The 56,734-nt window shown below is 68.7% G+C and carries 49 protein-coding genes and 1 pseudogene (2 of these 50 only partly in view); 32 read left to right on the top strand and 18 right to left on the bottom strand.

Features of this window, described 5'->3' with window-relative positions; translation table 11 throughout:
• Window positions 1-386, top strand: partial view of an SDR family NAD(P)-dependent oxidoreductase gene (locus tag AVR91_RS06005; RefSeq protein ID WP_063274791.1) — the 3' portion only. 373 nt of this gene lie to the left of the window's left edge; 386 of the gene's 759 nt are visible here — the last part of the coding sequence; its start codon lies off the left edge, out of view; it ends in the stop codon at window positions 384-386.
• A 52-nt stretch (window positions 387-438) separates the two neighbouring features.
• On the opposite strand, the gene AVR91_RS06000 is transcribed toward AVR91_RS06005, so the two are convergent.
• Both AVR91_RS06000 and AVR91_RS05995 read right to left on the bottom strand, forming a co-directional pair.
• The gene (locus AVR91_RS06000; protein WP_063274790.1) at window positions 439-1,947 is read right to left on the bottom strand and encodes a helix-turn-helix domain-containing protein; all 1,509 of its coding nucleotides are present in this window, start codon (window positions 1,945-1,947) and stop codon (window positions 439-441) included.
• 321 nt (window positions 1,948-2,268) lie between these two features.
• On the bottom strand, window positions 2,269-3,699 hold the full coding sequence (locus tag AVR91_RS05995) for a beta-propeller fold lactonase family protein (protein WP_076857264.1): 1,431 nt from the start codon (window positions 3,697-3,699) through the stop codon (window positions 2,269-2,271).
• Window positions 3,700-3,941: 242 nt separating this feature from the next.
• Between AVR91_RS05995 and AVR91_RS05990 the strand changes: the two genes are divergently transcribed.
• The 11 genes from AVR91_RS05990 (at window position 3,942) to AVR91_RS05940 (ending at window position 22,565) form a co-directional block, all read left to right on the top strand.
• Entirely contained in the window at window positions 3,942-5,114 is a 1,173-nt protein-coding gene (locus AVR91_RS05990; RefSeq protein WP_063274788.1) for an MFS transporter, read from the top strand.
• Entirely contained in the window at window positions 5,111-6,829 is a 1,719-nt protein-coding gene (locus tag AVR91_RS05985) for a fatty acyl-AMP ligase (protein ID WP_143253893.1), read from the top strand. Before AVR91_RS05990 ends, AVR91_RS05985 begins: the two co-directional genes overlap by 4 nt.
• On the top strand, window positions 6,826-12,972 hold the full coding sequence (locus AVR91_RS05980) for a type I polyketide synthase (protein WP_063274787.1): 6,147 nt from the start codon (window positions 6,826-6,828) through the stop codon (window positions 12,970-12,972). Before AVR91_RS05985 ends, AVR91_RS05980 begins: the two co-directional genes overlap by 4 nt.
• Entirely contained in the window at window positions 12,969-13,928 is a 960-nt protein-coding gene (locus tag AVR91_RS05975) for an alpha/beta hydrolase (RefSeq protein WP_063274786.1), read from the top strand. The genes AVR91_RS05980 and AVR91_RS05975 overlap by 4 nt, the downstream gene beginning before the upstream one ends.
• Before the next feature lie 43 nt (window positions 13,929-13,971).
• Window positions 13,972-15,069, top strand: coding sequence for a LuxR C-terminal-related transcriptional regulator (locus tag AVR91_RS05970; RefSeq protein WP_063274785.1), 1,098 nt, complete (start codon window positions 13,972-13,974; stop codon window positions 15,067-15,069).
• Between the two features lie 95 nt (window positions 15,070-15,164).
• Window positions 15,165-17,231: a hydantoinase/oxoprolinase family protein gene (locus tag AVR91_RS05965; protein WP_063274784.1), complete on the top strand. Its 2,067-nt coding sequence runs from the start codon at window positions 15,165-15,167 to the stop codon at window positions 17,229-17,231.
• Between the two features lie 12 nt (window positions 17,232-17,243).
• Window positions 17,244-19,160, top strand: coding sequence for a hydantoinase B/oxoprolinase family protein (locus AVR91_RS05960; RefSeq protein WP_063274783.1), 1,917 nt, complete (start codon window positions 17,244-17,246; stop codon window positions 19,158-19,160).
• A gap of 12 nt (window positions 19,161-19,172) precedes the next feature.
• Window positions 19,173-19,433, top strand: coding sequence for a hypothetical protein (locus AVR91_RS05955; RefSeq protein ID WP_063274782.1), 261 nt, complete (start codon window positions 19,173-19,175; stop codon window positions 19,431-19,433).
• A gap of 5 nt (window positions 19,434-19,438) precedes the next feature.
• Window positions 19,439-21,007: a class I adenylate-forming enzyme family protein gene (locus AVR91_RS05950; RefSeq protein ID WP_143253892.1), complete on the top strand. Its 1,569-nt coding sequence runs from the start codon at window positions 19,439-19,441 to the stop codon at window positions 21,005-21,007.
• Window positions 21,008-21,045: 38 nt separating this feature from the next.
• A complete protein-coding gene (locus AVR91_RS05945; RefSeq protein ID WP_063274780.1) occupies window positions 21,046-21,768 on the top strand; it encodes a hypothetical protein in 723 nt (240 codons plus the stop codon).
• A complete protein-coding gene (locus AVR91_RS05940; RefSeq protein ID WP_063274779.1) occupies window positions 21,768-22,565 on the top strand; it encodes an SDR family NAD(P)-dependent oxidoreductase in 798 nt (265 codons plus the stop codon). Before AVR91_RS05945 ends, AVR91_RS05940 begins: the two co-directional genes overlap by 1 nt.
• A 42-nt stretch (window positions 22,566-22,607) precedes the next feature.
• On the opposite strand, the gene AVR91_RS05935 is transcribed toward AVR91_RS05940, so the two are convergent.
• The gene (locus AVR91_RS05935) at window positions 22,608-23,921 is read right to left on the bottom strand and encodes an MFS transporter (protein ID WP_063274778.1); all 1,314 of its coding nucleotides are present in this window, start codon (window positions 23,919-23,921) and stop codon (window positions 22,608-22,610) included.
• Between the two features lie 159 nt (window positions 23,922-24,080).
• Between AVR91_RS05935 and AVR91_RS43665 the strand changes: the two genes are divergently transcribed.
• Entirely contained in the window at window positions 24,081-25,148 is a 1,068-nt protein-coding gene (locus AVR91_RS43665; protein WP_063274777.1) for an integrase core domain-containing protein, read from the top strand.
• A 125-nt stretch (window positions 25,149-25,273) separates the two neighbouring features.
• Here the strand turns inward: AVR91_RS43665 and AVR91_RS05925 are convergent, their stop codons facing one another.
• The 3 genes from AVR91_RS05925 to AVR91_RS05915 all read right to left on the bottom strand — a co-directional run bounded on the left by AVR91_RS05925 (window position 25,274) and on the right by AVR91_RS05915 (window position 26,917).
• Window positions 25,274-25,507 (bottom strand): PLDc N-terminal domain-containing protein, encoded by a 234-nt coding sequence (locus AVR91_RS05925; RefSeq protein WP_063274776.1) that lies wholly within the window; start codon window positions 25,505-25,507, stop codon window positions 25,274-25,276.
• A 143-nt stretch (window positions 25,508-25,650) separates the two neighbouring features.
• Window positions 25,651-25,881 carry an SHOCT domain-containing protein gene (locus tag AVR91_RS05920; protein ID WP_063274775.1) on the bottom strand — a complete coding sequence of 77 codons (231 nt, stop codon included), beginning with the start codon at window positions 25,879-25,881 and terminating at the stop codon, window positions 25,651-25,653.
• A gap of 16 nt (window positions 25,882-25,897) precedes the next feature.
• On the bottom strand, window positions 25,898-26,917 hold the full coding sequence (locus AVR91_RS05915; RefSeq protein WP_063274774.1) for an Acg family FMN-binding oxidoreductase: 1,020 nt from the start codon (window positions 26,915-26,917) through the stop codon (window positions 25,898-25,900).
• A 528-nt stretch (window positions 26,918-27,445) separates the two neighbouring features.
• Here AVR91_RS05915 and AVR91_RS05910 point away from each other — a divergent pair.
• The 7 genes from AVR91_RS05910 to AVR91_RS05880 all read left to right on the top strand — a co-directional run bounded on the left by AVR91_RS05910 (window position 27,446) and on the right by AVR91_RS05880 (window position 34,176).
• Entirely contained in the window at window positions 27,446-27,712 is a 267-nt protein-coding gene (locus tag AVR91_RS05910; RefSeq protein WP_063274773.1) for a DUF1918 domain-containing protein, read from the top strand.
• 65 nt (window positions 27,713-27,777) lie between these two features.
• Window positions 27,778-27,963, top strand: a complete 186-nt coding sequence (locus tag AVR91_RS05905; protein ID WP_063274772.1) for a hypothetical protein — start codon at window positions 27,778-27,780, stop codon at window positions 27,961-27,963.
• Window positions 27,960-28,616, top strand: a complete 657-nt coding sequence (locus tag AVR91_RS05900; RefSeq protein ID WP_063274771.1) for a CBS domain-containing protein — start codon at window positions 27,960-27,962, stop codon at window positions 28,614-28,616. The genes AVR91_RS05905 and AVR91_RS05900 overlap by 4 nt, the downstream gene beginning before the upstream one ends.
• Before the next feature lie 134 nt (window positions 28,617-28,750).
• Window positions 28,751-30,991 (top strand): phosphoenolpyruvate synthase, encoded by a 2,241-nt coding sequence (gene ppsA / locus AVR91_RS05895; protein ID WP_063274770.1) that lies wholly within the window; start codon window positions 28,751-28,753, stop codon window positions 30,989-30,991.
• Complete coding sequence (locus tag AVR91_RS05890) at window positions 30,988-31,884, top strand: ABC transporter ATP-binding protein (protein ID WP_063274769.1); 897 nt, start codon at window positions 30,988-30,990, stop codon at window positions 31,882-31,884. The genes ppsA and AVR91_RS05890 overlap by 4 nt, the downstream gene beginning before the upstream one ends.
• Window positions 31,881-33,461: an ABC transporter permease gene (locus AVR91_RS05885; RefSeq protein WP_063274768.1), complete on the top strand. Its 1,581-nt coding sequence runs from the start codon at window positions 31,881-31,883 to the stop codon at window positions 33,459-33,461. The genes AVR91_RS05890 and AVR91_RS05885 overlap by 4 nt, the downstream gene beginning before the upstream one ends.
• 22 nt (window positions 33,462-33,483) lie before the next feature.
• Window positions 33,484-34,176 carry a CBS domain-containing protein gene (locus AVR91_RS05880; protein ID WP_063274767.1) on the top strand — a complete coding sequence of 231 codons (693 nt, stop codon included), beginning with the start codon at window positions 33,484-33,486 and terminating at the stop codon, window positions 34,174-34,176.
• A 203-nt stretch (window positions 34,177-34,379) separates the two neighbouring features.
• Here the strand turns inward: AVR91_RS05880 and AVR91_RS05875 are convergent, their stop codons facing one another.
• Window positions 34,380-35,420, bottom strand: a complete 1,041-nt coding sequence (locus AVR91_RS05875; RefSeq protein WP_063274766.1) for a zinc-dependent alcohol dehydrogenase family protein — start codon at window positions 35,418-35,420, stop codon at window positions 34,380-34,382.
• A gap of 234 nt (window positions 35,421-35,654) precedes the next feature.
• On the opposite strand from AVR91_RS05875, the pseudogene AVR91_RS05870 reads away from it, so the two are divergent.
• Window positions 35,655-36,044 (top strand): annotated as a pseudogene (locus AVR91_RS05870) (universal stress protein); the annotation flags it as partial.
• Window positions 36,045-36,111: 67 nt separating this feature from the next.
• Window positions 36,112-36,309: a universal stress protein gene (locus AVR91_RS43660; RefSeq protein ID WP_323807885.1), complete on the top strand. Its 198-nt coding sequence runs from the start codon at window positions 36,112-36,114 to the stop codon at window positions 36,307-36,309.
• Here the strand turns inward: AVR91_RS43660 and AVR91_RS05865 are convergent.
• Entirely contained in the window at window positions 36,295-36,756 is a 462-nt protein-coding gene (locus AVR91_RS05865; protein ID WP_063274764.1) for a GyrI-like domain-containing protein, read from the bottom strand. The two genes, AVR91_RS43660 and AVR91_RS05865, sit on opposite strands and share 15 nt — an antisense overlap.
• A gap of 143 nt (window positions 36,757-36,899) precedes the next feature.
• Here AVR91_RS05865 and AVR91_RS05860 point away from each other — a divergent pair, with 143 nt between their 5' ends.
• The 4 genes from AVR91_RS05860 to AVR91_RS05845 are packed head-to-tail and all read left to right on the top strand — an operon-like array spanning window position 36,900 to window position 40,991.
• On the top strand, window positions 36,900-37,703 hold the full coding sequence (locus tag AVR91_RS05860; RefSeq protein ID WP_063274763.1) for an HPF/RaiA family ribosome-associated protein: 804 nt from the start codon (window positions 36,900-36,902) through the stop codon (window positions 37,701-37,703).
• A 12-nt stretch (window positions 37,704-37,715) separates the two neighbouring features.
• Window positions 37,716-38,675, top strand: coding sequence for an ABC transporter ATP-binding protein (locus AVR91_RS05855; protein ID WP_063274762.1), 960 nt, complete (start codon window positions 37,716-37,718; stop codon window positions 38,673-38,675).
• Window positions 38,676-38,685: 10 nt separating this feature from the next.
• Window positions 38,686-39,837: an ABC transporter permease gene (locus tag AVR91_RS05850; protein WP_063274761.1), complete on the top strand. Its 1,152-nt coding sequence runs from the start codon at window positions 38,686-38,688 to the stop codon at window positions 39,835-39,837.
• A complete protein-coding gene (locus AVR91_RS05845) occupies window positions 39,834-40,991 on the top strand; it encodes an ABC transporter permease (RefSeq protein WP_063274760.1) in 1,158 nt (385 codons plus the stop codon). The genes AVR91_RS05850 and AVR91_RS05845 overlap by 4 nt, the downstream gene beginning before the upstream one ends.
• A 46-nt stretch (window positions 40,992-41,037) precedes the next feature.
• Here AVR91_RS05845 and AVR91_RS05840 read toward each other — a convergent pair whose 3' ends face one another.
• A complete protein-coding gene (locus AVR91_RS05840; RefSeq protein WP_063274759.1) occupies window positions 41,038-41,700 on the bottom strand; it encodes a response regulator transcription factor in 663 nt (220 codons plus the stop codon).
• Between the two features lie 183 nt (window positions 41,701-41,883).
• Between AVR91_RS05840 and AVR91_RS05835 the strand changes: the two genes are divergently transcribed.
• The gene (locus AVR91_RS05835) at window positions 41,884-42,903 is read left to right on the top strand and encodes an Acg family FMN-binding oxidoreductase (RefSeq protein WP_063274758.1); all 1,020 of its coding nucleotides are present in this window, start codon (window positions 41,884-41,886) and stop codon (window positions 42,901-42,903) included.
• A 34-nt stretch (window positions 42,904-42,937) separates the two neighbouring features.
• Here AVR91_RS05835 and AVR91_RS05830 read toward each other — a convergent pair whose 3' ends face one another.
• Window positions 42,938-44,728, bottom strand: coding sequence for a sensor histidine kinase (locus AVR91_RS05830; protein ID WP_158077387.1), 1,791 nt, complete (start codon window positions 44,726-44,728; stop codon window positions 42,938-42,940).
• Window positions 44,729-44,912: 184 nt separating this feature from the next.
• Here AVR91_RS05830 and AVR91_RS05825 point away from each other — a divergent pair, with 184 nt between their 5' ends.
• The gene (locus tag AVR91_RS05825) at window positions 44,913-45,335 is read left to right on the top strand and encodes a pyridoxamine 5'-phosphate oxidase family protein (RefSeq protein ID WP_063274756.1); all 423 of its coding nucleotides are present in this window, start codon (window positions 44,913-44,915) and stop codon (window positions 45,333-45,335) included.
• 8 nt (window positions 45,336-45,343) lie between these two features.
• Here AVR91_RS05825 and AVR91_RS05820 read toward each other — a convergent pair whose 3' ends face one another.
• From AVR91_RS05820 to AVR91_RS05790, 7 genes are all read right to left on the bottom strand, one after another.
• Window positions 45,344-45,697 (bottom strand): cupin domain-containing protein, encoded by a 354-nt coding sequence (locus tag AVR91_RS05820; protein WP_394329945.1) that lies wholly within the window; start codon window positions 45,695-45,697, stop codon window positions 45,344-45,346.
• Between the two features lie 51 nt (window positions 45,698-45,748).
• On the bottom strand, window positions 45,749-46,228 hold the full coding sequence (locus tag AVR91_RS05815) for a DUF6069 family protein (RefSeq protein ID WP_063274754.1): 480 nt from the start codon (window positions 46,226-46,228) through the stop codon (window positions 45,749-45,751).
• A 179-nt stretch (window positions 46,229-46,407) separates the two neighbouring features.
• Entirely contained in the window at window positions 46,408-47,328 is a 921-nt protein-coding gene (locus AVR91_RS05810) for a carbamate kinase (protein ID WP_063274753.1), read from the bottom strand.
• Between the two features lie 2 nt (window positions 47,329-47,330).
• Window positions 47,331-48,332: an ornithine carbamoyltransferase gene (gene argF, locus AVR91_RS05805; protein WP_063274752.1), complete on the bottom strand. Its 1,002-nt coding sequence runs from the start codon at window positions 48,330-48,332 to the stop codon at window positions 47,331-47,333.
• A gap of 11 nt (window positions 48,333-48,343) precedes the next feature.
• Window positions 48,344-49,564, bottom strand: coding sequence for an arginine deiminase (locus AVR91_RS05800; RefSeq protein ID WP_063274751.1), 1,221 nt, complete (start codon window positions 49,562-49,564; stop codon window positions 48,344-48,346).
• Complete coding sequence (locus tag AVR91_RS05795; RefSeq protein ID WP_228709131.1) at window positions 49,561-51,048, bottom strand: APC family permease; 1,488 nt, start codon at window positions 51,046-51,048, stop codon at window positions 49,561-49,563. Before AVR91_RS05795 ends, AVR91_RS05800 begins: the two co-directional genes overlap by 4 nt.
• A 190-nt stretch (window positions 51,049-51,238) precedes the next feature.
• Window positions 51,239-51,817 (bottom strand): DoxX family membrane protein, encoded by a 579-nt coding sequence (locus AVR91_RS05790; protein WP_063274750.1) that lies wholly within the window; start codon window positions 51,815-51,817, stop codon window positions 51,239-51,241.
• Window positions 51,818-52,055: 238 nt separating this feature from the next.
• On the opposite strand from AVR91_RS05790, the gene AVR91_RS05785 reads away from it, so the two are divergent.
• Window positions 52,056-53,048 (top strand): Acg family FMN-binding oxidoreductase, encoded by a 993-nt coding sequence (locus AVR91_RS05785; RefSeq protein ID WP_063274749.1) that lies wholly within the window; start codon window positions 52,056-52,058, stop codon window positions 53,046-53,048.
• Between the two features lie 51 nt (window positions 53,049-53,099).
• Window positions 53,100-54,053, top strand: coding sequence for a universal stress protein (locus AVR91_RS05780; protein ID WP_063274748.1), 954 nt, complete (start codon window positions 53,100-53,102; stop codon window positions 54,051-54,053).
• A 14-nt stretch (window positions 54,054-54,067) separates the two neighbouring features.
• On the opposite strand, the gene AVR91_RS05775 is transcribed toward AVR91_RS05780, so the two are convergent.
• Window positions 54,068-55,465 carry a WS/DGAT/MGAT family O-acyltransferase gene (locus AVR91_RS05775; RefSeq protein WP_063274747.1) on the bottom strand — a complete coding sequence of 466 codons (1,398 nt, stop codon included), beginning with the start codon at window positions 55,463-55,465 and terminating at the stop codon, window positions 54,068-54,070.
• A gap of 191 nt (window positions 55,466-55,656) precedes the next feature.
• Here AVR91_RS05775 and AVR91_RS05770 point away from each other — a divergent pair, with 191 nt between their 5' ends.
• Together AVR91_RS05770 and AVR91_RS05765 are read left to right on the top strand one after the other, a co-directional pair.
• Window positions 55,657-56,175, top strand: a complete 519-nt coding sequence (locus tag AVR91_RS05770) for a flavodoxin family protein (RefSeq protein WP_063274746.1) — start codon at window positions 55,657-55,659, stop codon at window positions 56,173-56,175.
• A 179-nt stretch (window positions 56,176-56,354) separates the two neighbouring features.
• Window positions 56,355-56,734, top strand: the 5' end (the start) of a protein-coding gene (locus AVR91_RS05765; RefSeq protein WP_143253891.1) for a universal stress protein. The gene runs 526 nt beyond the window's last position; the window shows 380 of its 906 coding nt (coding positions 1-380); it begins with the start codon at window positions 56,355-56,357; the stop codon falls past the right edge of the window.

Here is a 56,734-nt window from a genome sequence, read left to right as displayed (position 1 = left end):
ACGAGATCCCGGCGATGCTCGAAACCGGCGGGGGTTCGATCGTCAACACCGCGTCCGTCGGGGCGTTCATCTACATCCCGAAGGCCGCGGAGTACACCGCGTCGAAGCACGCGCTGATGGGGCTCACCAAGGCGGCCGCGGCCGAATACGGTGAGAAGGGCATCCGCGTCAACGCGATCGGTCCTTCGACGTCCATGACACCGATGTACCTGGAGTACATCAAGCTCAACCCGGACTACGTGAAGACGGTCGAGGCGACGCACGCGCTGCGCCGAGGCAGTGAGCCGGTCGAGCAGGCGCAGGCCGCGATGTGGTTGCTCTCCGACGCGGCGTCCTACGTCACCGGGGTCACGCTCGCGGTGGACGGCGGCTACACGCTGTACTGAGTGAAGTGGCTCGTGCCGGAGCGCGCTCCTCTGGCACGAGCCACTGGTGAAGTCAGTCGATGCGCAGCGCGCGTATCCGGTTGTAGAGCGTCGAGCGGCTGACACCCAGCGCAGTCGCCGCTTTCTGCTTGTTCCCACCTGCCGCTTCGATGGCGGCCACGATGACCTCGCGTTCGGCTTGGCGCAGCGGGGAACCAGGTGACGGTCTCCCGCGATGCGACTCGGGGAGATCCGCCGGGACGATGTCTCCCGCGGAACGCGCGTCGGCGATCGCGAGCATGACCCGCCGCAGTTCGGAGAAGTTGCCGGGCCAAGGCTGTGCGGTCAACACGCTCAAGGCATCGGCGGTGAGACGGGTGCGCCCCGCTCCCGTGACCTCGTCCAGCACACGTTGCGCGAGCTGCGGGATCTCGTGCCGTCGCCGGCGCAGGGGAAGCAGGTTCCGTCTTGCGGTGCACATCGCGGCCAATGGCGCGTGCACACCGTCCAGATGCTCGCCTGGCGTTGAAACCACCACGACCTCACGCCGGGTCGCGCGCAGGCGCTGGACCAGGATCGCGGTCATCCGCTCGGAGAGAAGCTGGGCGTTGTCCACGATCACGGCCGGGCCCTGGCTCCCGAGTATCTCGTCCATGGTGACGGCCCACGACTGCTCGCCTTGCCGCACGATCTCGGCGGCGTCGAGCGTGACCGGATCACCTCCGGCGGCCTCCTGCGCCGCGGTGGTGCGTCCGGTGCCCGGCTCGCCGACGACGAGGAGTGGCCAACCCGGTTCGCTGTCGAACCGGTCGTGCCGGTGTGCCGGCGCATCCGCGAGGATGTCCACCAGTACACCCTGCACTCCGTCGATCGGGGCACAGTGCACCGCGATGGTACGGCCGGAAGCCAGGTCCAGACGCTGTGTCTCGCCAAGACGAGAGGGAATCTGTTCGGCACAGGCCCGGACGGCGGCGTGGTCGGCGGGCTGGAGCAGGTCCAGCGCCGCGGGTGTGGCCAGCACGAGCCCTTCGCCGAGCACGATCACCGGACGGTCGCGGCGCCGCGCGGCTTGCTGGAACGCGGTCAGCAGCCGGTGCTGGGCGTTGGGGGACGCCAGTTGCAGGCGGTCTTCGATGTCACGGACCATCCGCTGGACGAGCGGCGGGAACAGCCGGTCGTCCTCACCGGAGGGCCTCCCGATACCGAGCACCCCTTCGAGCCTGCGGGTGACCGGATTGACGATCGGGTGCCCGTAACAGGTGAACGCGTGAAAGGACGCCAGCGAGTGTTCGGGGCCGCGGACGAGCAGTCCTTGCCTCGTTTCCGCCGGTGTTCCCACGGCGTTGACCCCGATTTCGTCCTCACCGAACGAGACGCCCGGAGCGATACCGAGCCTCTCGATGGTCCGATGGAACGATCTGTTCGCGGAGCGCACGCCGACGACCTTCGCCGTCTGATCGGCGAGGACCAGCGCGACGGGGGATCCGGCGAGTTCGGCGGCGAAGCGTTCGAGCACCGGATTCGCCGCCCGGCTCAGCGGAGTGGTGTCGTCACGCGGCTCCGGTGCGATCCGGTCTGCCATCGCGACTCCTTCGGCACGGTAGACAGGCATTAAATATAATGTCTCTAAGTTACGGGAGTGGCCACGATCGAGGGAGGGACAACTCCGTCCCTCCCCGGTGCGGTCGCACCTTGTCACACTAGGTCGATGGCGGGAAGGTGCACCCGAACGAACGCGGTGAGTTCGTGAGCGCCCGCTGGACGGACTTGCGGCCGTCGCGTCCTCTCAAGCGCTCGCGTCTGCTGCTGGTCTGCTTCGCGATCTTCGCCACCTGGTCTCCCGCGAAGAAAAACGGCCCACCGTCCGATATGGACGGTGGGCCGCTATGTTCCCCCGGACGCGTTACGGAGCGGTGACGGTCGCGGTCGCCCGCGGTCCGCCGTTGCAGCTGACGGTCTGCCCGATGAAGACCGCCTTCGTCGAGCAGCCTTCGTCGTCGGTCACGGTGACCTTCACGGTCCGCGGGCCGGCGCCGGTGAACGTGTGCGCGACTTCGGGCTCCGTCGTGGTCAAGGTCTGCCCGTCACCGAAGTCCCAGTCGTACCGCACGATCCTTCCGTCCGGGTCGGACGACGCCGCCGCGGAAAAGAAGCCGGTGCCGCCCTGTGCGGACACCACGCGCACGGACGCGGTCGGTCCCTGGTCCGGGGTGAGCACGGCGGACGGGCCGTCGTTCATCAGCACGCCTGTGTTCGTGGCGGGCAGCCCGGTCGGTGCCAGGCCGCCGTTTTCGCCGACGTTGTAGCTGTGCACCCGTGAGGTCACCCCAGGGGAGAAGACGTCGGCGAGGAACAGCACCTTCCCGTCCGGGCTCAGGATCGTGCGGCCCGGCATGCCGTCCGGTGCGTCGTAGGGAGAACCCGGCAGCGAGGCGAGCGCGCCGTCCGCGCCGATCCGGAATCCTTCGACCGCGCCACTGCCGGCGGTGGGCACGTACAGACGGCCGCTGTCGGCGGTGATCGCCGCACCGTGCGGGAGATCCCCGGTCGGGTACGGGCCCCCCGGGGTCGGGGTGAGCGTGCCATCCGCGCCGATCGCGAATCCGATCAGGCTGGCGCCCTGTTCATTGCTGATGTACAGGAACTTGCCGTCGGGAGTCACCGCGGGCAGCGCTGGGACGTTACCCGTGGGGTACTGGCCGATCAGGGTGAGGCGGCCGTCCGGCGCGACCGCGAAACTGGTCACCTTGGACAGCAGGGTGCTGGTGACGAACAGGAACCTGCCGTCCGGGCTGAGGGCGGGCAGGCTGAGCGCGCTGTCGCCGGGAACCGCCGCCGGAGGTGCGGTGGTCTTCGTAATGGCGCCGGATGCGGCGACGTCGTAGGAGCGGACCTCGTTCTCACCGCCGCCCATGGTCGCGAACAGCCGCGAGCCGTCTGGGGTGAGCGCCAGACCGACGACCGCGGCGCCGGTGCCGACCTTGCCGCCGGGAATCGCGGTGAGCTTGCCGTCGGCGCCGATCCGGTACCCGGTGATCGACGAGCCGGTCAGGGTGGCGACGTAGGCATTCTTGCCGTCGGGGGTGACGACGATCGAAAAGCCGGCGGAGGCGGCGAACGGCGATCCGGCGACTTTCGAAAGCGTGCCGTCCTTGGCGACTCCGTGTACCGCGACGTTTTGGGATAGCAGACCACCCACGAGCAGGAACCTGCCCGGGGTGGCGGTGGCGGCGTACGCCGGTGACGACGCCAGGAGACCGCCGGCGAGGAGCGACAGGACGGCCGTGAGACCGGCCGCCGCGCGACGGGGGCGGAGAAGAGGGTTTCTGGACATGAGCGCGTGAAACCTCCGTGTTGTGAACTTCTCGACGTTGAGCCAGATCAGCGGAGCGGGGCTCGCATCGAAGTTAAGGAGCTTTGACCGCTGGTGACTGTCCAAGAAGTTGGACAGCCGGTAACGGGTCCGCTCCTTACCGTCGTAGCGGGAAAGCACCGCCCGACTCGATGGAGAGTGGAGTGGAAATGGGAATCTGCCGCCCGGATGACCGAACACTCCACTGTGGACGGACAACGTCCGTGCTCGCGCTGATCGTCACGGTCGGCTTCCTGGTCGCGGTGGACAACACGATCGTCGCGGCGGCCGCCGGTTCCATCGTCGCGGATCTCGGCGCCGGGATCGGGCTGGTGCCGTGGCTGGGACTGGGCTACACGCTGCCCTTTGCCGCACTGCTGGTGTTCACCGGACCGGTGATCGATCGGTTCGGCGCGCGGGCGGTACTGCGATGGGGCGGCGCCGGGTTCACGCTCGGGGCTCTTCTCGCCGCGACCGCTTGGGGGACTGCCCCGCTGATGGCGGGCCGGGTGGCGCAAGGTGTGGCGGCCGCGGCGATCGTGCCCGCCACGTTGACCCTGCTCCGGTCGGCCCTTCCGCCTGCTCACCGGAGCATCGGTGCGGCCGGATGGTTGGCAGCGCTGGCCTGCGGCCTGGCCGGTGGGCCGGTCCTCGGCGGGGCACTGAGCCAGTACCTGCACTGGCGGTGGGTGTTCTGGGCGGTGCTGGCCTGCGCTGTGGTCGTGCTGCTGCTCGCCGGAGCGGCGCCCGCCGGACAGGGGGAGAGGACTCCACGGCTCCGCCGGGCGCTGCCGGAGCTGATGCGACACCAGACTTTGACGGGATCCCTGTTGCTGCAAGCACTTTGGGGAATCGGCGTCACCGGCGTCGCGTTCTTCACGCCGCTGGCGTACGGGGAGTTGTTCAGCGTCGGGCCCGGGACCGCCGCCCTGCCGCTGGTGATCGTGGCGCTGGCGGTGATCGCGGCGACGCCCCTCGTCGGACGAGCGGTGCGCAGGCTGGGCGCCGGTGCGGCGGTCGCCGGTGGACTCGCCACGGTGGCCGCCGGCCTGGGAACACTCGCGGTCCTGGGGAACGAGCCCGCGATCGTTCCGAGACTCGCCGCGCTCGCGCTGGTCGGGTTCGGTTCCGCTTTCACCGCTCCGCTGACCACACAGGTACTGGAAGTCGTCCCGTCCCGGCTGGCGGGCACCGCCGCGGGGCTGCTGTCCGCGTCACGTGAACTGTCGGGCGCCGTCGGTGTCGGCCTGGCCGGAGCGTTGGTCGCGCTCGGCCCGCTCGTCGACGGCTACACCCGCGCGCTCGCCCTTTCCGCCGTTCTGACCGCCGTGGCCGCGTCGCTGGCCACGCGCCTGCTCCTTCCCCGGCACATCGACGAAGTGAGGAAGATTCGATGATCTCGGTCGCATCTGTTTCGACGGCCATCGCCCCGTTGCCGGGGCAGCTCGCGGCGTGGGCCGCCTTGGACGGCGATTCCGTCGCCCTCACCTTCCTGGACCATCGCCGGCATCCCGCCGGTCGCGCGATTTCGCTGACCTGGCGGCAGCTCGACGACCGGGCCACCGACATCGCGGTCTGGCTGCGTTCGAGGGTGGACCCCGGGGACCCGGTGGCGATCATGGCCGACCAGAGTCCCCAGTACGTCACGGCCTTCCTGGGAATCCTGCGCGCGGGCGCGGTGGCGGTCCCGCTTTTCGGCCCGGATCTGCCGGGCCACGGCGACCGGCTGGCCGCCGTGCTCGCCGATTGCTCACCGCGGCTGGTCCTGACCGGCGCGGACGATTTCGGGCAGGTCCGCGCCTTTCTCGACGACCGAGGGATGAACGACGTCCCCGTGTGCGCCGTCGAGGAGGTTCCTCAGGCGGGCGAAGAGATCGCGACGGTCACCCTGGCGCCCGACGATGTCGCCTACCTGCAATACACCTCCGGCTCCACCGGCACACCGCGCGGCGTGGTCATCACCCACGGGAACGTCGTCGCCAACGCGAGGCAGGCTTGCGCCGCCTACGGGGTCAGCAGCGGGCAAGGCGTCACGGTGAGCTGGCTGCCGCTTTTCCACGACATGGGCCTGATGCTCTCGGTCGCCGGGCCGCTGGTGAGCGGAGCACGCACAGTCCTGATGCGACCACTGGCGTTCCTGGAACAGCCGCTGCGATGGCTGCAGGCGTTGTCCGACAACCCTGGCGCGGTGACCGCGGCACCGGGCTTCGCTTATGCCTACGCCGCCGCGCGGGTACGTGGACCGGAGAAGGCGCTTCTGCGGTTGGACACCGTTCTCGCCCTCGTCGACGGCAGCGAACCCGTCCGGCCGGCCGCGATCGAGCGCTTCCGGGAGGCGTTCACGGAGTGCGGGCTCAGACCCGAGGCGCACCGCCCGTCCTATGGCCTGGCCGAGGCCACGGTCTACGTCTCGGCGAGCACGGCGGGTTCGGTGGCGCGAGGACGGCGGTTCGACCGAGCGGCGCTGGCGGACGGATGGCTCACCGAAGCACCGGAAGGCGGTATCGAATTCGTCTCCTGTGGACGGTCGATCGACCAGCGGGTGCTGGTGGTCGATCCGGGCACCGAGCGGGAGGTGCCCGATGGAACGGTGGGCGAGATCTGGGTGAACGGGCCCAACGTCGGCCGCGGCTACTGGAACCGGCCGGTGGTGTCCGCCGCCGTGTTCGGCGCGCGGCTGGCCGACCGGCCCGGCCTCGGCCGCTGGCTGCGCACCGGCGACCTGGGAGCACGACATGAGGGGGAGTTGTACGTGACCGGGCGGATCAAGGACCTGATCATCGTCGACGGACGCAACCATTACCCGCAGGACGTCGAAGACACCGTCGAGAGCGCTCACGACGCCGTCCGGCCGCGCAACAGCGTCGCGTTCGCCGTGAGCACCCCGGGTGGTGAACGCGCGGTCGTGCTCGCCGAGCGCAACCGCCGGATCGAGCCGGGTGACGTGGACACGCTGCGATTCGCCGCGACCGTACGTGCCGCGGTCGCCCGGCGGCACGGGCTGGCCCTGCAGGACGTCCGGCTCGTCGAGCCAGACACGCTGCCCCGCACCTCCAGTGGGAAGATCGCCCGGTCGGCCTGCCGTGACCGTTACCTGGCGGAGTTCGCGTGACCCCCGCCGAGCTCACCGCGTGGCTGGTCACCCGGCTGTCGGAACTGACGTCGCTGCCGCCCGGCCTGATCGAAGTGGACCGGCCGCTGCGCGACCTGGGTGTCTCTTCGCGTGACGCCATCGGCGTCGCAGGCGAACTCGGTGACGTGCTGGGCAGGCCCGTCGCCCCTGATCTGGTCTACCGGCACCCGAGCATCACCGAACTCGTGACGGCTTTGCTCGCACCCGATCCGCGCGGTCACAGGACCGGTCTCGTCGCAGCGGCGGAGCCGATCGCGGTGATCGGGGTCGGCTGCCGCCTGCCGGGCGGGATCGACTCTCCCGCCCGGTTCTGGGAGCTGCTGACCGCCGGACGGGACGTCATCGGCCCGCGCCCCTCAGGCTGTGAAGGACCTGATGAACCGGGCGGCTACCTGGACGACGTCGCCGGATTCGACGCGGAGTTCTTCGGCGTCACCGCCCACGAGGCCGCGTCGATGGATCCACAGCAGCGGATCATGGCGGAGGTCGCCTGGACGGCGCTGGAACACGCGGGCATCCCGCCGGGAGAGCTACGGGGCAGCCGGACAGGCGTCTTCGTGGGTGTCTCGGCCGCCGAGTACGGCGCGTTGAGCATGGCCGACCCCGGACGGGTCGACGCGTGGTCGGGCACCGGGGCATCGGCCGCGATCGTGGCCAACCGGCTGTCGTACTTGCTGGATCTGAGAGGGCCTTCGGCGGTCGTGGACACGGCGTGTTCCTCGTCGCTGGTCGCGGTGCACCACGCCTTGGTGAGCCTGCAGCGCGGAGAATGCGACCTCGCGTTGGCCGGAGGCGTGAACCTCTTGCTCAGCGAAGGTCCCTTCGCCACTTTCCGGCGTGCCGGTCTGCTCGCCGTCGACGCGCGCTGCAAGGCTTTCGACGCCGCGGCCGACGGGATCGTGCGGGGCGAGGGATGCGGGGTCGTCGTCCTGCGGCGGCTCGCGGACGCCCGGTCGGCGGGCGACCGGATACTGGCCGTCCTGCGCGGCAGCGCCACCAATTCCGACGGCCGGTCCAACGGGTTGATGGCGCCCAATCCGGCGGCGCAGACCGATCTCCTGCGCGAGGCCTACGACGTCGCCGCGGTCGATGCGTCCACTGTGGACTTTGTGGAGGCGCACGGCACCGGAACCTTGCTGGGCGACCCGATCGAAGCGGGCGCGCTCCGGGCGGCGCTCGGCTCCGGGAGGACGTCGGAGAATCCGCTTCTGCTGGGATCGGTCAAGACCAACCTGGGACATCTGGAAGGGGCGGCGGGGATCGTGGGGCTGATCAAGGTCGTCCTCGCCCTCGATCACGGCACCGTCCCGGCAGGCCTGCACTTCCGCGAACCCAATCCGCACATCGACTTCGACGGCCTGCGCGTGGTCGACGCTCCCGTGCCCTGGCCACGCTATTCGGGCCGGGCGCGCGCCGGCGTTTCGGCGTTCGGCTTCGGGGGCACCAACGCCCACGTCGTGGTCGAGGAATGGCCCAAAGCACCGCCGCCCGCACTGGCCGACGAGCAGCGGACCGAACTCGTCGCCGTGTCCGGTGCCGACACCACCCGGCTCGCCACCCACGCCGCGGATCTCGCGGACTGGCTCGAAGAACGAACCGACGTTCCGCTGGCAGACGTCGCCGCCACGCTGGCACGGCGGCGAGACCACGGCCGCGTCCGCGGGGTCGTGCGCGCGGCGGACCGTGCCGCGGCCGTCGCCGGGCTGCGGGCGATGGGGCTCGGTGACGCCGCGCCCGAGGTGACCACGGGCCTCGTCCGTGCCGAAGCGGCAGCGCCCGTGTTCGTCTTCTCCGGATTCGGATCATCCTGGTCCGGCGTGGGGGCCCGGCTGGCGGCGGCCGAGCCCGCGTTCGCCTCCGCCGTGGCCGACCTGGACTCCGTGTTCGCCGAACTGTGTGGGTTCTCCTTGAGTGAGGCACTGGAGAGCGATGACGGCGATCTGCGGGTGGCGCAACCGGCGTTGTTCGGTGTGCAGATCGCTCTCGCGCGTTACTGGGAAACCCGCGGGGTCCACCCGGCCGCCGTGGTGGGGCATTCGGTGGGGGAGGTCGCCGCCGCGGTCGTCGCGGGAGCGCTGGAGGTCCCGCAAGGACTGCTGGTGGTCCGCGAGCGTGCACGGCTACTCGCCGCGCTCGACACGGCGAACTCGGGTGCGATGGCGGTGGTCGAACTACCGGCGTCCGAAGTGGACGGACGGTTTCCCGGCGTCGAGGTCGCGGTGTACGCCTCGCCCGGCCAGTGCACCGTCGCCGGACCCGCGTCGGCCGTAGCGAGCCTCGTGGCCCGGGCGACGGCCGAGGGACGGTTCGCCCGCGTGCTGCCGATCGGGGCTGCCGCGCATACCGCTGCCGTCGAGCCGGGTTTGCGCCGTTTCCGTGACGCCGTCGGGACGGTGACCTCGTCGGCACCCACGGTCCGGGTGTTCTCGAGCGTGCTCGAAGACCCGCTGGCCGAGCCGAAATTCGACCTCGACCACTGGACGGCCAACCTGCGCCGCCCGGTCCGCTTCGCACAGGCCCTGCGTGCCGCCGCAGAGCGCGGGCATGCGGTCTTCCTGGAGATAGCGCCCCACCCGGTGACACTGGCTGCCATCGAGGACACTTGCGGTCCGGAGGCGCTGGCGTTGGCGAGCACTAGCCGCGACGCCGACGGCTTCCCGCCCGCACTCGCGGCTCTGCACGTCGCCGGGCATCCCGGCGCGCTGCGCGGGCAATACCCAGTGGCGCCGGTCCTGGACCTCCCCGGGCCACGCTGGCGGCACACCCGGTACTGGCGCGCCACGACGCCTTCTTCCGCCAGGCATCCTTTACTCGGTGAACACGTCGAGGTGCCCGAGGACGGCCGTCACCTGTGGCAGTCGGAGATCTCGACCGAACGCCTGCCTTGGCTGGCCGACCACGCCCTGGACGGCACCCCGGTCTTTCCGGCGACCGGCTACCTGGAACTGGCTCTGGCTGGGGGAGGCAAGGCCGTCCGCGAGCTGACCTTGGAGGTCCTCCTGCAACTGTCGGCCCCTGTCGAGGTCACCTCGAGCCTGATCGGTGAGGAGTTCACGGTGCTGGCGCGTTCGGTGGGCGAATGGGTCACGCACGCCCGGGCCACGGTGGTGGACGACGACACGGCCGCTCCTGTGCCGCTGCCACGGGTCGGTGGGCAGGGCATCGACCTGTACGGCCGCTTCGCCGACGCTGGACACGCGTACGGTCCGGCTTTCCGCGCACTCCACGGGGTGCACGCGGCGAACGGAGCCGCGTCCGCCCGCCTGACGCTCCCCGAGGAGGCGGGACACCATCCGGCGTACACGCTACATCCGGCGCTCGCCGACGCGTGCCTCCACGTGCTCGCCGCGGCCGCTGCGAGCGCTGGGACGGCCTCCGGGCGGTACGTGCCCACCGTTCTCGGCTCGGTCCGTCTGCTCGGAGACCCCTCGCGGGGGACCTGGTGCGCCGCCGAAGTCACCGGATCCACCCCGGACGGCATCACCGGCACCGTCCAGTTGCTCGCCGACGACGACACCGTACTGGTCGAATTCGCGCGGGTCCGCGCTGCGCGGTTGAAGACGCCGGTCACCGTCCTGGAACCGCGCTGGGAGCCGGTTCCGTTGCCACCGGTGACTTCGGGCCCGAAAACCTGGGCGCTTGTGTCCGAAGTGGACACATCGGAGCTGGTCGCCGCCCTCACCGACGCGGGGGACAGCGTCCACACAGATCCCTCCCGCCCGGCCGACGCGGTGGTGCTGCTCGCGGGGGAAGACGCCGACCCCGACGCCGCCCAGCGACAGGTGCTCCGAGTGGCCGCTCTAGTTCGGGTACTGGCCGACCGGCCCGAACCGCCACGTCTATGGCTCGTCACGAGGGGAGCGCACGCCGTGGTCCCAGAGGAGTCCGGTCGGCCCGGTCTCGCTGCGCTCCGGGCGTTGATCCGGGTGCTGGCCTTCGAACATCCCGCGATGCGCGCGACGCACGTGGACTTGGACCAGGGTGCCCCGCTGGTCGCGGAACTCCGCGCGGATCAGCCGGAGGACGAGGTCGCCTGGCGCGACGGCCGCCGCTTCGCCGCGAAGCTGACCCGCGTCGTCCTGGCGGCGGGGCCGGTCCCGGTCGGGCCGGGCGCCTACCTGCTCACCGGCGGTCTGGGCGAACTCGGCCTGCTGACCGCGGAATGGCTGGCCCGCCAAGGGGCGACCCGGCTGGTCCTGAACGGACGGACCGGACCGGCTCCCGGTGTGCTCGACGGATTGCATGCCCTCGGGGTGCACGTCGACGTCGTGCTCGGGGACCTGGCCGAACCCGGGGTGGCCGAACGGCTCGTCGAACGCGCACAGGAGGGCGGCGTCCGCCTGCGGGGAGTCGTGCACGGTGCGGGCTTGCTCGCGGATCGCGTCCTGACCGAGCTGGACGCGGACGACCTCGCCCGTGCATGGCGGCCCAAGGTTCTCGGTGGCCTGCGGCTGCACGAATCCACGGAGGGCGTCGAACTGGACTGGTGGCTCGCGCAGTCCTCGCTGGCCGGGCTGGTCGGTTCGCCCGGTCAGGCCGCGCACGCCACGGCCAACGCCTGGCTGGACGCGTTGGTAGCCGCCCGGCAGGCCGCCGGTTTGCCCGCGACGACCGTCAACTGGGCCGCGTGGACCCGTGAAGGCACCGAAGATCGGCTCAACGCAGGTCTGGCGTCGATCGATCCCACCACCGCCCTTGACGCGCTCGGCGCGGTCCTCGCCGACGGCCGTCCGGCGTTCGGCCTGCTGGACAGCGACCTGAACGCCGCCGCCGAGGTCTTTCCCGCACTGGCGGACCGGCCGTTCCTGGCAGGCCTCGTCACCCGCACCACGCCGGCCGGAAGAAGCGGCACTGTCCAAGAGCGCCTGCTCTCGTGCGTCACCGAAGTCCTGGGGATCGCTCCGCCGGATCCGCGGACATCGTTGCTGGAACTGGGCCTGGATTCGTTGACCGCCCTGCGGTTGCGCACGGCGGTGCTGCGGGAGTTCGGCACGCAGCCGTCCACCGCCTTGCTGCTGCGCGGGGCGGGAACGGCCGAGATCGCCGCTGACCTCGGCGTTGAGATCGGTGCCGCTCCCGCCGCCGCCGTCGTCATCGGAGCCCGCGACCACGCCGAACGCTGGATATCGTCGCTGTGGTGTGAGGTCCTGGACGTGCCGGAAGTCGGTGTACACGACGATTTCGCGGGCACGGCCGCGGCCGCCGGGCGGTTGCGCGAGGCCGTCACCCGCCGCCTCGGCACCGAACCTGCCGGTCTGTTCGACACCCCCACCGTGGCAGGCATGGCCGACGTCGTCCGTGAGCTGCTCGACGCCTCTCCCGAGGGCACCGTCCGCACACTGCGCGACGGTGACGGCCCGCCGCTGCACTTGTTCCATCCGGCGGGCGGGGCCACGAGCGTGTACCAGCCCCTGGTGACGGCGCTCGGCCGTCCGTGCCTCGGCTACGAGCGGGTGGACCATCTCGATTCCGTCGAAGAGAAGGCCGTGCACTACGCCGATCTGATCGCCGACCGCCAACCGGACGGACCCTGCGCGGTGGCGGGCTGGTCCTTCGGCGGCTACCTCGCCTACGAAGTCGCCAGGGTGCTCACCGAACGGGGCAGGCTGGTCGGGCCGGTGGTGCTCATCGACTCGATCCTCCCGCTCCCGGGGCCGGACACCGCGCCACTCGACCGGTTCATGCGATTCGCCGAGCACGTCGAACGAACTTACGGCGTCCCGCTCGGCCTGGCCCACGATGAACTGACCGCCGCCGAGGAGGACGACCGGATCGGGCTCGTACTCGACAGGGTCCGCGCCGCCGTGCCCGGAATCGGCGAGGGAGTACTGCGTCACCAGCACACGTCCTATGTGGACGCTCTGCTGGCCGAGCGGTACACCCCGCGCCCGTGGCACGGGCCGGTCGTGCTGCTGCGGGCCGAACAGCCGCATCCGCTGACCACGACGCTGGATCCGCGCTATCTGCGGACCGACGAGGCTCTCGGCTGGGACGCGCTCAGCCCGCGGTTGCGGGTGGTGCGGGTGCCCGGCGACCACGTCTCGATGATCGACCCGCCGCACGTCACGGCGCTCGCGGCCGCCTTGTCCGCCGCGCTCGACTTCCCGGAGGAATCCCGATGAGACGGCTGTTCAGGATCGCGATCGTTCTGCTCGTCGTCATCGCGGGCGTGTCGATCCCGCCCGCGTACGCCGAAGGGGCCCGCATAGTAGGCGAAGTCCAGGTCGACGACCGGACCACGGATCTCGTGATCGACTCGCCCGCGCTGGGCACCACCGCCATGGTCAGGGTGCTGCTGCCGTCGAACTACGCCGCCCGCCCCGAGCGCTCGTTTCCGCAACTGTGGCTGCTGCACGGTTGCTGCGCGGACCAGGACCCCGTGCCGACACCGGACTACCTCGGCTGGGCCGCGCACACCGACGTCGAAGAGTTCACCGTGGACAAAGACGTCGTGGTGATCATGCCCGCCGGTGGGTATGCCGCGTTCTACTCCACGTGGCGCTCGGGTATGCCGGACTGGGAAACGTTCCACACCAACGAAGTTCGAGAATTGGTCGAAAGCAAGTACCGCGTGAACCGGACCCGGGCTGTGGCCGGGCTGTCCACCGGTGGCTATGGCGCGATGGCGTACGCCTTCCGCCACAAGGGAATGTTCGCCGCGGCCGCGTCCTACAGCGGCCTTCCCAACACATTGCTGCCCGCCGCGACCCAGTTGATCCAGCTGATCCTGGTCCGTCAGGGCCATGGGCCCGAGGACTTGTGGGGCTCACAGTGGTGGGATCATGCTGTCTGGAGCGCCCGCAACCCCTTCGATCACGTCGACGATCTGCGTGGCACCGCCCTGTACGTCTCGTCGGGCGACGGACGCCAGGCGGGGGCCTCCTGGCCGACGGATCCGATCGAGGCGGCCGCCTCAGCTTCGTCCCGCACCTTCACCGACCGGTTGCGGCTTCGCGGGATCCCGGTGACCGTCGACTACTACGGCGACGGAACGCACAGCTGGCCGCACTGGGAGCGAGAACTGCACACGTCCTGGCCGTTCCTCGCCGCCGCGCTGGGGCTGGCAGGGAGCGAATAGATCATATATTGTCGGCAGATTCGCGGGATTGTCGAGGTGGACGATGGAAGCGGACAAGGTCGTCTCCCCGTCGGGCTCGCTCGCGGTGCTCGCACGGCGGTACCGCGAGCTGTGTGCCGACGTGAAATCCGTGCTGGACATCGACATCCCTCCGCCTCGGCAGGTAGGCCCCTGGGCGGACGAGGCGAAAGCGGTACTCGGCAGACTTTGGAACGCTGTCATGGGCGAAACCCTGCGTCGCACGGGAGAAACCGCGTCACCGGCGCTGGTTGAACTGCTTGGCCGTATCCGCGCCTTCGAGAGCGAGCTCGCCGAAGCCAGGCTTGCCGACAGGCACGTCCTGCTCCGCAGCGTCGCGGAATCCCTGGCATCCCTTCGCGACGCGAACACCGTGGATGAGTTCCTCAGCCGGGTTCCGGAAGCGGGCTGCCGTCTCGGGTTTGACCGGGTTCTCGTGTCCACAGTGGAGGATTCGGTCTGGCGGTTGCACACCATGTGCGTGACCAAGGAGCCGCGGTGGGCCGACGAGATCGTCGCCGTCGGGAAGGCCTCGCCGCCCCAGCTCGGCGAACGACTCGTCGAGGGCGACGTCGTCCGGTCCGGCAGGCCGCGGTTGATTTTCGACGCGCAACGGAGCACCCGCGTGGACAAGGACCTCATCCACGTCACCAAGTCCACTTCGTACGGTGTCGCGCCACTGACCCTGCACGGTGAGGTCGCCGGACTGCTGCATGGCGATTGCTACCACCAGCGCCGCGATGTCGACGAAGCCGACCAGGCCTTGTTGTCGGTGCTGGCCGAGGCGCTCAGCCATTCGCTCGGCAGGCTGACCTTGCTCGAAGGAGTGACCTTCCTACGAGGTGCGGCGGACCGGCTGGTGACGAATCCGTCGGCCGTTCCCCGCCAAGCGCCGCCGGCGCCGCCCACACCGGGTCCGGGACTCACCGCGCGTGAGATCCAGGTCATGGAACTGCTCGCGGCGGGGCACGCCAACCGGCACATCGCCCAGCGGCTCGTGATCTCCGAGCGCACGGCGAAGTCCCACATCACCAGCATCCTGCGCAAGCTCGGCGTCAGCAGCCGCACCGAAGCGATGGCGTACTGGCTGCGCCGGGAACCCGCGGCCTGGAACCTGCCCTAAGGTCGCACGAAATCCCTGACCCTTGGCCGATGCCGGCCCGGGTGCCCCGTTCCCAGAATGAACGCCTCATACACGGACGACCGTGGAGGCGTGAAGTGACTGAGCAGCGTGGCTCAGCCGACTGGCTGGTCGGCATCGACGTCGGGGGAACCTTCACCGACATCATCGGGCTCAACCGGACGACGGGGGAGATCCGCGACGGGAAGGTGCTCTCGACCAGGGAACAGGAGACGGGGGTGTTGCAGGCCCTCGGCGCCATCGACGTCACCGTCCCCGAGGTCGCGGAGATCGTGCACGGGCATACCGTCGGCATCAACGCCCTCCTGAGCAGGGCGGGTGCGAAGACCGGGCTCCTGGCGACGCAGGGGCACCGCGACCTGCTCGACATCGGCCGGATGCACCGGGAGTTCGGCGACCGGTTCTACGACCCCACCTGGCTGCGGCCGCACCAGGAGCGTCCCATCGTGGAGCGGCGGAACCGGATCGGGATCCCGGAGCGGATCGCCTACGACGGCTCGGAGCTGCTCCCGCTGGACGAAGAGGCGGTCCGCGCGGCGGGACGCGCCTTCGCCGAGCAGGGTGTCGAAGCGGTCGGCGTCTGCTTCATGAACTCCTACCAGAATCGCGAGCAGGAGCAGCGGGCCGCGAAGATCCTCGCCGAGGAGATCCCGCACGCCTACATCCAGACGTCCGCGCTGTATCCGGTCAGCAAGGAACACGAGCGCACCACCACCGTCGCCCTCGACGCCTATGTCGGGCCCGCCGTGGTGGGCTACCTGGAACGGCTGACGACCGCGCTCGCCGAACGCTCGTTCGGCGGCACGCTCTGGATCATGATGACCAACGGCGGCGTCGCCACCGTGCAGGACGCCGGCCGTGCCCCGGTGTTCCAACTGGTCTCCGGCCCGGTCGGCGGGGTCACCGGCAGTATCGGCCTCTCCCGCGACGCAGGACGGCCGCACCTGCTGACCATGGACGTCGGCGGGACCAGTACCGACGTCGCCGCGATCGTGGACGGCAAGACACCGCTGACCGACCTCTGGACCCTGGAGACGGGGCTTACCCTCACCCTGCCGCTGGTCGACGTCGAGAGCGTCGGCTCGGGCGCGGGCAGCATCATCGGGCCCAACGCGCTGGGCCAGATCGCCGTCGGGCCGGCGTCGGCGGGCTCGGATCCGGGCCCCGCCTGCTATGGGCGGGGAGGTGTCGAAGCCACACTGACCGACGCCTGCCTCGTGCTGGGTGTCCTGCAACCGGATCTGTTCGCCGACGGCCGGATCACCCTCGACGTCGAGGCCGCCCGCGCAGCCCTGACCCGCGCCGGCGAGCGCTGGAACCTCACGGCGGAGGAACTGGCCGAGGCCGCCTACCAGATCGCGTGCGAAGACATCGCCGCCAAGATCCGGACCATCTCCGTCTACCGGGGACTCGACGTCCGCGAGTTCGCGCTGCTGCCGTTCGGCTCCGCCGGGCCGATGCTCGCGGACCGCGTCGCCCGGATCCTCGGGGTGGACACCGTCGTCGTCCCCACCACCCCCGGCCAGTTCTCCGCGTTGGGACTGTTGCAAAGCGACCTGCGCACCACGCGCGCCCAGTCACTGATGGTCCCGTTGTCGCCGGACAACGCCGCGGCGATCGAAGACGGGTTCGCGGCCATGGAACGGAACCTCCTCGAGGAACTGACCGCGCAAGGGGTCGACGTCGACGGCCTGACCTTCGACCGCGCGATCTTCGCGATGTACCGCGGGCAGACGTGGGACAACCGGCTGCCGATCCGGGGAGACCGGGTGACCGTCGACAGCGTGCCGGAGACCGTCGCCGACTTCCACGCCTTCTACCAGGAGTCGTACGGCTTCTCCGCCGCCGAGATCCCGGTCGTCGCCTCCACCCTGGAGGTGACCGCGGTGATCCCGCGGCCGCACAAGGTCCCGAGCGCGGCCGCGGAAGACGGTGTCTCGCTGCTGGGCCACCGCGAACTCCGTGTGCCGGGCGCCGACCGAGTGGTCTCGGTCCCCGTGCACGTCCGAGAACGCCTCGAAGCCGGTGCCGTGGTCGAAGGCCCGGCGATCGTCTCGGAGAAGTTCGCGACGACGGTCGTCCTGCCGGGCCGCCGCGCCCGGCTCGGCGAAGACCGCCTCCTGATCATCGAGAACAACGGCTGAGGAGCAGCGACCATGACCCTGTCCGCTGAACACACGACGGCCGAGTCCGAACTCGACATCCTGCGGTACGGCCTGATCGAGGTCGCGCGCGAGATGAACGAGGCGCTGATGCGCAGCGCGTTCTCCCCGGTCTGCCGGGACATCCTCGACTGCACGACGGCGATCCACATCCGCAGCGGCGACGCTTGGGAAACCGCAGCGCAGTGGGAAGGCTGCATGCAGCACGCCTTCACCTCGCCGCACATCGTGAACTTCGTGATGGACGAGTTCGACCTCGACACGCTTCAGCCCGGCGACGTCATCTTCGTCAACGACCCCTGGCGCGGAACCATCCACCAGTCCGACGTGAACCTGCTACGGCCGGTGTTCGTGGACGGCCGCGTCGAATTCATCCTGCACTCGACCTCGCATCTGGTCGATCTCGGCGGCCCGATCCCCGGTGGCTTCTCCAACGGCACACAGACCTCGTTCGAGGAGCAGATCAAGCTGCCGCCGTCGCTGCTGTACGCCAACGACGTCCCCGTGCGGCCGCTGTTCAACTACATCCTCGAGAACAACCGGGTTCCGCAGCTGGTGCTCGGCGATCTGCGGGCGCTGCACGGCTGCCTCGTCGTGGGGGAGCGGCAGCTCCAGGCACTCGTCGCGCGCGGCGGGCTGGAGAAGGTCAAGGCCGCCGGGCACTACGCGATCGAGGCGACCGAGGCGAGCATGCGCCGCGGCATCGCCACCATCCCGGACGGGGACTACACCGTCGAGGACTTCCTCGACGAGGACGGCGTCACCGACGAGCCGATCCCCGTGCGGGTCACGGTGAAGGTCCGCGGCGACAGCATGGAGATCGACTTCTCCGGTTCGGGACGACAACCTCTCGGCAACTGCGGCACCGCTTGGTGCGAGGCCACCCGCTGCATCGAAGCGGTGAAGCTCATGGTCGATCCGGGGACGCCGGTGAACAGCGGAACCCTTCGCCCCATCGAAACCCTGCTGCCCCAAGGCAGTGTGGTGTGCGTTCTCCCGCCGTCGAGCTGCTCCAACCACGCCGACATCGGCGCGCGCGGCATCAACGCGGTCGCGAGCGCGCTCAGCGAGGCCGTCGGCGACCGGTCGATCGCCTGCGACACCGGGACCGCGCTCGTCATCAGCCTCGGCGGCATCGACACCCGCACCGGGCACGAAGGCATGCCCTGGGGCGCCTTCGCGCTCACCGGCGGCGGGTGGGGCGGCACCTGGAAGGAGGACGGGATCTCCTTCTGCGTCACCCCGATCGGCAACTGCCGCACCTCGGTGCAGGAGCACGTCGAGATCGAAAGCCCGCTGATCGTCGCGCAACACGAAATGGTCCTCGACACCGCGGGAGCCGGGCAGTATCGCGGAGGCCTCGGCTCGGTGTACACGCTCACCGCCCAGTCCGACACGATGGTCACGGTCACCTGCGACCGCATCCGGATCGGCGCGCCCGGTGCGGCGGGCGGAGGTGCGGGCGCACCCGCTTTCGGCTGGTACATCGAAAACTTCGACCTTGCGCGGCACGCCCACCCGCTCGACCTCCGCGCCGCGGAGCCGTTGTTCGGCATGTTCGACGACGACGGCAGGCCCGATCCCAACGGCGGCGGTTTCTGCCGGGGCGCGCGGTATTCGACCGGCAAGTTCTCCGGCCTGGTGCTCAAGGCGGGCGACGCGATCCGCTTCGTCATCGGCGGCGGAGGCGGCTGGGGCGATCCGCTGGACCGCGATGTGGACCGGCTCCAGCGCGATCTCGACGACGGTCTCTACAGCGAGGAGTTCGCGGCGCTGGCGTTCGGTGTCGTCGTGACCGACGGCCGGATCGACCGGGCGGCGACCGCCGAACTCCGTGCACAGCTGTCGGCCCGTCGCGAGGCGGGGACCTGGTCGGTTCCCGTCGCGACACCCCTCAACTGGATTCTCTGAGAGGAGCACTCCATGTCCGTCGACCGACTTCTCTTCCCACGTCCGGAGACCGAGCGCGTCTCCGTCGAACGGATGCCCGTAGACGCCACCTGCCCTTCCTGCCAGGGAACGAACATCGCCCGCTACCCGGTGGCCAACCACCTCGGCCCGCGCATGGTCGTGAAGTGTCAGGACTGCTTCACGCATCTCTCGGTGACCCGCCCGGAGCCCGAGGACAACTGGCCGGCGTGGCGGTCGCCGACCCGTGACTGGGCCCCTTCGCGGCTCGGGTGATCCGGATGAATCCAGTCCCCCTGGCACACGTCTACGCGCGTGCGCACCGCGACCACGCGAGCCGCCCGGCGATCAGGGACGGCGTGCGGCAGCTGAACTACGGCGAGCTGGGCGTCCGGGCTCGTCGGGTCGCGCGGGCGTTCAGGTCCCTCGGCGCGAAACCAGGGGACAGGGTGGTGATCCTGTCCCCGAACAGTTGCGAATGGGCCGAGGCCTACCAAGGACTCGCGCTGGGCGGCCACGTCCGCGTCGGGCTCCTGCCCCGGCTGCACCCGGCCGAACTCGCCCAGATCGCCGCGGACGCGGACCCGTCGTTCGCGCTCGTGGACGCTGCCTGGCTAGCCGAGCACGGTACTGCGTGGATACCGCCGCAGGTCAAGGAAATCATCGTGCTGGGCGGCGGCGAGCCGCACGGCCGGGTCGCGTACGAGGACTTCGTGGCCTCCGGGACGGACGACGAACTGCCGCTGCCGGACGCGGAGGACGACGCCTGGCTGCTCTACACGTCGGGTTCGACCGGGCGGCCGAAAGGAGTCCGGGTGACGCACCTGACGGTCGGCGCGCTGATCCGCAACGCCCGCGAGGCGCTTCCCGCGCTCGGGCCTGGGGACGTTGCCCTGCACACCGCGCCGATCAGCCATTTCAGCGGCGGTATCGCGGACGTCGTCACCGCGAGCGGCGGGCTCAACGTCTACGAACGGGTTTTCGACGCGGCACGAGTGGCCGACGCGGCGCAGGGCGGAGAGATCACCGTCCTGCCGCTGGTCCCGACCATGATCACGATGCTGCTGGAGGAACTCGCCGTCAGAGGGAAGCCTGCCGGGCACGTCGGAAACATCCGGGTCCTGCCCTACGCGGGATCCGCGATCCAGCCCGATCGCGCGGCGAAGGCGCGAGCCTACTTCGGCGAGGCGATGCAGCAGCTCTACGGCGCCAGCGAGGCCCAGCTGCCGATCGCCACTCTGCTGCCCGAAGACCACGTCGAGATCACCAACGAACGCGGACTGCCCAGGCTGGCATCCGCCGGAAAGGTGACTCCGCACGTCGAGGTCGAGATCGTCGACGCCGACCGGCGGCCGGTCGCGCCGGGGACGTCCGGAGAGATCCGCACGCGGGGAGACCACGTCAGCGCCGGGTACTGGCGTCAGCCGGAAGCGACGGCGGAGACCTTCGCCGACGGGTGGGCTCATACCGGTGACGTCGGCTACCTCGACGAAAACGGCTTCCTGTTCCTGCTCGACCGGCGAAAGGACATGATCATCACCGGCGGGTTCAACGTCTATCCGCGAGAGATAGAGAACGTCATCTCCGAGCTGCAAGGGGTGCGCGAAGTCGCCGTCGTCGGCGCACCCGACGACCGGTGGGGCGAAGCCATCACGGCCTTCGTCTCGACCGAGCCCGGGCCGTCGCTGTCCCCGGAGGGCGTGCTCGCGCATTGCCGGGCGCACTTGGGCGGCTACAAGGTCCCGAAGAGGGTCGTCTTCGTCGACGAACTCCCCAAGACCGGGACGGGGAAGATCCAGAAACAACTCCTGCGCGAAAAGCTGTGGAACGGCCTGCAGCGTCGCGTCTGAACGATTTCCGTTAACCAGTAAGAAAAGGAACCAGTGATATGGCGTCAGGCGTGCCGACCCCGGAGAATCGCAACCTGTTCTTCGCGTGGAGCACCTACAGCACCGACTACGGCACCTACGCGCGGTGGTACGACGAGGAGCACATCCCGCAGGTGATGGACGTACCGGGAATGGTGGGCGCACAACGTTTCCTCATCGCCGACACCAAGCCGCTACCAGGCGTGAACTCGCTCGACTTCGGCCACCTCGCGATCTACGAGATGGATGGCTCCGCCGAGCCGTTCCGTGCCGAGGTCAAGCGGAAGCTGATGTCGGAAGAGATGGTGCTCCCGGACTTCATGGACAGGCCGTTCCAGGCCCTCTTCCTGACCGCTGTCAGCGAACCGTTCTATGCCGAAGGTTTCACCGACGCGGGTGACCTCGACGACCGGCATCTGTTCTTCGCCTGGAGCCGCCACACCGGCGACGACGCGACCTTCGCGAAGTGGTACGACGAGGAGCACATCCCGCAGATCATGTCGGCGCCCGGCATGCTTCGAGCCCAGCGGTTCGAGGTCTCCGACGTCAAACCGCTGCCAGGCGTCGTGACACCGGATCTCGGGCACCTCGCGATCTACGAGACAGCCGGAGACCTGGAGGGTTTCCGGGCCGAGGTCAAACGGCAGCTGATCTCCGGCGAGATGGTCCTGCCGGACTTCATGATCCCGCCGTTCTCGACGATGTTCCTGAAGCCCGTCAGCCCGTTCTTCCTGGCCGCGTGATGGTTCATTCACCGCGTCGGCCTGCCAGGGCACTGATCACCGGAGCGGCGGGAGGTGTCGGATCCGCCACCGCGCGTCGTCTCGTCGAGGACGGGGCGAAGATCGCGATCACCGACATCGACGAAACCCGGCTCGCCAGACTCGCCGAGGAGACCGGAGGACTCGCCCTCCCCGCCGACGGCACCGATCGCGAAGCCGTCCGTAACGTCGTTGCGCGGGCGGCAGCCGAACTCGGCGGTCTCGACACCGTCATCGCGACCCAGGGCGCCGCGATCGGCGGCGGTGCGAACCCGAAGCACTTCGACTCGTATCACCGCGCGCTCGACGTGAACCTGCACGGATCCTTCTACCTCGCCGCTGAAGTACTGCCGCATCTGGTGAAGAGCGGTGGATCGCTGGTCCTGTTCACCTCGACCGCCGGACTGATCGCGGGCCCGCCCGGAGCCGCCGGGTACACCGCCGCCAAGGCGGCGATCATCGGCCTCACGAAATGGCTCGCCCGCGACTACGGCCCCAAGGGAGTACGGGTGAACGCCGTCTGCCCGGGTTTCGTCCGGACGCCGCTCGCGGAAGGGAGCATGGCCCACCTCGCCCAACGCGAGGGCATCACGCTCGACGAAGCCTATGCGGCGAGCGCGGCCCACGTGCCGTTGCGGCGGGTGGCGGAGCCTGAAGAGATCGCCGCGTGCTGCGCGTTCCTGGCCTCCGGCGACGCCTCGATGGTGACCGGCCACGTGCTGGTCGCCGATGGTGGAGGCGCCGCGGTCGATGCCTCCACCGTGGTCTTCGACAGCTGAGCCCTTGTGGTGCCGCCCCTCCCGGGGCGGCACCACAAGGGCTCAGTGAACCGGAGCCTTCGCCGGTTCGCTCATCTCCGCGTGCCTGGTCTCGCGGAGGGCGAGCGTGCAGCCGAGGCTGATCAGGCACAGCACGGTGAGGAAGATCCCGAACGCGAAGCCGCCGTACGCAGCGGTAATCGCCGCTGCCACGAGAGGCGGCACCGCGCCACCGAGGACGCCGGCGATGTTGTAACTGAATCCGGTGGCGGTGTACCGGTAGCGCGTGTGGAACAGCTCCGGCATGAACGCGCCGACCGGCCCGTAGGCGAAACCGGCGATGAGCGTCGTCACGCAGGAGCCGATCGCGAAGGTGACTGTCGAAGCCGAGTCGAGGATCGGGAACAACGCCAGCGCCCACACCACCGCCACCGCGTTCCCGGCGACAATGACCTTCTTGCGCCCGACACGATCCGAGTAGGCGGCTCCCAGCACGATCGCCAGCCCGAACACCAGGCCCGCCGCGATGCCGATCAGCAGCACGGTCGTCCGGGGCAGCTTGAGCACAGCGGTGCCGTAGTTGATCAGGTAGCCGACCGCGAGATAGTAGAAGGCGAAAGTCATCACGAGCACGCCGGAGGCGAAAGCGATCTCGCGCGGCTGGCTCTTGAGCGCCTCCACGAACGGCGCACGGGCGGTGCCGCGCTGGGACACCTCGCCCTTGAACACCGGCGTCTCGTCGATCTTCAGCCGGACGAACAGCCCGATCGCGATCAGCAGGAGGCTGGCGATGAAGGGAATCCGCCAGCCGTAGCTGTGGAAGGTCTCGTCGGACATCGTCTCGCCGATGATCAGGAACGTCACGCTCGCCAGCACGAAGCCGATCGATCCGCCAAGCGCGCCGAACATCGACCAGAAGCCGCGCTTGGCCTTGGGGGCGCTCTCCGCGGCCATCAGCGTCGCCCCGGTCCATTCACCGCCGACCGCGAGCCCCTGCAGGAACCGCAGGATGACGATGAGGATCGGCGCGGTGACGCCGATCTGCTCGGCCGTCGGCATCAGGCCGACCAACGCGGTGGCCAGGCCCATGACCAGTAGCGTCGTGACCAAAGTCCGCTTTCGCCCGAGCCGGTCACCGAAGTGCCCGAAAAGGACCGAGCCGACCGGCCGGGCGACGAAGGCCACGCCGAGCGTCGCGAACGAGGCGACGACCCCGGCGGCGGAGCCCAGCGCGGGAAAGAACACCTTGGGGAACACGAGGGCCGCGGCCGTCGCGAAGATGAAGAAGTCGTAGTACTCGATGACGGTGCCGGTTCCGCTCGCTATCGCGATGCGCCGCATCGTCCGGTTCGTCACCTGGGGCTCGGTGGCCGCCATGGACACCTCTTTCACTCGGCAGGAGGAGGGCGAGCGAAAGCATTATGCACAAAATGTGATGTGTCAAGACTGTTTTAGCTGATCAAGCGATGTCCGATGTCGGAGCTCTGAACAATGCGTCTGTGAACGGAAGTGACCTGTGAGGCATGATCGTCGGCTATGTCGTTGCGTCTGCTTTATCTGATCTTCCTTCGGCTGGTGGGCCTGGTGGTGTTGCTCGGCCGCTCGTCGGCGTCGAAGAACGTCGAGTTGCTGGTGCTGCGCCATGAGGTCGCCGTGCTGCGCAGAGGCAACCCGAAACCTCGTCTCGACTGGGCTGACCGGGCTGTGTTCGCCGCGTTGGTCCGTCTGCTGCCCAAGGCGCAGCGGCTGCGCCGGTTGGTCACTCCGGGCACGATCCTGCGCTGGCACCGGCGCCTGGTAGCCGCGAAGTGGACCTATCCACACCGGGTCGGCCGTCCACCAGTCGACGACGCGATCGCCAGGCTGATCGAACGGATGGCCACAGAGAACCACAGCTGGGGCTACAAGAGGATTCAGGGCGAGTTACTCAAGCTTGGACACCGGGTCGGTGCCTCGACGATCCGGCGGATCCTGAAGCGGGCACACATACCTCCCGCGCCGGTCCGGGACACCGACACGACCTGGCGGCAGTTCCTGCGCACGCAGGCCTCGACGATGCTGGCGTGCGACTTCTTCCACATCGACTGTGCGCTCACCCTCCGGAGGATCTACGTGTTCTTCGTGCTGGAGGTCGGCAGCCGCTACGTTCACATCCTGGGCACGACAGCGAATCCGGACGGCGAGTGGACTACGCAACAGATCCGCAACCTGGTGATGGATCTCGGTGATCGCGTCGACGAGTTCGGGTTTCTCATCCGTGATCGGGCTGGCCAGTTCTCGGCCTCGTTCGACGCCGTCCTGGCCGACGTCGGTATCGAGGCGGTGAGGATTCCTCCGCGTTGCCCGCGGGCGAACTGCTACGCCGAACGGTTTGTGCTCACGGCCAGAACCGAGCTCACCGACCGGATGTTGATTCTGGGCGAGCGGCATCTGCGTGCCGTGCTCGCCGAGTACGTCTGGCATTACAACGGTCGACGGCCGCACCGGGCACGCGAGCTTCGCCCACCACAACCGACCCACCCCGTAGCAGACCTCAACTCTCAGCGGATCAGGCGACAGCGGCTTCTCGGAGGCATGATCAACGAATACGAACGGGCTGCGTAAACCTACTGGTCAGAGCTAGCAGCAGACTTATGGAACCCCACAAGCGTCGTCGACGCGTTCCGGGCGAGGGGAAAGGCACCTGCCGAACCCGGATGAACGAATGGGCCGCGTGCCGATCGGACGATCTACGGGTGAGTCGCGGGGTCCACCGGTCGTCTGCCCCAGGTGAGGTAGGCGATCGGGCCGGCGAAGTTGATGGCGATGATCAGCGCCCATCGCCGCTTGGAACCGCGGATCTCGGCGGTCGGACGGAGTGCGAGATCAGTCCAGGCGACAGTGGCCAGAGTCAACTGGACCCCGGTGAGAAATCCGAGAAGTCCTGGATTGGTCGTGTGACGAAGTCCGGATCGCTTCGACATGGTGATCTCCTTTCGATACCGACGTGTTTAGGGCACCACGAAGACCGCGGAAACCACCCAGCACCGCCGGCCCGAGGTTTCAGGCGGGCGGTGCTGGGCTTGGCCATCCGTGACATCACTCGTCCCTTCGCGCGGGGGTTTGCTCACCCGCGGAGCACGGCACGCCGTGTCTCGAACTCGTCCTTGTCGATCTCCCCACGCGCGAACCGTTCGTTCAGGATCCTGACCGCGTCGTCGTGCACGGTCGAGGTCTTGGTGGTGCGGCGCAACACGATCACCGAGACGGTGATGAGGCCGCCGACCAGGATGAGCACGGTGATCAGCATGAGCAGCATGCTGACCCAGCCGCCGTTGGAGTAGTGCCAGTAAGGCATGGCCGTTCCTTTCGATTCAGTGGCTCTGATAGCGCACTTCGCGGAGCACCGGCGTCCCGAGCGGTGCGAGGACCTCGTCGAGGTTCCGGCGCGGGGTCGCGGGCAGGGGATCGGCGTTGACCGGTGCCCAGCCGGTCCGCAGCACCATCTGCGGGAAGGTGCCGCCGGTGACCAGGTCGCGCACCTTCGTCCTGGTGTCCGCGACTTCCAGCGGTTCGGTGAGCGGTGAGGTCGCCAGGCCCAGGCTGGTCGCGGCGAGCAGCACCGCGCTGGTGGCCTCGCCGGCGCGGAGGCGCGACATGGCGTCGTCCGAAGCCGTGCTCAGCACGAGGAGCGCGGTCTCGTCCGCTTCACCGGTCGCGCCTTCGGGCTGTCCGAGCAGGGGGTCGGCGAACGCACGCGCGGGCAGGGCGCCGGGGGTGTCGTCCTGTGCGGGTGCGTTCGCCGACGGGACGCCGTCGGGAGCGGTGTGCCTGCCGCTCCAGGCGGCGAGCTCGGTGCGGTACGCCGGGTCCGCCGCGTGGACTTCGGCGGCTTCGGAAATGGCGCGCGCGAGGTGGTAGCGGGCGGCGTCGAGAGCGGGGCGCAGGATGGAGCCTTCGTCCGCCGCGTGCCGGGCGAGGGTGTCGAGGTGCCCGGTGGGTACGGTCCAGGAGCTGTGCCGGCGCCGGTCGGTCCGGCGCCGGGGAATGGCGGCGGCGAGCGTGATGTCCTCCTGGGTGGGCTCGTGCCGGTGCAGCTCGATGGACGCCAGGTGGTCCGGCTCCGCCGGGTTGGGCAGCCGGTGCACCTCGGCCCGCCAGCCCAAGGCCGCGAAGCCGACCCGGAGATGGTGCAGCGCCGCTCCGCAGCCGAGCATCAGGTCCCGGCCGTCGGGATCGGTCCCGGCCAGCTGCCGGGTCCGGTCGGCGTAGAGGTGGACGGTGCGATCTCCGACGCGCCATTGCCAGGGCTGGGAATTGTGCACCGAGGGGGCGCGGCAGGCCAGGGCCACCGCGGTTTCGACCGTGTAGTCGTCGGGAAGGCCGTGGTCCATCGGAAACCTGCCTCTGCTCAGTGGGTGAAGGGTTCGTGTTTCATGGTTCTCCGGACGCCGCGGGTCGTGGAGGGCCAGAGGGCCTGGTTCGCCGGGCCGTTCGTTCCTGTTCTCCCGTGGGGCCGCGCGGGATGCGGGTGCTCATGGTGTTCGAGTCGATGGTCGGCAACACCTCGGTCGTCGCCAGGGCGATCGGCAAGGGCTTGACGGCTTCTGCGAGGTTGACGTCGACGACGCCCCGGCCCAGTGAGACAACCTCGGCTTGCTCGTCGTCGGAAGGAGGCGCTCGCGCTTGGCCAGGTATAAGGGCTCCCTTCACCGCATCAGAAGCGGCGAAGAAGCCTTCATCTCACCCGACCCGCCCCCGAACACGAACGTCCGACTTTCGGCTCAGCTCCGCCAACAGGCTCTGAGACTCGAGGACCTTCGGCACTCCACCGACGACGGCGTGAGGAGGACGGTGAACGACGTGCGACCGAGAAAGTCGTGACCGGACACATCGGGCGGCGAGGCGGAAGGCGGAAACCCATGCGTGCGCAGCGAGGAGACTGGCTGGTCATCAAAGGGCCGACGATCGGGAAACCGGACCAGCGTGCCCTGATCGTCGAGGTTCGCAATCCGGACGGAACACCGCCCTATGTCGTGCGCTGGCCACAGGATGACCATGTGTCCACAATCTTTCCCGGCGCTGACGCCGTTGTCGTGTCGGAGGCGGAGCAGAACGCCGCAGACGAGGCGGAGCGCGCCCGGCTCGCGGCCGTGCGGGAGGCCATCGCCGTGCGGTACTGGTCGTGACCACTTCGACGGTTCACGGTCCGCGGCGGGATTCGGAACCAGCACTCCATGGAAGGAAAAAGAACATGAACGATGTCGAGAACGCGCGTGCGGCCAAGGAAGCACGGGACGCGATCGCCGCCGGGGCCGGCCCGTCCCGTTCTTCTGGTGAATTGGCGGAGGCGGCGATGCGGAGATACTTCGCCGCGGAGTCCTATCGCGCGCAGAAGCGCGAGGAACCGTCCGAAGAGGACGAAGAGCGTCCGTCATGACCGGAACGGCCGTCCGCGAGGTCATGACCCGGGAGGTCTACTCGGTGCGGAAGGGCACTCCGATCGCGGATATCGCCGGAATCCTCGCGGGCCGCGGGATCAGCGCCGTTCCCGTCGTGGACGACGATCGCGATGTCATCGGTGTCGTCTCGGAGGCCGACCTGCTGCTCAAACACGTCGAGTCGGTCAGCGCACCGCGCCCGAGGGTGCCGGGTATCCGCTCCAAATCGGACGCACGTACGGCGGCGGACGTGATGAGCACCCCCGCGATCACCGTCGAAGCCGACCTACCGGTAGCGGAGGCGGCCCGGTTGATGGTGGGCAATCGGGTCAAGCGACTGCCCGTGGTCGACCGCTACGGGAAGCTGACCGGCATCGTCAGCCGGGCCGACCTCGTGCACGCCTTCGTCCGGACGGACGCGGAGATCCGGGATGAGGTCCTGCGGGACATCTCGGAACAGATCCGGCGCCCGTCGCGGGGCGAGGTGCGGGCTGATGTGGACAACGGGATCGTGACCCTGCGAGGTGAGGTCGAACGGCGGAGCCAGGCCATCCTGCTGTCGGCGCTGGTGCGCCGGATCACGGGAGTCGTCGACGTTGTCGATCTGGTCCGGTTCGGGTGGGACGACGAGGCGAACAGGCCAACCGGATGACCGAGTCCCCGATGGCAGGGCGCCCGCGGCGTGGGGACGAAGTCCCGGCGCGCCGGGACCTTGGACAGCAGAGCGGCGACCGCACCTCCGGTGAGCATGGATTCCATGGAAGGCCAACGTCCGGAGGGAAAGCGATGAGCTACGTACGCGACTTGTCGACGGTCAGCCTCGCCGACGCCGAATCGGCGGGCGGCAAAGGCGCGAATCTCGGTGAGCTGATCACCGCCGGGTTCTCCGTCCCTCCAGGGTTCGTCGTGCTTCGCGAGGCGTACCTCGCTTCGCTCGACGAAGCGGGTGTGCGTGGTGAGATCGCGGAGCTGCACGAGAAGGCGCTCGCGTCCGCGGACGCGCCTGAGCAGCTGTCCGGGCTGTGCGACCAATTGCGCGTTTTGGTCCACCGGGCGGGGATGACGGCCGGTGTCCTTACCGACGTGATCGATGCCTATCACGGGGTCGGGCAGTCGACACCGATCGCGGTCCGCTCCTCGGCGACGGGGGAGGACGGCGCGGAAGCCTCGTTCGCCGGGATGAACGCCAGTTTCACGAACGTGTGGGGGGACAACGCCGTCCGGGAGCGGATCGTCGACTGCTGGGCGTCGTTGTTCTCGCCCCGGGTGATCGGGTATCGGGCCGGCCGTGGTTTCACCGGGGAACCCGCCATCGCCGTGGTGGTGCAGAGGATGATCACCGCTGATCGTTCCGGTGTCATCTTCACCGCGGATCCGCGTTCCGGCGATCGGGATCGCTTGGTGATCGAGGCGGTCTTCGGTCAAGGCGAAGCGATCGTTTCCGGGGCGGTCGAACCGGATACCTATCTGGTGGCGAAGGAAGGTCTGCGGCTGGTTTCGGCCCGGGTCGGCAGCAAGTCCCACAAGATCATCGCCGAGGTGGGCGGGGGAGATGTCAAGGTCGAGCTTCCCGCGCATACGGCGGGCCGCCGGGTCCTCGACGACGCGACCGTACTCGAGCTGGCACGGCTCGCGACCCGGATCGAAGACCACTACGAAACGCCCCAGGACATCGAATTCGCCATGACGGGCAAGGAGATCTGGGTCGTCCAATCCCGGCCGGTCACGACTCTTCCGCCCGGCCGCGAACCGGCGCCGGACGTTCTCGTCACCGGGCTGGCCGCGTCGCCGGGCATCGGCGGTGGAGCGGTACGGGTGCTGCGTGATCCGGCCGAAGGCGGACAGTTGCGGGACGGCGAGGTGCTGGTCGCCCCGATGACCAACCCCGACTGGGTACCCGCCATCCGGCGAGCCTCGGCGCTGGTGACCGACGGAGGAGGGATGACCTGTCACGCCGCGGTCGTCGCGCGGGAGCTACGGGTTCCCTGTGTGGTCGGCACCGGCGACGCGACCCGGGTTCTCGCGGGACGTGGACCCGTGACGGTCTACGGCACGACCGGCGAGGTGCGGTCCGGCTACGTTCGGCCGCCGTCGCGTACCGAACCCGCGGTGGCGCCCGCCGCGCCGGAGACGATCGGAACCAGGCTGTACGTCAACCTCGCCATGCCCGAACACGCCGAAGAGGTCGCCGCGCGGCAGGTCGACGGGGTCGGGCTGCTTCGGGCGGAGTTCCTGCTGACCGAGGCGCTCGGCGGACGTCATCCCCGTGACCTCATCGCCAAGGGCGAACAGGAGTCCTTTGTGGACTCGATGGCCGAGTCCCTGCTGCGGATCACGCGACCCTTCGGCACGCGCCCGGTCGTCTATCGGACGACCGACCTGCGCAGCAACGAATTCCGCGGGCTCGCCGGGGGCGAGGCCTACGAAGCCGTCGAGAGCAATCCGATGATCGGCTACCGCGGCTGCTTCCGCTACGTGCGGGAGAAGGACCTGTTCGACCTCGAACTCCGCACGCTCGCCCGGGTCCGCGAGCAGACGCCGAACCTGCATCTCATGATCCCGTTCGTCCGCACGAAATGGGAGCTGGAGGCATGTCTCGACCTGATCGACGCGAGCCCGCTCGGACGGCAACGTGGACTGCGTCGCTGGATCATGGCGGAGGTCCCGTCCGTGGTGCACTGGCTTCCCGAGTACGCCGGGATGGGCATCGACGGTGTGTCCATCGGCAGCAACGACCTCACTCAGCTGGTTCTCGGGGTGGACCGGGACTCGGCGGTCTGCGCGGAACTGTTCGACGAAGCCGACCCCGCCGTGCTCGACACCATCGGACGGATCGTCGGCACCGCGCGAGACGCCGGAATCACTTCCTCGCTGTGCGGACAGGCACCTTCGGCGAAGCCGGGCTTCGCCGAACACCTCGTGCGGTTCGGGATCACGTCGATCTCCGTCAACCCCGACGTGGTCGACGCGTCCCGGAGTGCGATCGCGGCCGCCGAACGCCGGGTCCTGCTGGACGCCGCCCGATGAACGCGATCGAGATCCGCGGTCTGCGGAAGAGCTTCGGCCGAACGAAGGCGTTGGACGGCCTGGACCTGACCGTTCGAACCGGTGAGGTCCACGGCTTCCTGGGGCCGAACGGTGCGGGCAAGACGACGACTCTGCGTATCCTGCTGGGACTGCTGCGGGCCGACGCCGGCGAGATGCGGCTGCTGGACGGAGACCCTTGGCGTGATGCCGTGTCGCTTCACCGGCGGCTCGCCTATGTGCCCGGTGAGGTGTCGCTCTGGCCGACGCTCACCGGGGGAGAGGTGATCGACCTGCTCGGCAGGCTTCGGGGTGGCATCGACGAGCGACGGCGAGATCGCTATCTGGACCTGTTCGACCTCGACCCGACCCGCAAGGGGCGCACCTACTCCAAGGGGAATCGCCAGAAGGTGGCCGTCGTGGCGGCGTTGGCCTCCGACGCCGAACTGCTCCTGCTCGACGAACCGACCGCCGGGCTCGACCCGCTGATGGAAGACGCCTTCCGGGGCTGCATCCGGGAGGAACGCGACCGCGGCCGGACCGTCCTGTTGTCCAGCCACATCCTCTCCGAGGCCGAGGCGTTGTCCGACCGCGTCAGCATCATCCGGGGCGGTCGTGTGGTCGACACCGGGAGCCTCGACGAACTCCGGCACCTGACGCGGACGTCGCTCACCGTGCGGCTGACCGGGCTGCCGGACGGGCTCGCGGCCTTGCCGGGCGTCCACGAGTTCGGCCACGACCGGGACACCTTCCGGATGACCGTCGACAACTCCGAACTCGGTGCGGTCCTCGCCGCGCTCAGCCGCGTCGGAGTGCTGGAGCTGACGAGTCACGCTCCGACCCTCGAGGAACTCTTCCTGCGCCACTATCGCGAGCCGGTCCTGGAGTCCCGATGAGTACCATGACCGGGACCGGCGTCTTGTTCCGCCTCGCCCTGCGCCGCGAGCGGCTGCGAGTTCCTTTGTGGACACTCGCCTGCGCGGCGACCACCGCCGGAGCGGCCGCCGCCACTGCGGACCTCTATCCGTCACAACGGGAACTGACCGTCTTCGCCGAGGCAGTCAACGCGGTCCCCGCGCTTGTCGCTTTCTACGGCCGCATTTACGATCCCACTTCGCTCGGTGCCGCCGCGGTGCTCAAGCTGACCGGTTTCGGCGCCGCGCTGGTCGCGTTGCTGATCATCATCATGGTGATCCGGCACACCAGGGCGGAGGAGGAGTCCGGCAGGCTGGACTTGCTCGGCTCCGGTGTCCTGGGCAGGCACGCGTCGCTCGCCGCGGCGCTCGCGGTCACCGCTGTCACCGGACTGGTCCTCGGGATCCTGACCGCCGGTGGGCTCGTCGCCGCGGGGCTGCCGTTGGCGGGTTCGGTGGCGTTGGGGGCAGGCTGGATGACGGCGGGCTGGGCCTTCGGTGCCATCGCGGCAGTGACGGCGCAGTTGTGCCGGTCCACGCGGCTGGCGACCGGTATCGCAGGCGCTGTTCTCGGACTCGCCTATCTTCTGCGTGCCATCGGGGACTCCGGACCGGAATGGCTGTCCCCGATCGGCTGGGCGCAGCAGATCCGGCCGTTCGCCGGGGAACGCTGGTGGGTCGTGGCGATACCCCTCGCGTTCGCCTCCGTGCTGGTGCTGATCGCGGTCAGGCTGAGCGATCGCCGTGACATCGGCGCCGGCCTGCTGGCCGACCGCGCCGGCCCCGCACACGCCGGTCGTGGCCTGCGAAGCAGCGGTGGTCTGCTCTGGCGGCTCAACCGCGCCGGTCTGCTCGCCTGGACGGCGGTCTACCTGGTGTTGGGCCTTGTCATCGGCAACCTGGCCAACGGCATCGGCAAATTCCTCGACAATCCCAGGGCCGAGCAACTCATTCTCGCGTTGGGCGGGGAGAAGGCACTGTCGGACGCGTTCTTCGCTCTGGAGTTCGGCGTCGCTGGGGTCGTCGCCGCGGTCTACGGGATGTCCGCGCTCACCCACTTACACGCTGAAGAAGAGGCACTCCGCGTCGATCCGCTCCTCACCTCGTCGGTCTCACGAACCCGGTTGTTGACCGGCTACCTGGTTCTCGCGATCGCCGGAAGCGCGCTCCCGATGCTCGCGGCGGGCCTGGGCGCGGGACTCGCCGCCGGCCTGCAGACTGGGCGCCCCGGCGCCGAGATCGGCAGGCTGACGGCCGCCGCGCTGGTGCAACTGCCCGCGGTGTGGGTGCTGGCCGGGCTGGCCTGCGCCTTGTTCGGGCTGTTTCCGAGCAAGCTCGGCCTGATCTGGGTGGTGCTCGTGGCGATCGTCGTCGTCGGCGAGTTCGGCGTGCTCTTCGGCGTCCCGCAAGTGGTCCTGAACCTCTCGCCGTTCACCCACCTGCCGAACCTGCCGGGTTCGACGGAGAGCATGACGTCCATTCCCTGGCTCGTCTTGGTCGCCTGCGCGTTGCTCGCGGCCGGTGTGGCGGGCTTCAGGCGCCGGGACATCGCTGCTTGACACTTTCGGAAAGGAGATCGAGATGAGCAAACGTCGTCGAGTGCGCGAGGTGATGCGCGGCCAGGTGCTCACCGTGCGGCCGGAGACCCCGTTCAAGGCGATCACCGTCCTGCTCACGTCGTGGGGAGTGGGCGGCGCGCCCGTGGTGGACGACGAAGGCAGGGTCGTCGGCGTCGTCTCCCAGCGTGATCTGCTGGAACGGGAGATCCAGCACCGCCTGCTGCGGTTCCGGCCCCGGTTACGGCGCAAGGTGGAGGGAAGCCGAGCCGACGAGTTGATGACCGGGCCCGCGATCACGGTGGCACAGGATGCCGGGGTGGACGAAGCGATCCGGCTGATGGAGAACCATCGGGTGCATCGGCTGCCGGTTCTCGACGACGACGCGAAACTGGTGGGCATCGTCGGGAGAGCGGACCTTCTGCGCGGCTTTCTGCGATCCGATTCGGATCTGCGTGAGGAGGTTCACACCGAGGTCGTCAAGCGGGCGATGGCGATCGATCCGGACACCCTGTCGGTCTCCGTGCACAACGGCGTCGTCACGGTGCGCGGTCAGGTCGAACGTACCGGCATGATCCCGGTGATCGTGGCGTTGATCCGGCGGCTCGACGGTGTGGTGGACGTCCGCGAACACCTCACCGCCGAGCTGGACGACAGCCACTTGCCGATCGAGGAACCGGTCGGGACCGGTGTCATCGAGGCGCTGAAGCGTCATTAGTGACCAAACGCGGCCCGCTTCCGTCCCCTGGTGGGGGACGGTGGTGGGGTGATGGCTCCCTTCGCCGTGTCTAATGCGGTGAAGGGAGCCTTCGGCCCGGCTAGCGTCCGAAACGAGGCGTTGCGAAAGCCACTTTCGCAACGTTGAAGGTTGTGAAAGTGGCTTTCGCAACACCGAGCGAGGCCCGGGCCGGCCGCGTGTGTTCAGCCTCGGAAGAGGGCGACCTTGAGGGCGTCGCTTTCTTGAGGGCGGGCGAAGACGTCGTAGGCCTCGTCCATCTCGTCGAGTCCGAACCGGTGGGTGATGAACCGGGTCGTGTCGAGCCTGCCGGCGGCGAGCATCCGCAGCAGCATCGAGGTGCTCGACGTGTCGACCAGGCCGGTGGTGATGGTGATGTCGCGGATCCAGAGGTCCTCCAGATGCAGCGTCGCGGGCGCGCCGTGGACACCGACGTTCGCGACGTGGCCGCCAGGACGGACCAGTTCCGTGCACAGTTCGAAGGTCTCCGGCACGCCGACCGCTTCGATCGCGACGTCCGCGCCGAGACCGCCGGTGAGCTCCGCGATGGCCGCGGCCGGGTTCTCGCCGGGCTGGAGGAGGACGTCCGCGCCGAAGTTCTTCGCGGCGGCGAGCCTGCTGGGTTCCTTGTCGATCACCACGATGGAACTCGGGCCGAACAGCTGCGCCGTGGTGATCGCGGCGAGCCCGATCGGTCCCGCCCCGACGATCGCGACGCAGTCGCCGGGCTGGACCCGTCCGTTGCGGGCGCCGACCTCGTAGGACGTCGGCAGGATGTCGGCCAGCATCAGCGCGGCCTCGTCCGCGACACCGTTCGGCAGCACGTAGGTCGAGGTCTCGGCGAACGGAACGCGCACGAACTCCGCCTGCACGCCGTCGATCCGGTGCCCCAGGATCCAGCCGCCACCGCCGAGGCACTGCCCGTAGACGGCTTTCCGGCAGTATTCGCAGCGTCCGCACGCGGTGATACAGGAGACCAGTACCCGATCGCCCGGCTTCAAATTCGTCACCGCCTTGCCGACTTCCATGATCGTGCCGACCGCTTCATGGCCCAGGATCGTGCCCGGTTCCACGGCGGGCACGTCGCCCTTGAGGATGTGCAGATCGGTGCCGCAGATGGTGACCGCGTCGACGCGGACGATCGCGTCGGTCGCCGCGGCGAGCTCAGGCTGCGGCCGGTCGGTCCAAGCCCGCCGCCCCGGTCCGTCGTAAACGAGTGCCTTCATGTTCTCTCCTTGTTCGCGGAAGGGCCATCGGTTCGAGCGTGTCGCGATGCGGCCGCTCGACACAGAGCCCAAAGCCCCTGCGGGTAGCGACGTACGGCCGCATCACCACCGGGACGGGTGTCTAGCGTCGACGGAGTCGGTATCCGGAACCGATCGGCTGAAGGCGTGCTCCATGGCGGCCGCGTTGTGGGCGGCCGAAGAGGCGTTGCTGCACAAGGCGGACTGCTGCTTCTGATGGCCTACTGTGTCGATGGCGCGCCCTTCGGGAATCGATCGTTTCCGCCTGATACCTGGTTGAAAGCAAAGGAAGCCATCACCGAAGAAGTACTGCATGAGTTCCCGCGCGGGCTGCGAGTCGGCGGTTCCCGAGGTGAAAGTGACCACCGCGGCCGTCGATACGGGCCCGGCCGCCGCGTCGACGGAAATCTCGGTCATGGCTCGCTTCTCGCCATCGGGGCTCCCGCTGGAGAGATCGCCGGAGCGTCCGCGTCTCGCCTGTCCTCGGATGCCGCCTGCCCGGTCGTGGTCGTCCGGGGACCGGGTGACGCCGGGCCCGTTGTCGTCGGGGTGGACGGCAGTCGGTTGAACGAAGAAGCACTCGCCTGGGCCTTCGAGGAAGCGGCCAACCGGAAGGTCCCCTTGGCCGCCTTGCATGCGTGGCACGACGGTGACATAGCGGGACTTTTCACCGGTGAAGGTGCTCTGCCTTTCCCAGCGAATCGGTGCGCGGGACAAGCCTCGGCACCGCCTGCTCGAGCCGAGCGAGAAAGGCGGCCGCGGGCGAGGTGGTTTCGACGCTCTGGCTGTCGGGTCGACGAGTCACGCCCTGATCCATCACGCGAAGTGCCCGGTCATGATCGTCCGAGAGACGCCCTCACTCGTTCCGTAACGGCAAGACAACGTCGGTGATGTAGTCGGCGGGGTCCGGCGTGCTGTCCGGTCCACACAGGTACAACTCCCGTGGAGCTTCAGCGGGTCCGCGGCCGTTTTCCTGAACCCATTCGTACACGGCTTCATACGCCGCACCGATCTCGTCGTAAGGCCCGTGATGCGAGGTGCGGGCGGCGGGTCCGCCGTCGAGGGTGACGATGTCGATATCGCCCTGCGATGGGAGGTCGCCGGGAATGGGCAGGTAGAGGTCGAGATCGAGTTCTTCGCCTGGTTGGAAATCGCCCGGATAGGCCGCTTGGGGAGGGCCGTTCGGAGCGGTACCTGCTTCGGAGACGAAGGTGTACAACGCGTCGAGTCCCATCCCCACGCACTCGCCGATGTCGGTCGTCGTGGTGTGGCGTCGCAGATGTGCTGCGTCGATGGAGTCGAGTTCGGTGAGTTCCACTGCATAGGTCATGACACGAGCATCAGCCGCCGGGCGACCGTGGCGGAGACCCCAAGGTCCCTTCCCACGGCGTCCTAGGTCCCTGGTGACGCGCTGGCCGACCGGCGTACCGATTAGAGCATCGACTTGGGAAAGGACGATCGATGCGGACGAAGGAAACCATGACGAAGCCCGAGGTGCGGGTGGCGGTACGCGGCGATATCGAACCGGATTCCGCGAGCCTTGCGGCCGCCAAGGTTTCGCGCCTGATGAGGCTCGCCCACCGGCCGGTACTGGCGGCGTCGGTGCGACTGACCAAGTACGGGGATCCCGCACGGGAGCAGTCGGTGACGGCGCAGGTGTCCCTGGACGTGAACGGCAGGCCGGTACGTGCGCAGGCGGCGGCGCCGTCGGTGGACGAGGCGATCGATCGGATGGACGCGAAACTGCGGCGGCAGCTGGAGAAAAGTGCCTTGCACTGGGAAGCCCGGCGTGGAGGGCGTCCTGTTCCGGATCCCGGCGAATGGCGCCACGAGTCGGCTCCCGCTGTGCGGGAGCCGTGGTTCCCGAGGCCGGAGAAGGAACGAGAGATCGTGCGGCACAAGTCTTACTCGATGGCCCGTTCGACGGTCGACGAGGCGTTCGTCGACATGCACCTCCTCGACTACGACTTCCATCTGTTCACCGAGGCCGGTACCGGGCAGGACAGCGTGCTCTACCACGCCGGGCCGACCATGCATCGGCTCGCTCAGATCGTCCCACCGGGCCCGCACGACTTGAGTCCCTTCAAGCTTCCTCTCACGATCAGCAGGCGGCCGGCGCCGTTTCTGTCCACAGTGGAGGCCGTGGAGCGGCTCGGCCTGACCGGCTTGCCGTTCCTGTTCTACCTCGACGCCGAGCGGGGCAGGGGCAGTGTGCTGTACCACCGCTACGACGGTCACTACGGCCTGATCACCCCGGCGGTCTAGGTGACTCTTCCCATGACCGAGTCACCGCGCGCCGGGCAGGCCGAGGTGCTGGCGGTGGCGGGGCTGACCAAGCGCTTCGGCGAACGGGTCGCCGTCGACGACGTCGGTTTCTCCATCCGCGCCGGCGAAACCTATGGCCTGCTCGGCCCGAACGGCGCGGGGAAGACGACCATCATCCGGCTGGTGTGCGGCTTGCTGCGGGCGGACGCCGGCAGCATCACGATCGCGGGTGCCGCCGGCGGTGGGGCCGTGCTATCCCGGGAACGGATCGGCTATGTCCCGCAGGACATCGCGCTGTACCCGGATCTCACCGCACGGGAGAATCTGCGGTTCTTCGCCCGGTTGTACCGGCTACGCGGGAAAACGCTGGATCGGCGGGTCGACGAAGTGCTGGAGTTGATCGGCCTCACCGACCGTGCCGGGGACCGGGTCGAGTCCTTCTCCGGTGGGATGCGCCGCCGGCTCAACATCGGTGCCGGCTTGATGCACCGGCCGACGCTGCTGATCCTCGACGAGCCGACGGTCGGGGTCGATCCGCAGAGCAGGCACGCGATCATGGAGAACGTGCGGTCGCTCGGCACGAGCGGGATGGCCGTCCTGTACACCACGCACTACATGGAAGAGGCCGAACGCCTGTGCGACCGGGTCGGCATCATCGACCGCGGCCGCCTGATCGCCGAGGGTACCCGCCGCGAGCTGATCGACCGGCTCGGCGAGCATGACCGCATAACGCTCTCCACCGACGGGGATCCGGCCCGGCTGGTGGACCGGATCGCCTCCGTCGCGGGGGTCGAGAGAGTCGATTCCGCGGGGGACGAAGTCCACCTGATCGTGCGCGAGGGCCGTCGCATGCTGCCCGCGGTTCTCGACGCGGCCGAGAGGTCCGAAGTCGGAGTGCGCTCGGTCGAAGTGACCGAGCCCGACCTCGAGGCGGTCTTCCTCCACCTCACCGGCACCGCACTCCGAGACTGAGGGAGGCAAGATGCATGCGGCGTTCGTCGTGGCGGCCAAGGACCTGCGCCAGCGGCTGCGAGACCGATCGGCGTGGGTGCTCGGATTCGTCGCGCCGGTGGCTGTGGCCTTGCTGATGAGCTTCGCCTTCCAGGGAGGGGAGCACTTCCACACCAAGGTGGCCGTCGTCGACCAGGACGGCGGGGCGTTGGCGACGGCGTTCACCGCGTTCCTTACCGGACCACAGCTGGACTCCGTACTCGACGTCGTCCCCGTGACGAGCGAAACCGATGCCCGCGCCTTGATCGACGAGGGGGAACTCGGTGCGGTTTTCCTGATTCCCCAGGGCTTCACCGCCGTTGCACACGGTGGCACGGCCGAGCCGATGACCGTGCTCTCCGGAGTCGATTCGCCGCTCGCCGGAACGGTCGCCCGATCCCTCGGCGAGTCTTTCGTGGCTCAGCTGAACGCCGACCGCCTCTCGATGGCGACGGCGCTGGCCGCCGGAGCCGGATCCGTGGATCCGTCGGAGATGGCCGGATTGCGGCTCCCGGAGCAGGTCGTGCCCAAGGCGGCAGGGACCGAGCAGCTCACCGCGGCCGGGTATTACGGTCCCGCGATGGGGATCTTCTTCATGTTCTTCGCGATCGGTTTCGGTGCGCGCGGATACTTCGAGGAACGCGCGAACGGCACCCTCGACCGGATCGCCGTCGCCCCGGTCGGCGCCGGTGCCCTGCTCCTCGGAAAGGCGCTGGCCACGTTCGTCTACGGCGTCGCCAGCTTGTCGTCGGTCGCGTTGGTCACCGGCTTGGTCCTCGGCTCGGGGTGGGGGCCGCCGCTCGCTGTCGGCATGATGATCGTCGCGCTGGCATTGACGCTGGTCTGCCTGACCGCCTTCGTGATCGCGGCGGCCGGCAGCGATCGGCAGGCAGATGGCATCGCCTCACTCGTGATCTTCGGACTGGTCCTGATCGGCGGCAACTTCATCATGCTCGGCGGTGCACCGGAGATCATGCGAAAGCTCGCCCTGCTGACGCCGAACGGGTGGGCGTTGCGGGCCTTCACGGATCTCGCCGGGGGAGCGGGCTGGATCAGCGTCGTCCAGCCGGTCTTGGCGATCTTGTCGTTCTGCGCGGTGATCTCGGCCATCACGGTGCCGATCTACCGGAAGAGGTTCAGATGAACGTGGTGACCATCGCGTTGGTGTCGCTCCGGAGGCTGGCGCGAGACCGGATCGCCTTGTTCTTCATCGTCTTGCTGCCGGTCGTCGTGATACTGGTGATCGGCGCGGTGATGCGTGGTCAGAACGGGTTCAGGGTCGCTGTCGTGGCTGCGGAAGGGCGCTTCGCCGTCGAGCTGACCCAGAGTCTCGCCGCCGCGGGAACGCTGGTCACCAGCCCGTTCACCGAGGAGCCGGCGGCGAAGGACGCCCTGCGACGCAACGAAGTCGACGCGGTTCTGCTCATTCCCGCCGGGATGGACCAGGCCCTGACGGCCGGGGCGGCGGTCGAACTCCCGTTGCTCACCACCGTCGCTTCGGGCACAGGCCAGGGGGCCTGGTCGGCGGTCGCGTCGGTGGTCGCGGACCACGCGGCGACCGTTCAGGCCGCCGCCTTCGCCGCGAGCCGGACCTCTGCCTCCTTCGACGAGTTGTTGCCGCTGGCCCGGTCGCTCGACCCGACGGTGCCCCAGGTCGCCGTGCGAGCCGAAACGGTGGGAAACACTGGCGACGTACTGCCTCCGGGATTCAGCTACAGCGCCCCGACCATGCTCGTGTTCTTCGTCTTCATCAACGCGCTCGCCGGTGGTGCGGCCTTGATCCAGACCAGGCGGCTCGGTATCCATGCCCGGATCCTCGCCGGGCCGGTCCGCCCGCGTGAGGTCATGCTCGGTGAAACGCTCTGCTACCTCGCGCTGACCTTGCTCCAATCCGGGCTGATCATCGGGGTGGGTGGCCTGCTCTTCGGGGTGGACTGGGGCGACCCGCTCGCGGCTGTGACCCTGACCTTCATGTGGGGTCTCGTCGGTGCCGGCGCGGGGATGCTGAGCGGCGCGCTGTTCCGCACCCCAGAGCAGGCGTCGGCCATCGGACCCGCGCTCGGCATCGGGGCGGGCATGCTCGGCGGCTGTACCTGGCCGTTGGAAATCGTCCCGCCCGCCGTACGTGCGGCAGGACACGTCACGCCGCACGCTTGGGCGGTCGACGCCTGGACCACGATTCTGTCGCGGGGCGGCGGACTCGGCGACATCTTGGGGCCCATGGCGGTGCTCGGTGCCTTCGCGGCCCTCTTCCTCGGCGCGGCGACTCTGCGGCTGCGACGGTCCTTGACCGCTTGAGCCCGGCGGCGAAGGTTGCGGGTGGCCGCGTGGTGCAGGGCGACACCTACCGATCGCCGAACAGCGACGGGCCGGAATCCTTTTTGAGTTCGGTGGCCAGGACCGCGGCTTGTGTGCGGCGTTGGAGGCCGAGTTTGGCGAGGATGCGCGAGACGTAGTTCTTCACGGTCTTCTCGGCGAGGAACATGCGTTCACCGATCTCGCGGTTGGTCAGTCCTTCGCCGATCAGTTCGAAGACCGCGCGTTCTTGTTCGGACATGCCGCTGGTCGGGTCGTCGCGGTCGCGTTCGCGGCGGATGCGGTTCATCAGCGCAGCGGTGGTCCGGCTGTCGAGCAGTGAGCCGCCGGAGGCGATGGTGCGGATGGCGGAGATGAGGTCGTTGCCGAGTACTTGTTTGAGGACGAAGCCGGATGCTCCGGCCATGATCGCGGTGAAGAGCGCTTCGTCGTCGGCGTAGGAGGTGAGCATCAGGCAGCGCAGGTCCGGTTGGGTGGAGAGCAGGTCCCGGCACAGTTCGATGCCGTTGCCGTCCGGGAGCCGGACGTCGAGTACGGCGATGTTCGCGTCGCTCTTCGGGATCCTGGCGAGTGCTTCGGAAACCGAGGCCGCTTCACCGGTCACCGTGATGTCCGGTTCGTTGCCGAGGAGATCGGCGAGTCCTCGGCGGACGATCTCGTGGTCGTCGACCAGAAACACCTTGGTCGTCATACGTTTCCTCTCGCTGCGTGATACCCGGCCCGCGAATTCGACCGTACTCGTCCGTTCCGCCCGGCGCAGCCGTCACACCGTCGCGGGGTACTTGGTCCTGGTGATCCGAGTCCTCCGAATCTGCTGCCGGTCCGCCGCGACGGCGCATCGTAGAGGTACGTGAAGTGGTAGGAGAGGACTGACATGGCCGGACGAAGGGCGGCGGAGCGCTGGTCGCCCGCGGAACTCGAGGTAGTGGCGGGGGCGGTGCTGCGTGCGCCGTCGGTGCACAACATCCAGCCTTGGCGGCTGAACTTCGAGGACGGTCTGCTGGTCCTGGTCGAGCGCCGGGAGCTGGAGCTTCCCGAGCACGATCCGCACGGCCGTGACCGCCTCATGTCGTGTGGAACCGCGCTGGCCAATCTGGAACTCGCCATCCGGGTGCTCGGCCACCGGACGTACACCACGGAGTTCCCCGACCCGGACCGGCCCGAAGTGGTGGCCGCCGTCGAACCGGACGGGCCGCTGCCCCCCTCGGTCACGGAGGTGAACCGCTATTCCGCGATCAAACGACGGCACAGCCATCGCCGTCGTTTCGCAGGACGATCGCTGACCAGGCACCAAATCGTGGATCTCCGGGACAGTGCGGCGGCCGAAGGAGTCCAGACCAGGCCGATCCTCGACGAGATCGAGCTGACCATGGTCGCGGACCGGCTCGAGTTCGCCGCCGAGGCTCATCAGCATGATCGCGGTTATCAGCGGGAGCTGGCCCTGTGGACGGTCCGTGACGAGGGCCAGCGCAGCGGCGTCGGCCTGGCCGTGAGCGCGCGTTCGGCCGGTTCGCTGCCGTGGGCGGGGCTGGTGCGTGAGTCGACGGCGCTGCCTGATCGCGAGGTTCTCAAGCGCAGGCTGGCCGAGGAAACGTTGCTGGCGTTCGTCACACCAGGTGACACCCGGCACGATCATCTCCGGGTAGGGAAGGCGTTGCAGCTGACCTGGCTCGACGCGGTCCACGAAGGACTCGTCGGGTCGGTCCTGACGCAGCCACTGCATCTGCCCGAGGTGCGCGCCGCCCTGACCGAGGATTTGGAGCTTTCCGGTTCCCTCCAGGCGCTCATGCGATTCGGCTACCCATCGAGTGCCGTCCCGCATTCCCCCCGACGCTCGATCGACGAACTGCTGGGTTCCGGCTTCCGGGTTGGCGAAGCCGGAGGTGACCGGTGATCGTCGACACCTTGTGTCCGGTTGCCGGAAAGGGCTAATTACTCGAGCCTGGCGCCGTCGGGTCACCGTGGGGCAGCGGCACCGTCCAGTTCAGGATCGTGCCCTGGCCGGGAGCGCTGTCGATGCTGAGGTCGCCGCCGTGTTTCTCCGCGCGGGCGCGGAGGTTGGCCAGGCCGCTACGGCGGGTGGTGTCGCCGAGGCCGTGTCCGTCGTCCTCGACGCGGGCTGTGAGCGTGGTGGGCGTCGCGGAGACCTGCACGGTGGCGGTGGTCGCGTGGGCGTGGCGGGCGATGTTCGAGAGGGCTTCGCGGACGACCGCGGAAAGATCTACCGCGAGCCGGGCCGGCACGAGAGTGTCGAGCGGGCCGTCGAGTCGCAGAACTGGGGTGAAGCCGAGCGAGTCGGTGGTGGTCCGGGCGATCTCGGAGAGCGCCCTGCGCAAACTGTGCTCGGCGTCCCCGCCCGCTCCCATCGGGGCATGCAGATTGAAGATGGTGCCGCGAATTTCGCTCACGACCTGATCGAGTTTGTGCACGACCGCCAGCACACGGTCTCGCTGGCCCGAGTCGACGGCCGAGGCGAGGTTGCTCAGGGACAGACCGGTGGCGAAGACCTCTTGGATGACGTGATCGTGCAGGTCGCGGGCGATGCGATCGCGCTCCTCGAGAAGTTGGAGCTCCTCGGAGTGCGTACGGTGCTGTGCGAGTTGCTGGGCCAAGGCGGCCTGGGAGGCGAAGGCCGCGAGCATTTCGAGGTCGCGCTCGTGGAAGCCGCGACGGCCAGGAGCGTTGGCCACGACCAGCACGCCGGTCGGTGGCCGGTCAGGGGCCATCAGCGGGGCGACCATGCCGGGCCCGGCCTTGCCTGCCCACGTCTCGTCGGACAACGGACCACGCTCGTCCTTGCTCAAGTCCTCACTGAGGAGCGGTTGCGAGCCGGTCATGGCCAGCTCGCACAAGGAGTTCTCGGTGTCCAACCGCCGGCCGACCAAACCCGCCACATCGTCCTCGCCGGCGGCCGCCTGCACCGTCAGCACGCCGGTTCCGTCCACCGGAAGGACGACGGCGGCGAGATCGGCGCGGGCGACCTCGTGGGCTTTGGCGGCGATCAGGCGCAGCACGTCTTCGGTTTCGGTGCCCGCGAGCAGGGCTGCGGTGATCTCGGCGCTGGAGCGTTGCCACGCCGCGCGGCGCTGGGCTTCCTCATAGAGGTGCGCGTTGTCGATGGCCACGGCGGCGAACCCGGCGAGCGAGAGCAGAAGCTGCTCGTCGTCGGCGCTGAATTCGTCCTCGTCCTGTTTGTCGGCCAGGTAGAGGTTTCCGAACGCCTGGCCGCGGACGAGCAGAGGTACTCCGAGAAAGGACCGCATCGGCGGGTGGCCGGGTGGGAAGCCCGCCGATGCGGGATGAGTGGACAGGTCGGTGAGGCGGATCGGGCGGGGTTCGGTGATGAGCAGGCCGAGGATGCCCTGGCCGTGGGGCGGGTGCCCGATCCGGGCGGCGCGCTGATCGTCGAGGCCGCTGTATACGAACTCGTCCACCGTTCCGTCCGGTCCGAGGACGCCCAGCGCCGCGTAGCGGGCGTTGACCAGATCCTTCGCCGCGTCGACGACATGCCGCAGCACGCGCGACAGGTCGACGTGGGAAGCCACGACATGACTGGCCCGCAACAAGGACCGCAGGCGCTCCTGGGTGTCACGGACGGTGCGGGCGTGTTCCAGCAGTACGTCGATCGCCTGGTCGAGTTTCAACCGGCCGGTGTCGGGGAACTGAAGCGGATCGACGGGGATGGTCGGGGGATCCGCTCGGATGTCGTGTTCAGGCACACTGTCCTCCACCGCAGCGAGTGCGTGACCCATTGAATCACGGCTACCCGCTTCGGAGCTGCGACTGACAACACGGTCATCGCCGATGGACCTCGCAGACCGGGACCTCCGGCCCTGACCGGCGGCGCGAACCGGCGGTCATGCTCGAAAGTGCTTGTTCTTCATCGTCTTCAGGGGAGTTATCGTGGCGAATCGACAACAGCTCGAGGTCCTGGACCGCGAGCAGTGCCTTGGCCTTCTGCGGACGGTGCGGGTGGGTCGGCTGGTCTTCGTCGAGGACGCTTTGCCGGCGGTGCAGCCGGTCAACTTCCGGGTGAAGCGGGACCACGTCGTGATCCGGGTCGCCGGTGGGGCGAAACTGGCCGCCGCGACCGGCAACACCGTGGTGGCCTTTCAGGCCGACGAACTGGATCCCGATCTGCGGATCGGATGGAGTGTGACCGTCGTCGGCCACGCGAACTTGATCACGGACGTCGCCGAGCTTGTGGACGTGTCCGGGACATGGCTGGAGCCTTGGGTCGACGGCCGCCGCGACCATTTCATCCGGATCGAGGTGGAGAAGGTGACCGGACGACGTCTGCGCGAGCCGGTGACCACCACCGCCTGACCGGATGCTCAGTGGAGCGCGACGGTGAGCAGGACGGCGCTGTCGAGGAACGCCGTCAGGCGGTGCCGCTCGGGTGGGATGGCGGTCAGCTGACCGCGGTCGAGGAGCCGGTCGTGGTCGTGGGTGCTCAGGCGAACGCTTCCGGTGATGACGTGGAGGGTGGCGGCCGGGGGCGAGTCGTGCTCCGCCAGCTCGGCGCCCTCGGCCAGCGCGATGAGGGTGACCCGTTGAGAGTTGCCTGCCACCAGGGTCCTGGCGGCACGCCGTGAGCGGTGTTCGCGGGCCTGCTGGAGCAGTTCGGCGGCCAGGACGCCGACGTCCGCGACCTCGGGACGCCCGCTCATTGTTTCGCGCGCTGTCATGGTTTTCCTCCATTCCTTTGAAGGCGGCCCGCCCCGGGGACGGGCCGTGCGTCAGGGTGCTTCGTGCTCGAACGATCCGGTCGTTCGCCGCGATCGGATGGCCGAACCCGCGACGCCGGAGAGCGTGATCGTGATGGCGAGCCCGATGGCCAGGTTGATGATCGCCGTCGCGAGACGTGCGTCCAGTGCGGCACCCAGGCTGAGCGGGATCACGACGGCGATCGCGGTGAACAGCATCATGATCCAGCCGAAGAACGTCCGGGGCTTCGGTGCGGTGAGCAGCAGGAGGTGCAGCAGAGCGGTCGCCGCGAGTGCGATGGCCGCAGACGCTAGGGAGTAGGTGAGGCTGCTCGCGCCACCCCACGCACCTTCGCGGCTGGGGGCCAGCACGGCGACTTTGACCAGGCCGCGCGCGATCAGGATCCCGACGATCGCGGCCAGGGCGGCGGTCACCGCCGTCGCGGCCCCGCCCGCCCACAGCCGTGCTCCGTTGACAGCAGGTCGATCCTTTTCCTCGAAGTCGTTGTCCATGGGGAAAACCTTGCTCGCCGGCTCCTTCGTGCAGAAGGGGCCGAGGAACCCCGATGGCGGGACCAACGGCCTGCGTACCGGATGCTCGCGTGCGCGGCCGTCCGCCACCCCCCCACGCCCTTCAACGGGGTTCGGTCCTCACGGGCACGCCACGTCCGAGACGCGCCGTTGCCCGGCGCTCACACCTTGCCGTCGGGAGTGATGACGGTGCCTTCGGTGCCCCGCAGCATCGCGGCGGGCGAGTCCAAGGCGCCGATGGCGGCGGTGTTGCCGGTGAGTTCGACGAAGCGGCAGGCGGCGTCGACCTTCGGGCCCATCGAACCGGCCGGGAAATCACGGGACCGTAGCCGTGCCGGAGTGGTGTGGTGGATCGGAGTGGCGTGCGGGGTGCCATAGTCGTCGATGACCGCGTGCACGTCGGTGAGCAGCAGGAGCGCGTCGGCGTCCAGGGCTTCGGCGAGCAGCGCGGCGGTCTGGTCCTTGTCGACGACGGCTTCGACCCCCCGCAATCGTCCGGTGTGTTCGTCCCGTACGACGGGAACACCGCCCCCGCCGGCGCAGACCACGATCGTGCCTGACTCGACGAGCGCGCGGATCACCGGAGTCTCCACCACGCGCTGCGGTCTTGGCGAGGGGACCACCCTGCGCCAGGACGAGCCGTCCCGGCGGATGGTCCAGTCACGCTCGGCGGCCAGCGCGGCGGACTGCTCCTCACCGTAGACCGGGCCGACGAACTTGGTGGGTTCGCCGAACGCGGGATCGGCGACGGAGACGAGCGTCTGCGTCATCAGCGTGGCGACCTGCCTACCGGGTACGACGTTCCGCAGCGCCTGACCGAGGAGGTAGCCGATCATGCCCTGGGTCTGCGCGCCGAGGACGTCGAGTGGATACGGCCGGGTCAGTGCGGGGTCTGCCGCACTTTCCAAGGCCAGCATCCCCACTTGAGGGCCGTTTCCGTGGGTGAGTACGACTTCGTGTTCGGTGGCGAGTTCCGCGAGTGCCTCGGCGGCGGCGAGTACGTTGACCTGCTGGAGGTCGGCGTCCGGCCGTTCACCGCGGCGCAGCAGGGCATTGCCGCCCAGCGCGACGAGAATCCGCACGGTCAGCTCCCCAGCGTGGCGACCAGGATCGCCTTGATGGTGTGCATCCGGTTCTCCGCCTGTTCGAACACCAGCGACGCCGGGGATTCGAAGACCTCGTCGGTGACTTCGACACCGTCCAGCCCGAATTCCTTGAACGCTTCGGTTCCCACCTCGGTCTCGCGGTCGTGCAGCGCGGGCAGGCAGTGCAGGAACCGGACGCCGGGGTTACCGGTGGCGCTGAGCATCTTGGCCGTGACCTGGTACGGCGCCAGCAACTCGACCCGCTCGTGCCAGGTGCCGGCGGGTTCGCCCATGGATACCCAGACATCGGTGTAGATGAAGTCCGCGCCCGCCACGGCCTCCTCGACGTCATCGGTGACGGTGATCCTGGCCCCGCTGGCCGCGCCTTCCCGTAGACAGGTCGCCAGGTACTCTTCGTCCGGCCAAAGTCCGCGTGGTCCGGCCAGCCGGACGTCCATGCCGAGTTTGGCGCCCATCGCGAGCAGGGAGCGGGCGACGTTGTTCCGGGTGTCGCCGAGGTAGCAGAAAGCGATCTCCGGCAGGGGTTTCGAGCTGTGCTCGCGCATGGTGAACACGTCGCACAGCGACTGCGTGGGGTGACTCGTCGCGGTGAGTCCATTGTAGACGGGTACGCCGGAGTGCTTGGCCAGCTCTTCGACGGTGGCCTGCTCGTGGCCACGGTATTCGATCCCGTCGTACATGCGGCCGAGCACGCGAGCGGTGTCACGGGCGGATTCCTTGTGTCCCAAGTGGGCGTCCTGGGGGCCCAGGTAGGTCGTGGTCGCCCCTTCCTCGGCGGCGGCGACCTCGAACGCGCATCGCGTCCGGGTGGAGGCCTTTTCGAAGATGAGCGCCAGATGCTTGCCCACCAGCCGGTTCTGCGCGATTCCGGCGTAGGCCGCGGATTTGAGCTGCGCGGCGAGGTCGAGCAGGAAGACGAGCTCTTCCTTGGTGAAGTCGAGTTCGGTGAGGTAGCTGCGGTTGCGCAGGTTGAAAGCCATGGGAGATCCGTTCAGCTCGGGTCGCGGTCGATCGGGCAGGTCATGCAGCGAGGGCCGCCACGGCCGCGTCCCAGTTCGCTTCCGGCGATGGTGACGACTTCGATGCCGCGTTTGCGCAGCATGGTGTTGGTGGCGACGTTGCGTTCGTAACCGAGGACGACCCCCGGTGCGACGGCGAGGTAGTTCGTGCCGTCGTCCCATTGCTCCCGCTCGGCGGCCCGGATGTCCTCGTCGGTGCTGAGCAGGGTGACCTCGGGGACTTTCAGGACTTCGGCGAGGGCGTGCCAGAGATTCTCGTTGGCGTTCACGCTCAACGTGGAGGGTTCTTCGCCCGCGGTGATGGTCCAGCTGCGGGCGCCGCGGTCGAAGTAGGGGTAGACCGCGAAGGTGGCGCGGTCGACCATGCTCATCACCGTGTCCAGGTGCATCGTGGCGTGGGAGTGCGGAAGCTCCACGGCGACGACGGTGTGTGCCTGTCCGGACGAGAACAGCGCCTTGGCGAGGATCTCCACGGCCATGGGCGTGGTGCGCTCTCCCATTCCGATGAGGACGGCACCCTCGCCGAGGACGTGCACGTCACCGCCTTCGATCGTGGCAGGCTGGTGACTGACGTCGTCATCACCGTAATAGGTGTGGAATCCGGCCCCGGCGAACATCGGATGGTGGCGGTAGATGGCTCGGGTATGCAGGGATTCGCGTTGCCGGGCGGGTTTCGCCATCGGGTTGATCGAGACACCGCGGTACACCCAGCAGGAATCGTCACGCTGGAACAGGTGATTGGGCAACGGCGGGAGGACGAAGTCGTCGGCGGCGAGGGTGTCCCATCGAAGACTCCGCGCTCGCAGCGGGGAAAGGTCGGCTTTGAGGACTCCGCCCACCAGGTACTCGGACAGATGCTCGCCGTCGAGGTCGTCGAACAGGGCCCGCAGTGGCGCGACCAGCGCCGGGCCGAGGATTTCGGGGGTGCACACGCGGTCCAGCACGAACGCCCGGCCCTCGGGCAGTGCGAGCGTCTCCGCCAGCAACTGGCCGTAGTAGTGCACGCGGACGCCTTTGTCCCGCAGGGCCTCGGCGAACGCGTCGTGTTCCTGCTTCGCCTTCTTTGCCCAGAGGACGTCGTCGAAGAGCAGTTCGCCGATGTTGCGAGGGGTCAACCGGCTGAGTTCGAGGCCGGGGCGGTGCACGATGGCCTGCCGAAGCCGGCCGACCTCCGAATGAACGGCGAAAGTCATGACTGCTCCTGCGTTTCGGACGGCGACGTGGGGGCGTTCTCGACGCTCGCGCCGTTGTTTCCGTTGGGGGAGAGGAAATAGGGGCTGTCCGCGGGGTAGCGGATGGGGGAGACGGGGGTTTCGCCGTACTCCTTGCGCTGGGATTTCATCCAAACGTAGACGGGAATACCGAGGAAGAAGGCGAACACTCCGTAGTACACCGCCTGGTAACCGCTGCCTGCCAGGGCCCAGAAGCTGAAGAGCAGCGCGAAGGCGGTCACGATCAGATCGCGGATCAGATGCGGCCAGTTCAGCGCGCGACCCTGGACGATCAACCAGTAGAGATGCGCGGCGGCGGAGTACAGGTAGGGGATCACCGCGGTGAACACACCCAGCAGCACCACATTGGTGAACACGGACTGGAAGTTCCAGTAGCCGAAAGCCGTGAGCACCGACGCCAGCACGGTGGCGGCCACGATGCCGAAGACCGGTATCTCCTTCTTGCTCAGTTTGGCGAACTGGGTCGGGAACAGCCGGTCACGGGCGGCGGCCATCGGCATTTCGGCGCAGATCAACGTCCAGCCGTTCAAGCACCCGAGCCCGGAGACGATCGCCACCACGGCCATGGCCTGCCCGGCCCAGCTCGCCCCGAAGATGGCTGTGGCCGAATCCGAGAACGGTGAGGTGGAGTCGACCAGCGCCTGCTGTCCGACCGTGCCGAACACCGTGACGGTCCCCAATACGTAGACGACCGCGCAGACGAGGGTGCCGAGCACGGTCGCCCTCGACACGTTGCGCCGCGGCTCGCGGACGCGTCCGGCGGCCACCGAGGCGGTTTCCAGGCCGAGGTAGCTGAACAGGGCGATCGCGGCCGCCGCGGAGATGGCCCCCACCCACGACAACCCGCTGGGATTGAACGAACCGAGGTTCTCGGCCTTGATGAAGAACAGTCCGATGGTCGCCATGAACACCAGCGGCACGAATTTGAGGATCGTGGTGACGATCTGGAACCACGCCAGGTTCCGGACGCCGGAGATGTTGATCGCGGCGGGCAGCCACAGGCCGATCAGCGCGATGGCGATCGACCACCACGGGTTGTGGTCGGTGTTGACGAACACTTCCACGTACCCGACCCAGGCGACCGCGATCCCGGCGTTGCCCACCCAGGCGGTCAGCCAATAGGCCCAGGCGGTGACGAAGCCGCCGAAGTCGCCGAAGGCGTCTCGTGCGTACAAGTAAGGCCCGCCCGAGCCCGGCACACGTTTGTTGAGCCAACCGAACACCAAACCCAGAGCCAAGGCGCCGATCGTGACCAGGGCGAAGGCCAGAAGACTCGACAAGCCATACGGAGCCAAGGACAAGGGCAGGGCGAACACGCCCGTGCCGATGATCGAACCGACCACCAACGCCGTCGCGGTCGGCAAGCCGAACCGGTTCGAGAACTCCTTGCCGCCCGCCGGGCGCGCCGCTCTGTCGGGATCCCCCGGTTGTTCCTGTTGTGCCATCGGTCTTTCCGATCCTTCGTTCGTGTTTCCAGGTAAAGGATCTACGTTCGATCCGGCGGCGCCATGGGGCTTAGGTCCGCGTCTTGCGGGCCATTCGGCGGTTCGCCCCGAATACCAGGGCGAGGTGCACACGCGGAAAAGGCGGACGGCACGTCCCGTGCCGTCCGCCGCACTTGATTCCGTATTCGGCTCAGCGGAGCCACTTGTGGTGCTCGACCAACGGCAGCCGGGCCCATCGCTCGCCGAGGCCGAAGGTCTTTCCCGCCGCGGTCATGGCGAGGGCGATGAGGACGAGCGCGTAGATGACGTGGTACTCGATGAGCGGGTTGGTCGACATGGTCGGCTCGCCCGCGGCGGTCGTGCGGTCGAGTGGCCATTCGGCCACCCACATGAGCGCCATCATGATCGTGCCCGCGATGGCCGAGAGCCGCAGTCCGATGCCGAGGGTCACGGCGACGCCGATGCCGAACAGGCCCGCCATGAACAGCCAGTCGGCCCACCAAGTGCCCGCCCAGGAGTGCAGGGTTTCGGCGAACGGGCCGACGTCGACACGGCTCAGGAAGCCCTTGGTGGGCGAGCCGCCGTTGAGCCAGGCGTTCTGGGTGGTCGTCGCGTAACCGAGGCCGAAGGTCTTGTCCGCGAAAGCCCACAGGAACAGCAGACCGGTGGTGATACGGAGGACGGCGAGGCTCACGGCGCCAGTGTGTGCTTCTTTCGTGTTGTGGCGGACACCGGTGGTTTCGCGCTGCCCACGATCGATCGTTGCCATGATGTCTCCTGGTTCTTCGTTCCTTGTCGGTTGAATGCGAGTCTTCAATGACCTGGATCGCCTCTCTGGGGCCGAAAGGCCCGGATAAGCCGGGCTGGAGTCCTTTCCGAGTCCCGGCCCGACGCGGTCGTCACCCGGCGCGGGTATTTGGTCCTGGTGATCCGAGCCCTCCGTAACTGCTGCCGACTCGGCGCGGCAGCGCATCGTGGAGAGCGCGGGAGTGGCAGGAAGGACTGAAATGGTCGGACGAAGGGCTTCGGAGGACTGGTCGCCTGCGGAACTGGAAGTGCTGGCGGGGGCGGTGCTGCGCGCGCCGTCGGTGCACAACATCCAGCCTTGGCGGCTGAACTTCGAGGACGGTCTGCTGGTCCTGGTCGAGCGCCGGGAATTGGAGCTTCCCGAGCACGATCCGCACGGCCGTGACCGTCTCATGTCGTGTGGTGCCGCGCTGGCCAATCTGGAACTCGCCATCAAGGTGCTCGGCCGCGTGACGCGCACCGCGGAGTTCCCCGACCCGGACCGGCCCGAGGTCGTGGCCGCCGTGGCACTCGGTGGACCTGCGGTCCCGGCCGCCGCCGACCTGAACCGCTATTCCGCGATCCCGCGGCGGCATAGCCATCGCCGTCGGTTTTCGGGGCGGTCGCTGACCAGGCACCAGATCGTGGATCTCCGCGACACCGCGACCACGTACGGCGTCGAGGCCAGGCCGATCCTCGACGAGATCGAGCTGACCATGGTCGCCGATCTGCTCGAGTTCGCCGCCGAGACCCATCAACATGATCGCGGTTATCAGCGGGAGCTGGCCCTGTGGACGCTTCGCGACGGAGGGCACGCACACGGAACCGGCCTGGCCGTGAGCGTGCGCTCGGCCGGTTCGCTGCCGTGGGCGGGGCTGGTGCGTGAGTCGACGGCGCTGCCTGATCGCGAGGTCCTCAAGCGCAGGCTCACCGAGGAGACTCTGCTGGCGTTCGTCACCGACGGCGATACCCGGCACGACCATCTCCGGGCAGGGCGGGCGTTGCAACTCACCTGGCTCGACGCGGTCCACCAGGGACTGGCCGGCTCGGTCCTGACACAGCCACTGCATCTGCCCGAGGTGCGCGCCGCCCTGACCGAGGATTTGGAGCTGCCCGGATCTCTCCAAGCACTCATGCGATTCGGCTACCCCGCGGGCGACGTCCCGCATTCCCCGCGACGCTCGATCGACGAACTATTCGGCACCGGGTTCTGAGCGGGTACCGCTTCAACCACTACTGGTTGTCCATCATCAAGGAGGGAACTCATGAGCGAATTCCCCGACAAGGCCGTGATCGCCGGCGTCGACGGAATGGCGTCCTCGCTGACGGCGGTGCGCTGGGCCGCCGTGGAGGCCCATCGTCGCCGTGTCGAGTTGTGGCTGGTCCACGCGTTCGACAAGGACTCACTGGAGTATCCGCAGCCGTTGCCGACGCGTGACGAACTCGCGGATATGGCGCGGATGCGGGGACAGCGTCTGCTCCGGCAAGCCCGGGAGGTCGCCAGAGAGGCCGAACCCTCCGTGGAGGTTCAGCTGATCCTGCGTTACGAGAAGCCGGCGCAGGCGTTGCTGGCGATGTCGGAGGATGCCGGTCTTCTGGTGTTGGGCCCGGAAGAGATCCGCCCGCTCGGCCGGATGCTGGTCGGCTCGGTGTCGATCGGGCTCGCGGCGCACGCGAAGTGCCCGGTCGCGGTGGTGCGCCCCCGTGTGGCCGAGGAACAGCCTCCTTCGGAGGGTGCGGTCGTGGTCGGTATCGACGGCAGCCGGACCAGCGAGGCCGCGCTGGCGCTGGCCTTCGAGGAGGCATCGTGGCGGCGGGCGCCGCTGGTCGCTGTCCACACCTGGGACCACGCCTTCCTTTCGGCACTGTTCGAGGAAGCGCGATGGACGCTCGACGCGCGCGAAATCGAGGAACGGGAGAGCGAGGTGCTGGCCGAGCGGCTCGCAGGCTGGCAGGAGAAGTACCCCGATGTCGCGGTGGAGCGGGTGGTCGTCCGTGGCCGTCCTGCCGACGAGCTGCTACGCCACGCCGACCGCGCGCAGCTCCTGGTCGTCGGTAGCCGGGGCCGGGGCGGAGTGGCCGGGATGCTGCTCGGTTCCACCAGCCGGCATCTGCTGTCGTACGCGCTGTGCCCGGTCATCGTCGCCCGTTCACCGGAAGAGGAAAGCCGTGAACGCGACCGTCCCGCATCCGCGTCGATAGTCCACAAAGGAGGGTGAGCGGCCACGGCCGCTCACGCTCCTTCCGTCACACGAGCGTGCGCCCCGCGCAGCGCGAGCTCGTGCAGCGCGACGAGGTCGCGTTCGATGGCTTTGGAGAAGAACCCCGAGTCCGGTGAGCTGTCGAAGTCCAGCGTCACGCCGAAAGTGACATCGTCGCCGTAGGACAGGACGGCGATTCCGGTCCGGAGACGCAACGCGATCGGGACGTACGGATAGAGGCCGAGCACCGCGCGACCGAGCAGGTGCAAGGGTTCGCGGGGGCCGGGGACGTTCGTGGTGACCGTGACGACGTTGTGCTGGGGAAGACCGGCCGCCAACCGGATCGCCCACGAGATCGGCGCGAAGGGAACGTGCAGCCCCGCGCCGGTCAGTTCGGCTCCTGTCTCGACCTCTTTGCTGTTCTTCAGCCCGGCCAGCCGCCGGTGGACCTCGGTGAGCCTGTCCGCCGGATCTTCGATGTCCACCGGCAGCAGCGGCAGCATCAAGGAGATCTGGTTGTCCACGCTCGCGAAGTCCCGGCGGACCGAGACCGGGACCAAGGTACGCACCGAATCCGGGCGCGGCTCCTCACCGCGCCTCAACAGCAGCGCGCGAAAGGCGGCGGTGATCGACGCGAGGACGACGTCGTTCACGGTCGTGTCGAAGACTTCGCCGATCTCGTGGATCTCGCGGAGCGACGCGTGTGCCAGTTCGTAACGACGGTCCGGGCCGATCGGACCGGAGAGTGAGGACCGCGCGGCCGGAACCAGAGCGGAAGCGAGTGCACCCATACCCTTCGCGGCGTCGGCGATCCGGCGCACCGTGAGACCGGGCGAGCGCACCAAACGGGTGAGCGCGACCGTTTGGTCGAAGGGGATGGCGGCGAGCTTGCGCACGGCTCCCCACAGCAGCGCGATCGACCCCGGATCCTCGTCCTGTGCCGCGTCCGGAGCCGTCGCCACCTGAGTGTCGAAGAGCGCACTGAGCAGCCGCGTGCCGCTGATCCCGTCAGCCAGGCAGTGGTGCAGTTTCGACAGCACGGCCCACCGGCCGCCTTCGAGTCCTTCGATGACCCAGAACTCCCACAACGGGTGATCGCGGTCGAGTCGTTCCGCCATGAGCAGTGCGACGAGGTCGCAGAGTGCGTTCTCGTCACCCGGAACGGGGACGGCGACCCGGTGGAAATGTCGTCGTGCGTCGAAGCGGTCGTCGTCGACCCATACCGGGGCGTCCAGGTCGAGCGGAAGCCGGTGGACCTTCTTCCGGTAGCGCGGGATCCTCGGCAGCCGACCGGTGATCGAGTCGATGAACTCGTCCTTGGCCGGAGCGGGGCCTTCGAGCACGGCGACCGACGCGATCGACAGCGTGGAGTTCGGATCACCGTCCTCGAGTTCGAGGAAGGCGGCGTCCAGCGGGCTGAGCCGGTCCATGTCCTGATCCTCCGGTCCGTGTCGGTGGGGTTCTTTTCATGGTCGCCTCGCGTGGATCGCCGAAGCAGGGGCGGAGGGCCCGGGCCATGGGGCCCTTGGTGCCTGTTCCCGGGCGCGGGCAGGCCGGATCGTCGAGAGATCCGGACGACGCGAGGTGGCTGAGGACCGGCCATGACACGAGGAGCTCACCGATGCACGTGATAGTGGTGTTCGAATCGATGTTCGGGAACACCGAACGGGTGGCGAGAGCGGTGGCGGAAGGGTTGGCGCCCTTCGCCGCGGTGGAGGTCGCGAACGTCGACGAGGCACGTGGCTACGAGGATGCGGATCTGCTCGTGGTCGGCGGTCCGACGCACGCACACGGCATGTCGCGTGCCGGCACCCGGAGCGAGGCCGCCCGTGAGACGGATGGCGCGGTTCGGTCGCACACCGGACTGCGGGACTGGATCGGTGCCCTGGACCACGCGCCGGAGCGCATGCCGGTGGCGGCCTTCGACACCCGGTTGGCGAAACCGCGCTGGCTCACCGGCTCCGCGGCGGTCTCCGCGGAACGGCGGCTCCGGGCTCTCGGCTTCGTCCCTGTCGTGCCGCCGGAGAGCTTCCTCGTCGAGACGGACGGGACGCGCACGGTCTTGAAGGACGGTGAGCGGGAGCGGGCGCGGTCGTGGGGTGCCGCGTTGGGAAGGCGCTTCGCCACGGCGATGCTCTGAAAGCCGTTGATCGAATAGGGCCTTTCGGTCCTGTGTGCGGGACCGGTCGGCCGGGTATCCGGGACCGACGGCGTGGAGCCTCGGGACGTCGGGCTCTGCGATTCGAGTGCCGGTCCAGGCGAAGCTGGAGCAGAACCGAATCGCCGACGAGATCGGCCGAGCGAACTCAAGGAGTGATCATGCAGTTGCCCGCTGAAGGAGCCATCGTGGCCGGGATCGACGGCTCGGGGTCGGCCCGGACGGCGGCGATGTGGGCCGCGGGTGAGGCTGATCGGCGCGGTTTGCCGTTGCGGCTCGTGCATGTGTACACGGTTCCCGCGGTGAACACCCCCGGCGTGTCGGTCCCCCGTGAAGCGGTTCGCGCGGGGTTCGAGAGCCGCGGCCTCGAGTGGCTTGCCGAAGCACGGAAAGACGTGCTCGACCGGTATCCGGAACTTGTGGTCGAGACGGCGGCCCGCGAGTGGAGTGCAGTGCCCGCGCTGGTCCAGGAATCCCTGAGCGCGACGATGGTGGTGCTGGGTTCGCGTGGCCTCGGCGGGTTCACCGGGATGCTGGTCGG

Origin of the sequence: Amycolatopsis keratiniphila subsp. keratiniphila (assembly GCF_001620365.2) — a bacterium.
Lineage (GTDB): Bacteria > Actinomycetota > Actinomycetes > Mycobacteriales > Pseudonocardiaceae > Amycolatopsis > Amycolatopsis keratiniphila.
This window is presented reverse-complemented; position numbering and strand designations above follow the sequence as displayed.

Excerpts from the sequence above, each read along its gene's own strand:
- AVR91_RS06000 (WP_063274790.1), bottom strand. The coding sequence starts at position 1,947 with ATGGCAGACCGGATCGCACCGGAGCCGCGTGACGACACCACTCCGCTG.
- AVR91_RS05995 (WP_076857264.1), bottom strand. The coding sequence starts at position 3,699 with ATGTCCAGAAACCCTCTTCTCCGCCCCCGTCGCGCGGCGGCCGGTCTC.
- AVR91_RS05985 (WP_143253893.1), top strand. The coding sequence starts at position 5,111 with ATGATCTCGGTCGCATCTGTTTCGACGGCCATCGCCCCGTTGCCGGGG.
- AVR91_RS05975 (WP_063274786.1), top strand. The coding sequence starts at position 12,969 with ATGAGACGGCTGTTCAGGATCGCGATCGTTCTGCTCGTCGTCATCGCG.
- AVR91_RS05970 (WP_063274785.1), top strand. The coding sequence starts at position 13,972 with ATGGAAGCGGACAAGGTCGTCTCCCCGTCGGGCTCGCTCGCGGTGCTC.
- AVR91_RS05960 (WP_063274783.1), top strand. The coding sequence starts at position 17,244 with ATGACCCTGTCCGCTGAACACACGACGGCCGAGTCCGAACTCGACATC.
- AVR91_RS05955 (WP_063274782.1), top strand. The coding sequence starts at position 19,173 with ATGTCCGTCGACCGACTTCTCTTCCCACGTCCGGAGACCGAGCGCGTC.
- AVR91_RS05950 (WP_143253892.1), top strand. The coding sequence starts at position 19,439 with ATGAATCCAGTCCCCCTGGCACACGTCTACGCGCGTGCGCACCGCGAC.
- AVR91_RS05945 (WP_063274780.1), top strand. The coding sequence starts at position 21,046 with ATGGCGTCAGGCGTGCCGACCCCGGAGAATCGCAACCTGTTCTTCGCG.
- AVR91_RS05940 (WP_063274779.1), top strand. The coding sequence starts at position 21,768 with ATGGTTCATTCACCGCGTCGGCCTGCCAGGGCACTGATCACCGGAGCG.
- AVR91_RS05935 (WP_063274778.1), bottom strand. The coding sequence starts at position 23,921 with ATGGCGGCCACCGAGCCCCAGGTGACGAACCGGACGATGCGGCGCATC.
- AVR91_RS43665 (WP_063274777.1), top strand. The coding sequence starts at position 24,081 with ATGTCGTTGCGTCTGCTTTATCTGATCTTCCTTCGGCTGGTGGGCCTG.
- AVR91_RS05925 (WP_063274776.1), bottom strand. The coding sequence starts at position 25,507 with ATGTCGAAGCGATCCGGACTTCGTCACACGACCAATCCAGGACTTCTC.
- AVR91_RS05920 (WP_063274775.1), bottom strand. The coding sequence starts at position 25,881 with ATGCCTTACTGGCACTACTCCAACGGCGGCTGGGTCAGCATGCTGCTC.
- AVR91_RS05915 (WP_063274774.1), bottom strand. The coding sequence starts at position 26,917 with ATGGACCACGGCCTTCCCGACGACTACACGGTCGAAACCGCGGTGGCC.
- AVR91_RS05910 (WP_063274773.1), top strand. The coding sequence starts at position 27,446 with ATGCGTGCGCAGCGAGGAGACTGGCTGGTCATCAAAGGGCCGACGATC.
- AVR91_RS05905 (WP_063274772.1), top strand. The coding sequence starts at position 27,778 with ATGAACGATGTCGAGAACGCGCGTGCGGCCAAGGAAGCACGGGACGCG.
- AVR91_RS05900 (WP_063274771.1), top strand. The coding sequence starts at position 27,960 with ATGACCGGAACGGCCGTCCGCGAGGTCATGACCCGGGAGGTCTACTCG.
- ppsA (WP_063274770.1), top strand. The coding sequence starts at position 28,751 with ATGAGCTACGTACGCGACTTGTCGACGGTCAGCCTCGCCGACGCCGAA.
- AVR91_RS05890 (WP_063274769.1), top strand. The coding sequence starts at position 30,988 with ATGAACGCGATCGAGATCCGCGGTCTGCGGAAGAGCTTCGGCCGAACG.
- AVR91_RS05885 (WP_063274768.1), top strand. The coding sequence starts at position 31,881 with ATGAGTACCATGACCGGGACCGGCGTCTTGTTCCGCCTCGCCCTGCGC.
- AVR91_RS05880 (WP_063274767.1), top strand. The coding sequence starts at position 33,484 with ATGAGCAAACGTCGTCGAGTGCGCGAGGTGATGCGCGGCCAGGTGCTC.
- AVR91_RS05875 (WP_063274766.1), bottom strand. The coding sequence starts at position 35,420 with ATGAAGGCACTCGTTTACGACGGACCGGGGCGGCGGGCTTGGACCGAC.
- AVR91_RS05860 (WP_063274763.1), top strand. The coding sequence starts at position 36,900 with ATGCGGACGAAGGAAACCATGACGAAGCCCGAGGTGCGGGTGGCGGTA.
- AVR91_RS05855 (WP_063274762.1), top strand. The coding sequence starts at position 37,716 with ATGACCGAGTCACCGCGCGCCGGGCAGGCCGAGGTGCTGGCGGTGGCG.
- AVR91_RS05850 (WP_063274761.1), top strand. The coding sequence starts at position 38,686 with ATGCATGCGGCGTTCGTCGTGGCGGCCAAGGACCTGCGCCAGCGGCTG.
- AVR91_RS05845 (WP_063274760.1), top strand. The coding sequence starts at position 39,834 with ATGAACGTGGTGACCATCGCGTTGGTGTCGCTCCGGAGGCTGGCGCGA.
- AVR91_RS05840 (WP_063274759.1), bottom strand. The coding sequence starts at position 41,700 with ATGACGACCAAGGTGTTTCTGGTCGACGACCACGAGATCGTCCGCCGA.
- AVR91_RS05835 (WP_063274758.1), top strand. The coding sequence starts at position 41,884 with ATGGCCGGACGAAGGGCGGCGGAGCGCTGGTCGCCCGCGGAACTCGAG.
- AVR91_RS05820 (WP_394329945.1), bottom strand. The coding sequence starts at position 45,697 with ATGACAGCGCGCGAAACAATGAGCGGGCGTCCCGAGGTCGCGGACGTC.
- AVR91_RS05815 (WP_063274754.1), bottom strand. The coding sequence starts at position 46,228 with ATGGACAACGACTTCGAGGAAAAGGATCGACCTGCTGTCAACGGAGCA.
- argF (WP_063274752.1), bottom strand. The coding sequence starts at position 48,332 with ATGGCTTTCAACCTGCGCAACCGCAGCTACCTCACCGAACTCGACTTC.
- AVR91_RS05800 (WP_063274751.1), bottom strand. The coding sequence starts at position 49,564 with ATGACTTTCGCCGTTCATTCGGAGGTCGGCCGGCTTCGGCAGGCCATC.
- AVR91_RS05795 (WP_228709131.1), bottom strand. The coding sequence starts at position 51,048 with ATGGCACAACAGGAACAACCGGGGGATCCCGACAGAGCGGCGCGCCCG.
- AVR91_RS05790 (WP_063274750.1), bottom strand. The coding sequence starts at position 51,817 with ATGGCAACGATCGATCGTGGGCAGCGCGAAACCACCGGTGTCCGCCAC.
- AVR91_RS05785 (WP_063274749.1), top strand. The coding sequence starts at position 52,056 with ATGGTCGGACGAAGGGCTTCGGAGGACTGGTCGCCTGCGGAACTGGAA.
- AVR91_RS05780 (WP_063274748.1), top strand. The coding sequence starts at position 53,100 with ATGAGCGAATTCCCCGACAAGGCCGTGATCGCCGGCGTCGACGGAATG.
- AVR91_RS05775 (WP_063274747.1), bottom strand. The coding sequence starts at position 55,465 with ATGGACCGGCTCAGCCCGCTGGACGCCGCCTTCCTCGAACTCGAGGAC.
- AVR91_RS05770 (WP_063274746.1), top strand. The coding sequence starts at position 55,657 with ATGCACGTGATAGTGGTGTTCGAATCGATGTTCGGGAACACCGAACGG.